Below are 56,917 nucleotides of genomic sequence, written 5' to 3'. Positions count from 1 at the left end.
GCCAACATCGAACGGCCGAAGGTCATCTACAACGCGGCCACGGGCAAGTTCGTGATGTGGGTGCACAAGGAGAACGGCTCCGACTACAGCGAGGCCCGCGCCGCCGTGGCCGTGTCGGACACCGTGGACGGCGACTACACCTGGGTGGGCAGCTTCCGTCCGCTCGGCCAGCACATGTCCCGTGACATCACGGCCTTCGTCGACACCGACGGAACCGGCTACATGGTCTCCGCCGCCCGCGACAACTACGACCTGCACATCTACCGGCTCACCGCCGACTACACCGGCATCGCGAGCCTGGTCGCCAACCCCTGGCCGGGCGGCCACCGCGAGGCCCCGGCGCTGTTCAAGCGCAACGGCGTGTACTTCATGCTCACCTCGGGCGCCACCGGCTGGAACCCCAACCAGCAGCAGTACGCCACGGCCACCAGCCTCGCGGGCCCCTGGTCGGCGATGCGGAACGTCGGCGACGCGACGGCCTTCGGCTCGCAGACCGCGTACGTGCTGCCGGTGCAGGGCTCCTCGGGCACCTCGTACCTGTACCTGGGCGACCGCTGGGGCAACTCCTTCGGCGGCACCGTCAACGACTCCCGCTACGTGTGGCTGCCGCTGACCTTCCCGAGCTCCACCTCGCTGTCGATGTCCTGGTCCCCTGAGGTCACCGTCGACACCACCGCCGGAACCGTCACCGGCACCAGCGCCACGTACCACACCCTGATCGCCCGGCACAGCGGCCGGTGCGCGGACGTCACCAGCCAGTCGCAGTGGCCCGGCGCCCAGCTCAAGCAGTACGACTGCAACGGCGGCGGCAACCAGAAGTACTGGTTCAAGTCGACCAGCAGCGGTTACTACCAGCTGATGACGCGGCACAGCTCGCTGTGCGTCCAGGAGAACGCGAGCACGGTCACCCAGGAGAACTGCAGCGCCTCCGCGACCGCTCAGCAGTGGTCGCTGACCACCACCGGCTCGTACGTGACCGTCAGGTCCCGGGCGACCGGCAAGTGCCTGGACGTGAACGGCGCGTCCACCGCCAACGCCGCCGCGATCATCACCTGGACCTGCACCGGAGGCACCAACCAGCAGTGGACACGGGGGACGTGACGAGCCGTATCCCCCAGTGGGGGGCTAGAAAGCGCTTGCCAAGAGCGGTACGGTCCAGCGCCAGGCCTTGTCGTCCTGTGGAGGAGCCGACGCATGAGACGTTTCAAGCTCGCCGTCCTGGCGGCGCTGACGCTGAGCACCGGCCTGGTGACCGTACCGGCGCAGGCGCACGGCGGTCAGCATCCCCTCGGTATCGAGAACTGCTCCGCCACCGCCTGCCACTTCGACGTGCCGCCGGGCACGTACGACGTGAAGGTCCTCCTCGGCGGCGAGGCCGCGTCCCGCACGAGCATCGCCGGCGAGACCCGCCGGGCGCTGCTCGGCGAGACGGCCGTACCGGCCGGCCGGCGCCTCGCCCGCAGCTTCACCGTGCAGGTCCGCACCCCCGAGGGCGAGCCCACCGGCCCCGACGGCACCCCCGGCCTCGACCTGACCCTCGGCGGTCCGGCCCCGGCCCTGGCCGGCATCGAGGTCACTCCGGCGCGGCACGCCCGGCACATCTTCCTGGTCGGCGACTCCACCGTCTGCGACCAGCCCGGCGACCCGTACGCCGGCTGGGGTCAGCAACTGCCGCGGTACCTCCGCAAGGGCCTGTCCGTCGCCAACTACGCCGACTCCGGCGAGAGTACGGTCACCTATCTCGGGAACCCGCAGCTGTGGGCCACCGTGCGGCCCCTGATCCACCGGGGGGACCTGGTGCTGATCCAGCTCGCCCACAACGACAAGACCACCGACGAGGCGACCTACCGGGCCAACCTCGAGGCCCTGGTGGCGGGCGTCCGCGAACAGGGCGGGCGACCCGTCCTGGTGACGCCGATCGTGCGGCGCTGGTTCAGCGCCGACGGCACCCTGAACAACAACACAGCGCTGCTCGTCAACGGCCTCGGCGTCGACCACCCCGCCGTCATCCGCTCCGTCGCCGCCGCCGAGGACGTCCCGTTGATCGACCTCACCGCGAGGACCAAGGCGCTGGTGGAGTCCCTCGGCGTCGAGGGCTCCAAGGCGCTGTACCTCACCGACGAGAAGCGGGACAACACGCACACCTCCGTGCACGGGGCCACCGTGTACGCGGGCCTGGTCCGCGACGAACTCGTCGCCCAGCACCTGGTGCCGCAGGGCCGGGTGCGGGTGGGATGAACCCCTGGGGCGTCCCGACCGGAACCGGGGCGCCCCAGGTCCGCACCCGGAGAAAGAGAAACGATGCAGCTGCCACCCGACGACCGCACCCTCAGCCCCCGCACCGGCTACACCCGCGCCCACTGGGAGGCCGCCGCCGACGCCCTGCTCGCGGCCGTCGAGCCGTACGCGACGCCGGACCGGGCGCTGTACCACCTGCCCGGGAACCGCACGAGCTGGTCCGGCCGCCTCTCCGACGGCCTGGAGGGCTACGCCCGCACCCTGCTGCTGGCGGCCTTCCGCCGCGACGAGAAGGCGTTGGAGCGTTATGCGGACGGCCTCGCGGCCGGGGTGTGCGGCGTCTGGCCCCGTATCGAGGACCGCGGCCAGGCCCTGGTGGAGGCGGCGTCGATCGCCCTCGCGCTGCGCCTGACCCGCGACCTGCTGTGGGACCGCCTCGACGACGGCGTACGGCAGCGCGCGGCGGCCTGGCTCGGCGACGCGCTCACCGCCGAACCCTGGCCGTGCAACTGGGAGTTGTTCCCGGTCATGGTCGGCGGTTTCCTCGCCGGGACCGGTTACCGGGCGGACGCCTCCCGCGCGGCGGTCGAGCGCGGGCTGGACCGCATCGAGCAGTGGTACGTCGGCGACGGCTGGTACACCGACGGCGACGGCCGGAAGTTCGACTACTACAACGGCTGGGCGATGCACCTGTACCCGGTGCTGCACGCGTGGCTGGAGCGGGACGAGCGGCTGCTCGACCGCTACGGAGGCCGCCTGGCCCGGCATCTGGCCGACTACGCCCGCCTGTTCGGCGGCGACGGCGCCCCGCTGCACCAGGGCCGGTCCCTGACGTACCGCTTCGCCACCACCGCCCCCCTGTGGCTCGGTGCGCTGACCGGTCACACGCCCCTCGCCCCCGGCGAGACCCGCCGTCTGGCCTCCGGGGCGCTGAAGTACTTCCTGGACCGGGGCGCGGTCGACGCGCACGGCCTGCTGACCCTCGGCTGGCACGGCCCCGACGAGACGGTGCTCCAGGGCTACTCGGGCCCCGCCTCCCCGTACTGGGCGAGCAAGGGCTTCCTCGGCCTGCTCCTGCCGCCCGGCCACGAGGTGTGGACGGCGGCGGAGGAGCCGGGCCCTGCGGAACGCTCCGACGCCGTCACCCCCTTGCCCGCCCCCAACTGGCTGCTGCAGTCCACCTGTTCGGACGGCCTGGTCCGCCTCCACAACCACGGCAGCGAGGACGTCCGCTACGACCCGTACTACACGCGCCTGGCCTACTCGACCGTGACCCGCCCGGCGGCGTCGTACGACAACAGCGTGCTCGTCGACGGCGACGCCGGCCGTACGGACATCACCCCGCTCGGCGCCGGGGAGGGCTGGGCGGCCTCCCGGCACACCGTCCGGGACGGGGTCACCGTCACCAGCGTGGTCCTGGCGCGCGGCGCCACGGAGGTGCGCGCGCACCTGGTGACCGGAGCGCCACCGGGCACGCCGGTGCGGGTGACCGGGTGGGCGGCCGCGGACGGCGTACGGGCCGAACTGCTCCCGGCCGTCGGCCTCGACGAGAGCCTGGCGGGTGCCACCTCCGAGGGGGCGACCCTGTTCGCCGCCCTGGCCCGGCTCACCGCGGAGCCCGACCCGGTCCCGCTGACCACGACGGTACGGGTGCGGGCCACCGGGCCGGGGGAGCTGGAGATCTCCTGGCCGCAGGGACCGAGCACGCTGGTGCGGCTGCGGGACGCGGACGTGGAGGTGCGCGGCCTTCCGTGACCGCGCCCGGGACACTTCGGCCGGCACCGAACGAAGTGGCCCCTACCGTCTGCGGTATGACCGCCTTCGCAGATCTGCACCGACCGGGGCAGCCCCTGCTGCTGCCCAACGCCTGGGACCACGCCTCCGCGCTGGCCCTCGCCGCTCAGGGGTTTCCGGCGGTGGGCACCACGAGCCTGGGCGTCGCGGCGGCGCTCGGGCTGCCGGACGGCGCGGCGGCGACCCGTGAGGAGACCCTGCGGCTCGCCCTCGCCCTGGGTCCGGAGCCGTTCTGGCTGTCCGTCGACGCGGAGAGCGGCTTCAGCGACGACCCGGACGAGGTGGCGCGGTACGCGCACGAGCTGTACGCCGTCGGTGCGGTCGGCATCAACCTGGAGGACGGGCTCGGCCCCGCCGCCCGGCACGCCGCGAAGATCACCGCGGTGAAGGCGGCGGCCCCCGGCCTGTTCGTCAACGCCCGCACCGACACCCACTGGCTCGGCGACGGGGACCTCTCCGAGACCCTGAGCCGCCTCGAGACCTACCAGCGGGCGGGCGCCGACGGAGTGTTCGTGCCGGGGCTCACCGACCCCGACGGCATCGCCGCCCTGGCCGGCGCCCTCGACGTCCCCCTCAACGTCCTGTACACGCCCACCGGCCCGGCGCTCCCGCAGCTCGCCGATCTCGGTGTGGCCCGGGTCAGCCTCGGCTCGCTGCTGTACCGGCGGGCGCTGGGCGCGGCCCTGGAGGCGGTGGCCGACATCCGGGCGGGCCGGCCACCGCGCGGGACGACACCGTCGTACGACGAGGTGCGGGCGCTGAGCCGCGGCTAGGCGACGCCTCAGGCCACCGGCGCCATGTCCTCCTGCGTGGCGCGGGCCCTCAGCGGCGTCGGTGCCGTGGCGGTGAGCACCTCGTGGTACACCGCCTCGTACCCGGCCGCCATCGTGTCCGGCTGGAAGTGCTCGATGACGTGGTTGCGGCAGTCCCGCGAGTCGAGCCTGCCCACCGCCTCGACGGCGTCGGGGAGTTCGGCGACGTCGTCGCGGACCAGGCCGGTGACGCCGTCGACGACGACCTCCGGAACGGAGCCGCGGCGCAGGGTGACGACCGGGGTGCCGCACACCATCGCCTCGATCATCACCATGCCGAACGGCTCCTCCCACTGCAGCGGGAACAGCAGGCAGCGGGCCCGGGCCAGCAGCTGCTTCTTGCGCTCGCCGGTCACCTCGCCGAGCCACTCCACGCCCGGGCCGAGCCGCGGCTTGATCTCGGCCTCGAAGTAGGCGTGCTCGGCGGGCTCGCTGCACTTGGCGGCCAGCTTGATCTCCCGCCCGGCGGCGCGGGCCGCGTCGATGGCCAGGTGCATGCCCTTGTCGGGGGTGCAGCGGCCCAGGAAGAAGACCCAGTCCTCCTTGTCGCGGCGGTACGGGAAGTCGCCCGCGCGCAGCGCGTTGTGGACCGTGCCCGCCCAGTTGAGGTCAGGCGCCTGGGAGCGCTGCGAGCGCGAGATCGCCACCAGGTGCACGCTGTCGCCCAACTGCCGGTAGTAGTCGCCCGGTTCGCCGTCCAGCGGACCGTGCGTGGTGACCACGGTGGGCGTGGTGCGGCCGCGGGCGAGCAGGGGACCGGCGAGCGTGTGGTCGTGGATCACGTCGACGTCCAGGTCCTCAAGGATGCGGGCGGTGGCCGCGGTGTGCCACACCTCGGGCAGCGGCTCGCCCAGCCGCTTGCCCTGCGGCACGTCGTAGGTGCGCAGCATGCGGCGGGCGCGGGTGCCGTTGCGTCCCGCGGCGATCAGGGTCACGTCGTGGCCGCGCTCCACCAGCGCGTCGGTGAGGTCGGCGCACATCGCCTCGATCCCGCCGTAGCCGCGCGGCGGAAGCTCGAACCACGGCGGCGCGACCATGGCGATACGAAGCGGCAGGTTGCTCACGACGTGCAACTCCTTTCCTGTCGCGCCCGGCTGCCTCCGCGCACGGCAGGGCGGCACCGCACCCGGGCGTGCTCTGCCGTGCCGTGCCCGGAAGCAGGGGCGAGGGATGGGGTGGGCCGGCCACGGGCAGCGTCGGCCGCGGCGCGGTGACATACCGTCACAGGACGGGGGCGTCAGGGAGACGCGGGCGTCTCGGAGACGGGGTGTCAGGGAGGCGGAAAGTCAGGGAGACGGGCGTCAGGAGACGCGGGAGTCAGGGAGACGGCGGGAAGGAAGCCGTGCAGGCGCAGGGCTCCTGCGTGACCTCCATGCCCGTCGGCAGCCCGGTGACCTGGACGTCCCCGTCCTCGGTCACCGTCACGCCCACCCGGGCCGCGCCCACCGGCACATCGGTCAGGCGCAGCGGCCCGAAGCGGGCGGGCAGGGCGGGGGCGAGCCGGATCCGTCCGTGCGGGACGCACACCTCGGCGCCCAGCAGCACCCGCAGCAGGTACAGGGGCGTCGCGGAGGCCCAGGCCTGCGGGGAGCAGGCCGCCGGGTACGGCACCGGCTGGGCGTACTCGGCTCGGTCGAAGCCGCACAGCAGCTCCGGCAGCCGCCCGCCGAACGCCGTCGCGGCGTCCAGCACGGCCTCGGCGACGCGGCGGGCGTGGCCGGTGAAGCCGTAGCGCATCAGGCCCGCGGCGACGATGCCGCTGTCGTGCGGCCACACCGAGCCGTTGTGGTAGCTCATCGGGTTGTACGCGGCCATGGTCGTGGCCAGTGTGCGCACGCCCCAGCCGCTGAACATCTCGGGGGAGAGCAGGAGTTCGGCGACTGTCTCGGCCCTGTCCGTGTCGATGATGCCGGTCCACAGGCAGTGGCCCAGGTTGGAGGCGAGCGAGTCGACCGGGTTCTTCTCGCCGTCCAGCGCCTCGGCGTACCAGCCGCGCCCGGGCAGCCAGAAACGTTCGTTGAAGCGCCGCTTGAGCTGCCGGGCCCGCTCCTGCCAGCGGGCGGCGCCCTCCGTGTCGCCGGTGTGCTCGGCGAGCAGCGCCCGCGCCCGGTAGGCGGCGTACACGTATCCCTGCACCTCGGCGAGCGCGATGGGCGGCTCGGCGATCCTGCCGTCGGCGCCGTTGACGCCGTCCCAGGAGTCCTTCCAGCCCTGGTTGGCCAGGCCCCGGTCGGTGGAGCGCTGGTACTCCACGAACCCGTCGCCGTCCCGGTCGCCGTACTTCTCCACCCACTCCAGCGCCCGGTCGGCGTGCGGCAGCAACTCCCGTACGGCGTCCGGGTCGACGCCCCAGCGGCACAGCTCGCCGAGCAGCATCACGAACAGCGGGGTGGCGTCGACGGTGCCGTAGTAAACGGTTCCGCCGAGGGCGAGGGACGCCTCGACGCCGAAGCGCAGCTCGTGCGGGATCTTGCCGGGCTCCTCCTCCGTCACCGGGTCCGTCCTGGTGCCCTGGTGCCGGGCGAGGGTCTGGGCGGTGCCTAGGGCGAGGCCCGGGTCGAGAGGCAGCGCCATCAGGGCGGTGAGGATCGAGTCGCGCCCGAACAGCGCCATGAACCAGGGCGCGCCGGCCGCGACCACGGGCGTGTCCGGCCGTACGGGGTCGAAGATGCGCAGCGCGCCCAGGTCCTGGCAGCTGCGGCGCAGGGTGAGGGCCAGCGACTCGTCGCCGACCGTGACGCGCGGCCCGGACGCGCGCCACTCGGTGGTCCGCACCGACGGCCCGGCCTGCTCCACGGGCCGCTCCAGCGGGAACGACGTCGGGGTCTCCACGCCGTCCTTCACCGGGGTGACCAGCACGGACGCCCGCCAGGTGCCGCGCGGCGGCACGACGGCCCGGAAGGTGAGCTGGCCGGGGGAGCAGATGGCGTCCTCGGCGACGATGCGCACGCCCCGGCTCTCGCCGCGCCACTGGCGGCTCAGGGCCAGCACCCCGTCGCCGTAGTCGACGCCGTACTGGCCGCGCGGCCTGACCCGGCCCTCCTTGACCTCGAACAGGTCCGCGAAGTCGGCCTCGACGCGCAGGGTGAGGACGCAGGCGGCGGCCTCGTTGCCGAGGTTGCGCAGCACCAGGTCCTCGCGCATGCCCGCGCCGACGAACCGGTGCCGCTCGACCAGCACGGTGGCCTCGCTCTGCCCGGGGCGCGGCCGGGCCCGGCCGAGGAACAGGGCCCGGTACGGCTCCTGCGCGATGACGGAGAGCGGGTCCACCTCCTCGTCGTCCAGGCGCAGTTGCCATACGGACAGGATCCGGGTGTCGCGGTGGAAGAGCCCTTGGGGAGTGCCGGGTGCGAGGTCACCGCCCCGCTCGGACAGGCAGAACGACGATCCTTCGATCAACGTCACCGAGTCGCCGCCGCCCTGCGTCGCCTCCCCGGCGAACGTCCAGCCGCCCATCGATCACCTTCCCCGTCACGAAGCCCAGGACCACAAGACCACGAAACACGGGCACGGCATCCACGGCATCACGGAGCACGCACGTGAGCACGAAACCCGTGAGAAGACGGTCGATCGGACATGATTTATACGACGGAGCTCAACTTTCCTGCAAGTGAGGGCATGGGCTGCCGCCGTCGGCGGCGGCCGAGCCGGACAGCGCGGCAGCGACCCGCTCCGCGAACTGCTCAGGATGCTCCAGGGGTCCGAGGTGCCCGCCCGGGAACTCGGCGAACGCGCCGCCCGTGCGCTCGGCGAGGAACGCGGCCGTGCGGTGGAGGAGATGGCCGCGCGAGGCGGCACCGGCGGCCAGGGTGAGGCGTGCGGAGGCGGCGCGCAGGGCGTCCAGGTCCGGCGCGTACGCGGTGAAGGGGCGCACGACACGGGCGCGGAAGACCTCCATGGGGGTCGTCAACTGCTCGCCCCCGGGCGGCGGATCACCCACCTCGCGCAGCAGGGAGGCACGGTGCCCGGCCCCGTCCGGCAGCAGGCGCACCACCGGCGGCTCGTGCGCCACCACGTGCCGCAGCCGCCGCGGATGCCGGGCGAGCAGGTCGAGCGCCGCGATGCCGCCGGAACTCATCCCGAGCACGGCCGCCGTGCCGCCTTCCGGCAGGACCGCCTCCAGCAGCCGATGGGCGCCCTCGCTCCAGTCCTCCACGCGCTGGTCGGGCACCGGCTGCCCGAGCCGGCCGTGGGCGAGGCCGACGGGGTCGAACGTGACGACGGTGAACCGGCTGGAGAGGACATGCGTCATGCGGTCCAGGCCCATGGGGTGCCCGGCGCCGCCGGGGAGCACCAGGAGCACGGGCCCCGTGCCGCACACGTCGTGGTGGAGGTCAGTCACCGGTGTTCGTCTCCTCGGGGTCACGGCCCTCACGCGGCCAGTTCTCCAGGGCCACGTGCAGCGCGTCGATCGCCCGGTCCCAGGACGCCTCGACGTCCCGGTCCGCGCCGAAGGCGCCCGCGGCCTCCAGGGCGCAGTAGCCGTGGAAGGTGCTGCGCAGCAGGCGGACGGCGTCGGTGAGGTCGGGCTCCTCCAGGCCGTAGGCGCGCAGCATGCCGTAGGTGATCTCGGCGGTGCGGCGCAGGGCCGGGGAGCCGGCGAGCAGGGCCTGGTCGATGCGGATCTGGGTCGCCGCGTAACGGCCCGGCCGGGTGAGCGCGAACTGACGGTAGGCGCCGGCGAAGGCGGCCAGCGCGTCCTTCCCGGCCCGTCCGGCGACCGCCGCCGCGATCCGGTCGATCAGCTCGCCGCCCGCGAAGAGGGCCAGGCGGGTGCGCAGGTCCTGCAGGTTCCTGACGTGCGCGTACAGGCTCGCGTCCCGCACGCCGAAGTGGCGGGCCAGCGCGGAGAGGGTGACGTTCTCGAAGCCGACCTCGTCGGCGAGGTCCGCGGCGGCCGCGACGAGCCGCTCGGCGGTGAGCCCGGCACGGGGCATACGGGACCTCCGGTTACCTAGGGTTCCTAGGCAAAAACCTAGCAGAACAAGGTTCCGTTAGGGTGCCACCCGTGAGGGTGGGCGACGAAGAGACCCGGCTGGTGATCCTGCGCGGCAACAGCGCCTCGGGGAAGTCATCGGTCGCGGCCGGGTTGCGCGACCGGTTCGGGCGCGGCCTGGCGCTGGTCGGCCAGGACAACCTGCGCCGCGTCGTGCTGCGCGAGCGCGACCGGCCCGGCGCGGCGAACATCGGCCTGATCGACACCGTCGCCCGCTACGCCCTGGACGCCGGCTACCACGTCGTCGTCGAGGGCATCCTGTACGCCGACCACTACGGCGACATGCTGGCCCGGCTGCGCGCAGACCACCGGGGGCACAGCCACGGCTACTACCTGGACGTGCCGTTCGAGGAGACCCTCGCCCGGCACGCCACCAAGCCGCAGGCCACCGAGTTCGGCGCGGGCGAACTGCGCGCCTGGTACCGGCCGCTGGACCTGCTGCCCGGCGGCGCCGAGACTGTGATCGGCGCGGACAGCGCCCTCACCGAGACGGTGGACCGCATCCTGCGCGAAACCGGCCTCGACACGCTTGCGGCCCGGGACTGACCGGCGCCGCGCCGGGCGGCAGCCCGCTCACCGGGGTCACACCGCGGCCGTCACCCGTTCACCCCGGTGTAGTGCCCCAGACTCCACCGCCACAGCCCCCGCGCCCCCAGGTACGCCAGCAGCCCGAGCAGCGGGGAGGCCGCCGCCAGCCAGTACGGCACCATCGTGTCGTGCCCGTGGCCGGTGAGGACCGCCGCCGGGAAGTAGGCCACGAAGGCGAGCGGCAGACCGTACGTCAGGAAGCCGCCGACCGCCCTGGGGAGCACGTTCAGCGGGTAGCTGCCGAAGGTGCCGAGGAGTTCCTCCAGCCAGCGGCCCCAGTAGTCGGCGGCGGGGAAGCGCAGGGCCGCGCAGGCCACCGCCGTGAACAGGGCCGCCTCCAGCAGCATGCCGCCGAGCACGGCCGCGACCAGGTAGGTGATCCGGCCCGCCGTCCAGTCCAGGTCGCTGCGCGAGAGCGCGCCCACCATCAGGCCCGCCGCCACCGTCAGGTCACCGATGGCGTTGGTCGGGAAGTACGCCAGCTGGATCTGGCGGTGGACCGGCATCGGGCGCAGCAGGTAGATGTCGATCCTGCCCTCCTGGATCTGCCGGCCCGCGAAGTGCATCCGGCCCAGGAACAGCACGAACAGGCCGTGCGCCAGCATCCGGGTCGCCGGGATCAGCAGCACCTCCGAGCTGTCCCACCCGCCCATGCCGGTGAACCGGGACAACAGCACCGTCGCGAACACGATCACCGACACCTGCCAGACCGCGCCGATCGCGATCATCATCAGGAACTCGGAGCGGTACTCCAGCTGCGCGCGGAAGTTGAGCGCGGTGATGCGCCACGTGATACGCAGAGCCTTCAGTGACATCTCAGCCTCCCTGCGCGATCACACGTTGCGCGGCCCGCCGCCACACCCACCGGGTGAACAGCGCCAGCACCACGACCCACGCGGCCTGTGTCCCGAGCTGGAACGCCGCGTCCGACAAGGGGATCCGGCCCACGTACAGCGACAGCGGCACGCTCAGCGTCGCCTGGAACGGCAGGAACGCGCTGAGCGTCACGAACCAGTCGGGGAAGAACCACAGCGGCGCGTACACACCGGCCAGCAGGTTCTGCGCGAAGACGAGGATCAGCATCGCCGCGTTGTTGCGCAGCGTGAAGAAACACAGCTGGTCGATGACCAGCATGATGTAGTACAGCACCCACTGGCCGAGCAGCATGCTCAAGCCGAACACCCCTGCCACGGCCGCCGACTCCGGCGGCGACACCAGGCCCGCCGCGAGGCAGACCGCGTAGCCGGCCAGCGCCCACGCCAGCCCGTACAGCCGCTCGCCCAGGGCGCGCAGGGCGTAGTAGCGCTGCGGCGACAGCGGGCGCAGGTACCAGTAGATGATCGTGCCGAAGTGCATGTGCTGGATGACACTGTCCCGGCCCGAGAACTGGTCCAGTTCCCTGAGCCGGGAGGCGAGCACGGCCAGCACGGCGTACGTCACCGCCTGCTCGCGGTCCAGCCCGGCCGTGGTGCCGGACTGCGCGTACAGTCCGCGCCACAGCGACCACACCAGCACCACCTGCACGGCCAGCCGGAGCAGCACGGCCGTCATCCGGGGCGGGGTCAGCAGCTCGCCGAGCGGGGTGACGCGGGCGGTGCGCCAGGCGTACAGGGCCGCCATCGTCAGCCCCCTTCCGTCCCGGGACCGACCTGCGCGTACGCGGCCCGCATCACGTCCTCCAGGTCCGCCTCGTCCAGGGCGATGTCGGTCACCTCGAACCGTTCGACGACCGCCTTGAGCGCCTGGTGGACCGTGGGCGCGGTGGGCCCGTCGGGGCCGAACACGACCTGCGCGCCGGTGTGCCGCAGCAGCGTGGTGCCGGGCGGCGGGACGACCTCGGCGTGCGGGTCGGCGAGGGTGGCCCGTACCTGCCAGGTCGAGCCGAACGTACGGCGGATCTCGTCAAGGGTGCCGTCGAGCATGAGCCGCCCGTGGTTGATCAGCACGACCCGCTCGGCGAGCCGTTCCACCTCGGTCATGTCGTGCGTGGTCAGCAGCACCGTCCGGCCGCGCTGTTCCACCTGGTACCGCAGGAACTCCCGCACCTGCTCCTTGACCACCACGTCCATGCCGATGGTCGGCTCGTCGAGGAACACCACCGGCGGGTCGTGCAGCAGGGCGGCGGCCAGGTCGCTGCGCACCCGCTGGCCGAGGGAGAGGTGGCGGACCCGGGTGTCCCAGAAGGAGGACAGGTCGAGCAGCTCGTCGAACTCCTTCAGACGGGCGGCGTGTTCGGCCCTGGGCACCTCGTAGATGTCGCGCAGGATCGTGAACGACTCGCGCACCGGCAGGTCCCACCACAGCTGGGTGCGCTGCCCGAACACGGCCCCGATGGTGCGGGCGTTGCGCTCCCGCTCCCGATACGGCACCACACCCGCGACCCGGGCCTCGCCGGAGGTGGGGGTGAGGATGCCGGTGAGCATCTTGATGGTGGTGGACTTGCCGGCGCCGTTCGGGCCGAGCAGGGCGAGCAGTTCGCCGGGCGCGACGTCGAAGCTGATGCCGGTGACCGCGTGCTTGGCCACCTTCTGAGGGTTGACCAGGGACCGTACGGCGCCCAGGAAGCCGGGGCGGCGGACCGTGGAGTGGAAGGTGCGGGACAGATCCCGGACCTCGATGCTGCCATCCAAGGACATCGACTCCTTCGCGCGTGACACAAGACGCGGCCGGTCGGCGTGAGTGCCGACCGGCCGCTGGCGACCTCCCGACCCTTTCGGAAAGTCGATCAATCGGTCAATCGATTAACGGATTCTTCACCCGGTGGGTGAGAACACGAACGAGAACTCCACGGGCTGTGCCCGCAGGAAGTACCGCGGCAGCGGACCGGGTCCGCAGGACTGCGACCCGATGCCGTGCTGCCCGTGGTCGAGGTTGACCCACACCGTGTCCCCGGGCACCAGGTCGGTGCGGTGCCGGGCCGCGTCGAGCTGCTCGGTCGTCCAGCGCCGGGCGGTGAACCAGAACTCCGGGTCGCCCTCGATGCGCAGCCCGCCGAGCTCCACCCAGCGCACATCGGCGCGGGCACCGTTCTCCTGCGGGCGGACGTACGGCGTCTGCAGCTCGTCCACGGTCGACTGCCAGCGGCCGACCACCGACGCCGTCCCGGTGTCCGGGTAGGCCTCGCCGGGGCCGCCGCCGTACCACCGCACCGCGTCGGCGGCCGGCAGCCCGAAACGGACCCCGAGGCGCGGCAGCGGCACCGTCCAGTCGCCCTCGGGCGTCACGGACACGGTCAGCTTCAGCCGGTCGCCGTCCGAGGTCCAGCGGTACACCGTGGCCAGGCCCACCTCCCGGGCGGCCGGCGCCACCCGGGTGCGGACCGTCAGCGCGTCGCCGTCCACCTCGATGGAACCGAGCCGGTGCCGCATGCGGTGCAGGCCCAGCGTGCGCCACAGCATCCCGTACCGGGTGTCCGTCTGCCACTCCGCGCCGTCGTCGTTGTCGGTGGTCGCCCGCCACACGTCCAGGCGCAATCCGCTCACCTCGACACCGCCGATACGCGTCAGCGCCCCGGTACGGGCGTCGAACACGGCCGGGCCGAGCGTGATCCGCCCGTCCGCCGAGGCGGTGGGAGCGGCACTGGCGAAGACGGCGGGCACCGGCCGCGCGGCCACGGTGACCTGCCCCCACGCCACCACGTGCCCCCGGGGCGCCCACGCGGTGTCCTCGGCCAGCCGTGCCGTCACGGTCCACAGCGCCTCGCCGCCCGGCCCGTTCGCGGGCGGCTCGGGCAGCTTCACCTCGGCCGACTCGCCGGGCGCGAGCGCCGGCACCGGCAGGGAACCGGCTTCGACGGTCTCACCGTCGACCTGGTAGGCCCAGTCGAAGACCAGCGCCGACAGGTCGGCGAAGTCCTGCTTGTTGGTGATCCGCACGGTGCCGCCGCGGGGGTCGCCCTCGATGCGGACCGGCTCGATGACCTTCTTGTACTCGACCAGCCCCGGCGAGGGCTGCCGGTCGGGGAAGACCAGCCCGTCGCAGACGAAGTTGCCGTCGTGCAGCTCCTCGCCGAAGTCGCCGCCGTAGGCGTAGCCGAGCTCGGGGTGCTGGATGCCGTGGTCGATCCACTCCCAGACGAAGCCGCCCTGGAGCCGCTCGTACTTCTCGAACAGCTCCTGGTAGTCGGCCAGCCCGCCGGGGCCGTTGCCCATGGCGTGCGCGTACTCGCACTGGATGAAGGGCAGTTCGCGGCGCTTGGCGGTGCCGCCGTCGAGCTTCCGGCCGATCCTGTCGACCTCGTCGTGGAAGGCGTACATCCGCGAGTACACGTCGGTGTCGCGGCAGTTCCAGTCGCCCTCGTAGTGCACCAGCCGCTCGGGGTCCCGGGCGTGGATCCACTCGGCCATCGCGGTCAGGCCGCGGCCGGTGCCGCACTCGTTGCCCAGCGACCAGAGCACGACCGACGGGTGGTTCTTGTCGCGCTCGACCATCCGGGCGGCGCGGTCCAGCAGGGCCGGGGTCCAGCGGTCGTCGTCGACGGGGTTGTCGCGCCAGTCCTGCTCCACGAAGCCGTGGGTCTCCAGGTCGCACTCGTCGATGACCCACAGCCCGTACTCGTCGCACAGGTCGAGGAAGGCCGGGTGCGGCGGGTAGTGCGAGGTGCGCACGGCGTTGATGTTGTGCCGCTTCATCAGCAGCACGTCCTCGCGCATGGTCTCCACGTCCAGCGCGCGGCCCTTGACCGGGTGCCACTCGTGCCGGTTGACGCCCTTGAACAGGACCGGCTTGCCGTTGACCTTGATCAGGCCGTCCTCCAGGACGACCGTACGGAAACCGATGCGCAGCGGCACCCGCTCGCCCTCGGTGGCGAGGACACCGTCGTACAGCCGGGGCGTCTCCGCCGTCCACGGCTGGACGGGCACCGTCACCGGCTCGCCGGTGGCGACATCGATGTCCAGTTCGGGGACGGTCACCCGGCCGTCGACGTCGGAGTCGACGCGCAGGGTGCCCTCCCCGGTGGTGTGGTCGTAGGAGGCGTGCACGAAGAAGTCGAGCACACTGCCCGGCGGGCGGTGCAGCAGCGTCACGTCCCGGAAGATGCCCGGCAGCCACCACTGGTCCTGGTCCTCCAGGTACGACCCGGCCGACCACTGGTGCACCCGGACGGCCAGGACGTTGCCCCGCGGCTTCAGCAGGTGCCCGACCGCGAACTCGTGCGGCAGGCGCGAGCCCTTGAACTCGCCGATGTCGGTGCCGTTCAGCCAGACGCGGGCGCAGGACTCGACCCCGTCGAAGCGCAGCACCGCGCCCCCGTCGGAGGGCCAGTCCTCAGGCAGGTCGAAGACGCGCAGGTGGTCACCGGTCGGGTTCTCCGTCGGCACGTGCGGCGGGTCCACCGGGAAGGGGTACAGGTGGTTGGTGTAGATCGGCGAGCCGAAGGCCCCGTCGCCCTGGAGGACCCAGTGGCCCGGGACCGTGACCTCCCCCCAGTGGCCGACGTCGAAGCCGGGCTCGGCGAACGCGTCGTCCTCGGCGTCGGCGGTCGCCGACACCCGCAGGCGCCAGCGGCCGTTCAGCGACAGGGACCTGGCGTCTGAGGACGCGTACCAGGCGCGGGGCGGCAGGGCCCCGCTGCCCGGCGAGACGTCCTCGACGTAGCCGGTGTCCGTGGTCGTGCGGAAAGACATCTGTCTCCTAGCTCAGCCCTTGATGCCGGTCTGCGCGATCCCCTGCACCAGCCAGCGCTGGAGGAAGAGGAACACGAACAGCAGGGGCAGGATGGAAATGGCCGTGGCCATGAAGATCAGGTGGTAGTTGACGGTCTGGTTCGTCATGTACGACGACAGCGCCACCTGGACCGTCCAGGCGCTGGGGTCCTGGCCGATGACCAGCGGCCACAGGAAGGAGTTCCAGCCGTTGATGAAGGTGATGGTCGCCATCGCCGCGAAGAAGTTCAGCGAGTTCGGTACGACGACACGCCAGTACGCGCCCCAGTAGCCGAGCCCGTCCACGCGCGCCGCCTCCTCCAGCTCCTTGGGGAACCCGAGGAAGTACTGCCGGAACAGGAAGCAGGTGAAACCACTGAACAGGCCCGGGATGATCAGACCCCGGTAGCTGTCCACCCAGCCGAGCGACGACACGAGCACGAAGCTCGGCACGAAGGTCACGGCGGTGGGGACCATCAGGGTCGCCAGGACCGCGTAGAACACCTTGTTGGCGTGCTTGTACGGGATGCGCGCCAGGCCGTAGCCGGCCATCGAGCAGATCAGCAGGATGCCCAGGGTGTGCAGAACGGCGACGACCACCGAGTTCCACAGGGACCGGGCGAAGTCGACGGTGACGTCGTCGAACGGCTCGGTGATGTTGCCCCACTGGATGGTGGTGGGGAACCACTTCCACTCCTCGCCCGTGATCTCCGGGTCCGTCATCAGCGCGTTGCGGACGATCAGATAGAAGGGGATCAGGAAGAGGAGCGCGGCCACGCCGGTGGCGATGTACAGGCCGGTGTTGCCGAGGACGCTGCCGCCGCGCCGGGTCTTGACCGGCTCGGTGACCTTGTTCAGGTCGGGTGCCGTGGTGGTCACTTGGACTCCTCACCCCTTCCGAAGCCCATGATCTTGCCCTGGAGCAGGGTGACGACGCAGATGAGCAGGGTCAGGACGACCGCGCCGGCGCTGCCCACGCCGTAGTTCTGGTTCTCGCCGAGGGCCATCTTGTACAGCTCCACCAGCGGCGGCTGACCCCAGGTGGCCTTGGAGAGCAGGTTGAAGAACTCGTCGAAGGCCTGGTAGGCGGCGATCAGCAGGAGCAGGATCACCGCGGTCGAGGTCGCCCGCAGCTGGGGCAGCGTGATGTGCCGGAAGGTCTGCCAGCCCGGCTTGGCGCCGTCCAGGGCGGCCGCCTCGTACAGCTCCTGCGGGATGTTCTGGAGCGCCGCGAGGAACAGGATCATGTAGAAGCCCGACTGGAGCCACAGGCGGACGGTCACGATGACCAGCCAGTACCAGGGCGGGTCGGGGCTCGCCAGCCAGGCGATGTTGTCGATGCCGAACCAGCCCAGGACGGTGTTGGCCAGACCGAAGCGGACGCCATTGAAGATCGACATCTTCCAGATCAACGCGGCGGCGACGTAGCTGACCGCGGTCGGCAGGAAGAACACCGACCGGAAGAACGCCCGCATGAACCGCAGCCGGTTCACCAGCAGCGCCAGACCCAGTGACATGGCCCAGGTGGCGGGCACGATGAACGCGGCGAACACGGTGAAGGTGACGAGGGAGTGGAGGAAGTCCTCGTCCGTCAGGATCGTCCTGTAGTTCTCCAAACCGACGAACTGGCTCGGTGTGACGGTGAAACGCGCCTCGAAGAAGCTGAGCCAGATGCTCCAGCCGATCGGCACGAAGACGAAGATCACCAGGCCGATCAGGAACGGACCGGTGAACAGCCAGAAGTTGAAGGTGCTGCTCGCCCTCAGGCCCCGCCGCGGCCGGTCCTTGGAGACCTTGGCCGGGGCGGGACTCTCGGCGACCCCGGGTGTGGTGGTGGTCGACATGTCGGGAATCCGTCCGGTGGTCTATCCGAAGAGCTTCTTGAGCTCGGCGTCGACCTTCTTCTCAGCCGCGTCGAGCTGTGCCTTCGGGTCGCCGTTCTTGCGGACGGCGTTCGCCATCACGTCGTCCCACGCGGCGATCATGGCCTGGGTCCAGCCGATGTTGTCGAAGTGGCCGAACTCGTTGAACAGCTTGACGCCCTCGGCCGGAAGACCCGACTTCAGCTTGGTGGCGGACTGGGCGAGCGAGGTCCGCGGCGGGATGTGGAAGCCGTAGGAGGTGGCGAAGTCCTCCTGGTACTCCTTCTGGTCGATCCACAGCCACTTGACGTATTCCTTGGCCGCCTCGACGTTCTTGCCCTTGGCGTTGACGAACATCGACCAGCCGCCGTTGTACACCGACGGCTTGCCCGCCGAACCGACCTTGGGGAAGGGGAAGATGCCGATGTCGTCGCCGAGCGCCTTCTGCATGGCCGGCATGGCCCACATGCCGCACCACTGGATCGCCGTCAGGCCCTGGGTGAACGCCGACGGGTCCCACCAGTCGGCCGGGGCGCCGAGCAGCAGGTTGCCGCTGGTGAACAGGGAACGCAGCTGCTTGAGGCCCTCGGCGACGGCGTCGGTGTTGAAGGCGGGCTTGTTGTCCTCGGTGAGGGTGTCGGCACCGGCCGACCAGACCAGGGGGCGCTCGAGCGGGGTGAGGTCGTTGCCGAGGAAGGCGCCCTTGACCTTGCTGGTGGTGAGCTTGTCGGCGACTTCGAGCAGCTCCTCCAGCGTGGTCGGGACCTCGACCTTCGCCTTCTCGAACATCGAGGGCCGGTAGAAGAAGAACTGCGGGTCGTCGATCATCCGGACGCCGTATATCTTGCCGTCGACCGTGTGCGACTTGATGTCGGCCTGGTTGAAGTCGTCCTTGACCGGCTCGATGATGTCGGTCAGGTCCGCCACCTGACCACTCTTGACGAGCTGGATCTGCGGGTGGAACTCGAAGACGTCCGGTGCGTTGTCGGTGAGCAGCGCCGCGAAGAGCTTCTGCTCGAAGTTGTTGCCGGTGATCCACTGCGTGGTGACGTTGGCTTCCTTGTAGGCCTTCGCGTAGCGCTTGACGGCCTGCTCGACGCCGGCCTCGCCGTACGCGTGGAAGTACTGCGTCAGGGTCTTGCCCGAACCGGAGCCGCCGCCGCGGCCGTTGTTGCTGCCGCACGCGGTCAGCGCGCCGGCCGCGGCCAGGCCCATCGCGGCCCGCAGTACGTTGCGGCGGTCCCAGTTGGTGTTGCTCAGTGCCGACATGCTGACGTCCTTGTCTCGAGTACGGCTGCGGCTCAGCGGCTCGATGGCCGGGCGGCTCGCGCCAGGTGGCTCAAAGAGGCTTGCGGAGCGGGACGTTAACCTTCGGCTAAGGCTTCGGCAAGGGGTTGAACGAAGTCTGCACGAAGCGTTGTCTCCGGTTCGGGGTTTCGAACGCGGGGCCGGTGCAGGGGAGTTGAGGGCCGCCGGGTCAGGGGCCGGCGGCCCTCGGTCACGGGGGAGGGGCGGGCGTCAGGGGGACGGGGCGGTGCGGCTCCTGGCGAGGGTGCGCTTGGGGCTTCGCTGCCCGACCGTCTGCAGGGCCCCTTCCAGCGCGAACGTCGCCGCGCCCAGGCACACGGGGTCCGTGGGGATGGGGGAGAGGACGATCTCGGTGGCCGCCAGCGGCCGTCTGAGCGCGTGCCGGGCGACGGCCTCGCGGACCTCGGTCAGCAGCGGCTCGCCGAGCGTGGCCGCGACCCAGCTGCTGAGCACGACCACCTCGGGGTTGAACAGGTTGACCAGGTCCGCGATGCCGGCGCCGAGATAGCGGGCGGTGTCCCGGACCACCTTGAGCGCGTCCGGGTCCCGCGCGGCGACCCCGCGGGCCAGCGCGTCGATGGTGGCCGTCTGGTCCTCGGGGTGCAGCAGCGGACTGCGCGGATTCAGCTCGCGCAGATGGAGCATGATCCCGGGCGCCCCCACGTACGTCTCCACGCAGCCGTGGTTGCCGCAGTGGCACAGCCGGCCGTCCAGGACGAGCGTGGTGTGGCCCCACTCGCCGGCGCTGTTGGACACCCCCCGGTGCAGCCCGCCGCCCAGCACCAGTCCGGCGCCGACCCCGGTCCCGAGGTTGACCACGACCGCGTCCCCGCGTCCGCGTGCCGCCCCGAACCACAGCTCGGCCACCGCGCAGGCCCGCAGCGGGTTGTCCAGGTACAGGGGGTAGGCGATGTGGTCGGAGAGCAGGTCGAGCAGCGGTACGTCGTGCCAGTCCCAGTTGGGCGCGTACTCCGAGATGCCCGTGTCGCGGTCCACCTGGCCCGGCACGCTCACGCCGACGCCGAGCACCCGGGCGCCCTCGACCCCGGCCTGCGCCACCACCGACCCGACGGCGGTGGCGACATGGCCGACCACCTGCTCGGGCCGGCTCTCCCCGGGCCGCATGTCCTCGTCGGCCCGCGCCAGCACGTTCAGCGCCAGGTCGAACAGCTCGACCCGTACGTAGGTCTCCGCGAGGTCGACGCCGATCAACGCGCCCCCCGACGCGTTGACGGCCACGAGTCCCCGAGGGCGGCCGCCCGCCGAGTCCTCGAACCCGACCTCCGTGATCATCCGCAGGTCGAGCAGCTCGCCCACCAGAGTGGCGACCGTGGCCAGACTCAGGCCGGTGGCGGCGGCCAGCTCCTGCCGGGACGTGGGTGACGCGGCGATGATCTGGCGCAGCACCTCGTAGCGGTTCGCGGTACGGATGTCACGTGATGTGCGCTTCACCGGATGCACCCCATCATCCCTTCCAGCCGGGCCGGGCCGGGTCGACGTCAGCACCGGCGCGGCGCCAGGCTATGGGCTGCCGGGGACTTTCGACAAGGGGTTAGTAAAGGGAGTTTATGAAGTCGCCCGAGAGCCGGTGGAACCCATTCCGGATCGCACCGGGCCGACAGGGCGGCGGGGGTGCATCACCAGTCGGCGGCCGTCGTGCAGGCCGGGTGCGTGTCACCCGCCCAGGACGTCGCGGACGAAGGCGTTGGTGAACTTCCCCGTCGGGTCCAGCTCCCGTGCCAGGGCCCGGAAGTCGCCGAGCCGGGGACAGCGGGCGCGCAGGGCCGGTGCCGGGACCGTGAACACCTTGCCCCAGTGCGGCCGGGCGTCGAAGGGATCCAGGGCCTCCTCCACGCGCCGCACCACGGGCAGCACCGCGTCCGTGTCCGCCACCCACGTGAAGTGCAGCGCCACGCTGTCGCGGCCGTACGCCGGGCTCAGCCACTGCTCGTCGGCGGCGACGGTCCGTACCTCGCAGATCTGCAGGACAGGAGCCACCGCCCGCCGGACCGCGTCGAGCGCGCGCAGTGCCTCGACGGCGTGCCGGCGCGGCAGCAGGTACTCCGACTGCAGCTCCGCGCCGCTGCTCGGCGTGAACTCCGCCCGGAAGTGCGGCAGCCGCTCGTGCCACGGCCCCGGCACACCGAACTGCTCGGTGCAGTTGACCGCGGGCATGCCCGGCACGGGGTGCATCTTCTCGGTGGCGGGGGAGGCCCACGGGAGGCCGGCGAACGGCTGGTCGGCGCGCCGCTTCACCCACACCTGACGGAAGCCGGGCGCCTCCCAGTCGGTGAACAGGCTGACGCTGTACGCGGCCGACATCACGGCGTCGAACGCGGCCGCATCCAGCCCCTCCAGCGGCAGCTCCGTGAACACGTACTGCTCGACCTCGAAGGCCGGCTCCAGGTCCAGGGTCAGCGCCGTGACCACACCCAGCGCGCCCAGCGAGGTCACCGCACCGCCGAAGCGGGCCTCGCCCCGGCCTATGGTCACCGTGGAGCCGTCCGCCGTGACCAGCTCCACTTCCCGTACGGCCGAGGCGAGCGGCCCGTTGCCGACGCCCGAGCCGTGGGTGCCGGTCGCCACCGACCCGGCCACCGAGATGTGCGGCAGCGACGCCATGTTGGGCAGCGCGAGACCGTGCGCGTGCACCGTGCGGGCGAGCTCGGCGTAACGGACACCGCCGCCGACCCGCACCGTACGGGCCGCCGTGTCGACCTCGACCTCGGCCGGCAGGGCGTCGAGGGAGAGCAGGACACCGCCGTCGCCCGGCTCGGCGATCTCGTTGAAGGAGTGCCCGCTGCCCAGCACCCGCACCCGGGCGGCATCCGCCAGCAGGGTCCGCAACGCGTCGAGCGAGTGCGGGCGGTGCAGCTCCTTGGCGGTGTACGTGATGTTGCCCGCCCAGTTGGTCACGGTCTCGGTCATCCGTCGTCCTTCCGAGGAAATGTCGGACCGGGAGGTCCCCGGCGGAATGTATCCCGGCCCGCCGGTCATTGATCCGGCGGCCCCGCGCGCCCTACCGTGGAAGCGTTTTCTACCCGTGACCCGTGACCCGTGACCCGTCACCGCACCGGAAGGCCACGTCCTTGACCCAGCGCCCGCAGGCACTGTTCGCCATGACCGCCGAGAACGTGCCGCAGGTCTTCCCGCCCGAGGTCATGGCGCGGCTGCGCGCGGCCGTGGACATCGACCCCGCCCTGGTCGCCGAGGACTTCACCGGTCCGCGCGTGCGCGAGGCGCTGGCCCGCGCCGAGATCCTGATCACCGGCTGGGGCTGCCCCCGCCTGGACACGGCCGTGCTCGACGCGGCCCCCCGGCTGCGCGCCGTGCTGCACGCGGCCGGCTCGGTCAAGGGCTTCGCCACGCCCGAGGTGTGGCGGCGCGGCATCACCGTCTCCACGGCGGCGGCCGCCAACGCGCTGCCGGTCGCCGAGTACACCCTCGCCATGATCCTGCTGGCCGGGAAGGACGTCCTCGGCGCCCGGGAACGACTGCGCACCACCCGCGTCTCGCCCGGCTGGGGCGTCGTCCCCGGCATCGGCAACCACGGCCGCCGCGTCGGGGTCATCGGCGCGTCCCGTATCGGCCGCCGCGTCCTGGACCTGCTGCGCCCCTTCGACCTGCGCCCCGCCCTCACCGACCCCTACGTCGACGAGGCCACGGCGGCCGCCCTGGGCGTTCCCCTGCTGCCGCTCGACGACCTGCTGCGCACCTCGGACATCGTCACCGTGCACGCCCCCGAGACCCCCGAGACGCACCATCTGATCGGCCGCCGTGAGCTGGCCCTGATGCCCGACGGCGCGGTCCTGATCAACACCGCGCGCGGCGCCCTCGTCGACCACGACGCCCTCGCCGGGGAACTGCGCACCGGCCGCCTGACCGCGATCCTCGACGTCACCGACCCGGAACCGCTGCCCGCCGACTCCCCCCTGTACGACCTGCCGAACGCGTTCATCACCCCGCACCTGGCGGGCTCCCAGGGCAACGAGCTGGCACGTCTGGGCAGCACGGTGGCGCAGGAGGCGGAACGGCTGCGCGCCGGGCGGGAGCCGGCCCACGCCGTGAGCCTCGCGGAGCTGGAGCGGGTGGCCTGAGGCGGTGGCTCAGCCGCCGCCTCCACCGTCACCGGCCAGGGCGGTGTACCGGCGGTGCGTCTCCCGGCTGTCGGCGACGAACGGCCACCGGGACAGCGCCCCGCGCAGCTCGTCCTCGCTCAGCCAGCCGTACCAGGCGACCTCCACCGGGTCCGGCGGCACCGCCCCGGAGACGACGGCCTCATGGGTGCTGGTGCGTTGCGTCCTGAAGTTCCTCTGCGACAGCGCGACCAGCCCGTACTGGCTCGCGGTGCCGGTCGAGCAGCCAGTCGTACCGGCCGGGGGCCAGACGCCCCTACCCGGGACCCGGTACCGCCCTCTCCCGGGCGGGGGCATACCGTGAGGAGTCGTACGTCCGAACCGGGAGGAGATGCGTCGATGGGCAGCCGTACCGCGCTGGTCGAGGATCTGATGGAGCGCTTCCCGCACGTGCCGCGGGAGGCCGTCTTCAAGGAGGACCTGCTCCGCGGCGGTGTCGCCTTCGACCCGTCGGCGCTGTCCGACAACGAGGACGGCGAGGTCAAGCCGAAGTCGTACTTCATCTTCTCCTTCGACCACGGCACCCTGCCCGAGCTCGGCGAGGCCGCCCTCAGGCGCCCGCCCGAGGAGATCATCCTCACCGGCGGCCCGTACGACCTGCGCCGCACGGTCGTCTCCGTGCGCGTGAACCCCTCCTCGCCGTACCGCGTCGCCGCGAACGAGGACGGCATGCTCGGCCTCTACCTCGACGGCAGGCGGATCGCCGACGTCGGTGTGCCGCCGATGCCGGAGTACTACCGGCACACCCTCAGCAACGGCAAGTCGGTCATGGAGGTGGCCCCCACCATCCAGTGGGGCTACCTGATCTACCTGACGGTCTTCCGGGTCTGCCAGTACTTCGGCGCCAAGGAGGAGTGCCAGTACTGCGACATCAACCACAACTGGCGCCAGCACAAGGCGGCCGGTCGGCCCTACACCGGCGTCAAGGACGTCGAGGAGGTCCTCGAGGCGCTGGAGATCATCGACCGGTACGACACCCAGAAGGCGTCCACCGCGTACACGCTGACCGGCGGAGCCATCACCTCGAAGGTCGCCGGGCGCGACGAGGCCGACTTCTACGGCCACTACGCCAAGGCCATCGAGGAGCGCTTCCCGGGCCGCTGGATCGGCAAGGTCGTCGCCCAGGCGCTGCCCAAGGCGGACGTGCAGCGCTTCAAGGACTACGGCGTGCAGATCTACCACCCCAACTACGAGGTGTGGGACCGCCGCCTGTTCGAGCTGTACTGCCCCGGCAAGGAGCGCTACGTCGGCCGCGACGAGTGGCACCGGCGGATCCTGGACTCCGCCGAGGTGTTCGGCGCGCGCAACGTCATCCCCAACTTCGTCGCGGGCGTGGAGATGGCCGAGCCGTTCGGGTTCACCACCGTCGACGAGGCCATCGCCTCCACCACCGAGGGCCTGCGTTTCTTCATGTCGCACGGCATCACGCCCCGCTTCACCACCTGGTGCCCGGAGCCCACCACCCCGCTCGGCAAGGCCAACCCGCAGGGCGCGCCGCTGGAGTACCACATCCGCCTGCTGGAGGCCTACCGCGCCACCATGGACGACTTCGGCCTGTCCTCGCCGCCCGGCTACGGCCCGCCCGGCCCGGGCCGCGCGGTGTTCTCCGTCAGCTCCTTCATGGACAGCCTCCCGGCCCAGGAGCCCGTCGAGGTCTGAGCCGCGCACGCGCCGGGGGCGCACCGGGCGGATGTCACCCCGCCCGGTGCGCCCCCGGCCCGTTCCCCCGCCGGGCGCTTCAGCAGCCCGTGGTCCAGGTGTGGGAGTCGCCCCGGTCGTTGGCGCCCGCGTTGTAGCCGACCTCCTGACCCGGGGCCAGGCAGATCGTGACGCCGCCGCCCTGCCAGGCGCTGGCGTACACCTTGACGTGGTCCTTGATGCCGGGGCCGGAGATGCCGTGGTTGGCCCACGAGCTGTCCTCGTCCGCGATGTTGCTCTCCCACCAGCCGTCGTCGCCGCTCCAGCTGACGCCGAGGCCGCCGAAGTTGGCGTCGGTGAAGGCGCAGAAGTTCCCCCGGGCGCAGGGGGCGGCGGCCTGGGCCGTACCGGGGACGGCGGCCAGGGCGGCGCCGGCGGCGAGGAGCAGGCCGGCGGCGGTGGCGATGGTCTTGCGCATGATGGCGGTTCCCTTCGGATGCAGTGCGGTGATGGGTGTGGTCGGGTGGCCCCGCGTCGGGGCGCACTCGGCCGGCCCGGTGGCCCGCCGGCCGTTCGGCCGGTCCGGCTCCGGGAGATCGTGGGGGTGCGTCAGAGGCCGTGCCGCACGGCGTAGCGCAGGCCGCGCTCGCGCAGCCGCCGGTGCTCGGCGATCAGCCCGGCGTACCCGGCGCGCACCTCGGCCGCGTGGTGCCTCTCCAGCCGGGCGCCGGTGGCCGCCAGGCCCGTGCCGCGTACGCAGCGCGCCTCGGCGACGGCGTACCGCCGTTGCAGCTCGAAGGCCTCGCGCGGTGCGAGGTCACGGGCCCGGCGCTGCCAGGCGGCGCGCAGCTCGCCCGGGTCCTTGACCGGGTGTACCGGGGCGACGCACCGCGCCCAGCGCCGCAGCGCGGCCCGGTACTCCGGGTCCCGGGTGACCCGCTGGTGCGCGGCGGCCTCGAGGTTGTTGACGGCGACCTCGGTACGGAACCAGCGGCCCTGGTCGCCGTACAGGACGCGCTGGGCCCGGGCCAGGCAGCCGTCGCTGTGGGCCCGCACGACGTGTCCGGTCTCCGTCCGGGTGGACAGCTCCGGGCGCCCGGTGCCGAACAGCGCGTCGGCCAGCCGCTGTTCCCGCCGCGCCGCCGTGCTGCCGGGCCGCGGTGCCCGGCGCGCCGCGGGGGCGTCGGTGCCCGTCCCCGCCGTGCCGCCGAAGCCGTGCGCGGCGGCCCACGCCGGATCGTCGATCCCGTAGGGGAAGGACCGCTGTCCCCCCGGGTCCGCTTCCCGGGCAGCCCGGCCCGCGTCCACCGGCCGGCGCGGCGCCGCAGGCGGCGGGATGTGCCGCTCCGTCAGGCACCGCCCCACCAGGGCGGATTCGGCGCGCTTGAGCAGATCGTCCTGGGCCCGGGCGGACCCCGGCACGGGCCGCGGAACTCCAGAGCCGTCCGGGCCGCCCTGCGCGCAGCCGCCCAGCAGGGCCGCCACGCCCATCGACAGCGCCACCGTGGACACGAACCTCCCAGCCCGCACCGTGGTCACCCCCTGTCCTCTTCCGGTCGTACGGGTGAGCCGCACGGACGGGAGGTCGGATGTCCTGCGACCTGCCCGCCGGCTCGACTCCCATTACAGGGGGAGCGGGGGTGGCTGTGACCCTCGGACGTCATAGGGCGGGCCGCGTGACCGGGCGGCGCGGGGGCACCCGCAGCCCTAGGTCAGGATTTGAATACGGCGCTTGTCAGTTGTGCGGATGACGTGAAAGGCTCTTGTACCGCCGCGAGGTTTCCCCCAACTCCAACGCCAGTAAGGTGAGTTGACCTCGCTCGTGATGCAGGAGACCCATGCCCGACCTGCCGACCCCTCAGGACGCCGCCGAGGCCGCACTGTTCTCCGAGTGCTGGGACGCGGTCCTCTCCTACGCCGACCTGTGCACGGCCGGTTCGTCCGCCGCCGCACAGCTGGCCCGGGAGGCGTTCGCACACGGCATACGCGAGGCCCGCCAGGCCGACACGGCCCGAGGCGCCGGCCGCCGCTCCGCCCGGCTGCCCCGGATCCCGCAGCTGCTGACCGCCGTACGCACCACGGCGGCTGCCTGGGAGGACGAGGGGCAGGGCCACAAGCTCGACCCCGACCTGCGGCTGTGGCTCCACTCGGACGCGGCCGCCCGGTACTGCGGGCCGCCCCTGCAGCGCCCCCTCGCCCTGCGCGGCCTGCGCGACCTGCAGCAGCCGGACGCCGAACTGCTGTGGCTGGCCGAGGTGGAGGCGCTGCCGCTGTCCGTGGTGGCCCGCCGGCTCGGCCTCGACCCGGCCACGGCGGGCGAGGAACTGGAGCAGGTGCGCGGCCTGTTCCGGGACCGCTGCCGCCGCAACCACCTCGACTCCCCGATGGACGCCCGGTGCCGCAGCTACGCCCGGCTGATGGACGCCGTCACCCGCTCGCCCGCCGCCGACGCCCCCGGCGACCTGTCCCGGCACCTCGCCACCTGCGTCCAGTGCGCCGAGGCCGCGGCCTGTCTGCGGCTGCACGCAGGCGGCCTGCCCGGCGCGCTGGCCGGCGGGGTGATCGGCTGGGGCGGCCTCGCCTACCTGGAGCGCCGCCGCCGGGCCGCCGAGGTGCGCCTGGCCGGCGGGCGCCCCGACGCGGACGTCCCCGACCCCGCGGACGCCACGCACCGCACCCGCGTCGCCCGCAACGGCCTGCTCGTCGCCGCCGTGCTGGTGTCCCTGCTGGCGCTCGCCGTGTCGATGATGCCGTTCGGCGGCACCACCGACGAGGCGGGCTCACCCGGCGACGACCGGCAGCCGGTCGCCGACCCGGGCGTGTCCCTGCCCTCGATCGACGTCCCGTCCGCCTCGGCGTCCCCCTCCGGCTCCCCCGCCACCACGCCGAAGCCGTCCGGCCCCGCCGCCGGGAACACGCCGAAGAGCAAGAACCCCGGCCCTGAGCCCCAGGGCACCTCCTCCGCCCCGGCCGGGCAGCAGGACGGCGAGCACGACGAGCCCGAGGAACCGGTCTGCCGGGTCGCCTACGACCTCGTCAACCAGTGGCCCGACGGGTTCCAGGCCACGGTCACCGTCACCACGGCCGAGCCCCTCGACTCCTGGCGGGTCGCCTGGTCCTTCAAGGACGATCAGCAGGTCAGCCAGATGTGGGACGCCACCGTCGCCCAGAAGGGCTCCCGCGTCACCGCCACCGCCGCCGACTACAACCGCGAGGTCGCCGCGGACGGGAAACTCACCTTCGGCTTCCTCGCGTCCTGGCACGGCACGAACTCCGCCCCGTACGGCTTCACTCTGAACGGCAAGCCCTGCGCGAAGAGCTGAGGCTGAGAGCGACGGCACGAGGCGGAAGGCTCGGTACGGCGGTCCGGAAAAACCCGTTGACGGGCCGGCGGGGGAGCCGACTACTGTGACGGCACACCACGCGGTGGCTTCCCGGCTGCCGCGTCCGCACACGAGGGAATCGAGGAGGTGTCGACCGATGGCTGTCCCTGCGATGAGCGCTGCCCGCAGTAAGGAATCCATTCCGTCCACCTCCGTGGCCACCGGCTGACACCCTTTCCGTTTTCCCGCCGCACGTCCTTCGGCGTGCCGGCGACGGCCGGGGCCACCCTCGTGAAGGGTCACCCCTTGAGTTCCACCCCGCATTCCCGCACCGCTTCCTCCGCTTCCTCCGGACTGGCTCCCTACGGCTGGGACGAGGCCTGGGCCGACGCGTTCGCCCCGTACGCCGCCGAGGGCCTGCTGCCCGGGCGTGTCGTGCGGGTCGACCGCGGCCAGTGCGACGTCGTCACCGCCGGCGGCACCGTGCGGGCCGACACCGCGTTCGTCACCCCGCACGACCCCCTGCGGGTCGTGTGCACCGGTGACTGGGTCGCCGTCGACCCCGGCGGGAACCCGCGCTACGTACGGACGTACCTGCCGCGCCGTACCGCCTTCGTGCGCTCCACCTCCTCCAAGCGGTCCGAGGGGCAGATCCTCGCCGCCAACGTCGACCACGCCGTCGTCGCCGTGTCGCTCGCCGCCGAACTCGAACTCAACCGCGTCGAACGCTTCCTCGCGCTCGCCTGGGAGTCCGGGGCACAGCCCGTGATCGTCCTGACCAAGGCCGACCTCGTGCCCGACGCGGTGACCCGGTCGCACCTCGTCCACGACGTGGAGACCAGCGCGCCGGCCGTGCCGGTGCTCACCGTCAGCGCCCTGGACGGGGACGGACTGGACGTGCTCGCCGCGCTCGTCTCCGACGGCACCGCCGTGCTGCTCGGACAGTCCGGCGCGGGCAAGTCCACCCTCGCCAACGCGCTGCTCGGCGAGGACGTCATGGACGTCCAGGCCATCCGCGACGTCGACGGCAAGGGCCGCCACACCACGACCACCCGCAACCTCCTCGCCCTGCCGGGCGGCGGTGTGCTCATCGACACCCCCGGCCTGCGGGGCGTCGGACTGTGGGACGCCGGCAGCGGCGTCGGGCAGGTGTTCGCCGAGATCGAGGAACTGGCCCGGCGGTGCCGCTTCCACGACTGCGCGCACGACGCCGAGCCGGGCTGCGCCGTGCAGGCGGCCATCGACGCCGGGGACCTGCCGCACCGGCGGCTGGAGAGCTACCGCAAGCTGCTGCGCGAGAACCAGCACATCAAGGCCAAGACCGACGCGCGGCTGCGGGCCGAGATCCGCAAGGACTGGAAACGGAAGGGGGCGATGGGCCGCGCCGCTATGCAGGCCAAGCGCGGCCAGTGGCGCGCGTAGCCTCCGGGTGACCGGGGCAGGGTCAGCGTCATGTCCGATGTCCGCCAGCGGCGGGCGCGCCGCCGGCGGAGACTGGACCGTGTGAGCGACGAGGACCCCACGCAGGACGCCCGGTACGAGGCCGTGCGCAGCCGGGACGCCCGTTTCGACGGCGTGTTCTTCTTCGCCGTCGAAACGACCGGCATCTACTGCCGCCCCAGCTGCCCGGCCCTCACCCCGAACCGCCGCAACGTGCGGTTCTTCACCACGGCCGCCGCCGCGCAGGCCCACGGCTTCCGGGCCTGCCGGCGGTGCCGCCCGGACGCGGTCCCCGGGTCCGCCGAGTGGAACGCCCGCGCGGACGTGGTGGCCCGGGCCGTGCGGCTGATCGCCGACGGCGTCGTCGACCGGGAGGGCGTCGCGGGTCTCGCCGCCCGGCTCGGCTACAGCGCCCGGCAGGTGCAGCGCCAGCTCACCGCCGAACTGGGCGCCGGGCCCGTCGCCCTCGCCCGGGCCCAGCGGGCCCACACCGCACGTGTCCTGCTCCAGACCACCGAGCTGCCGGTCACCGAGATCGCGTTCGCGTCCGGGTTCGCCAGCGTGCGGCAGTTCAACGACACGATCCGCGCCGTCTACGCGGCGACCCCGAGCGAGCTGCGCGCCGCGGCACCCCGCACCGGCCGGGCGGCACGGCGCGCGGCGACCCCGGCCGCCGGCATCCCGCTGCGGCTCGCCCACCGCGGCCCCTACCAGGCCGGCTACGTCTTCGACCTGCTGGCGCGCGAGGCCGTGCCCGGGGTCGAGGAGATCTCCGGCCCGCCCGGCGCCCGCACCTACCGGCGCACCCTGCGCCTGCCGTACGGCACCGGCATCGCCGCCGTCCGGGAGCGGCCCGGCGCGCCGGCCACCGCCTCCGGCGCCCACCCGGGCGGCTGGCTCGACGCCCGGCTGCACCTGACCGACCCGCGTGACCTGACCACCGCCGTGCAGCGGCTGCGGCGCCTGTTCGACCTCGACGCCGACCCGTACGCCGTCGACGAGCGCCTGGCCGCCGACCCCCGGCTCGCCCCGCTGGTCGCCGCCCGGCCCGGGCTGCGCTCCCCGGGCGCCGCCGACCCGCAGGAACTGGCCGTGCGCGCCCTGGTGGGGCGGGAGCGGGCCGCGGAGCTCGTCCAGCGGTACGGCAAGGTGCTCGACGCCCCCTGCGGCACGCTCACCCACCTGTTCCCCGACCCGGCGGTGCTCGCCGAAGCCGAGCCCGGCGGCACCCTCGGCGCGCTCGCCACCGCCCTCGCCGACGGTGCCGTGCGCCTGGATGCGGGCGCCGACCGGGACGACGCCGAGGCCGCCCTGCTCGCGGTGCCCGGCCTGGACGCCCGTACGGTGGCCGCGATCCGCACCCGGGCCCTCGGCGACCCGGACGTGGCACCGCCCGGCCTGGACGTCCCCGGCACCTGGCGCCCCTGGCGCTCGTACGCCCTGCACCACCTGCGCGCGGCAGGAGACCTGGAGTGCCGATGACCATCCGCTGGACCACCGTCGCAAGCCCCGTCGGCCCGCTGCTCCTCACCGCCGCGCCCACCGGGGAGCTGACCTCGCTGTCGGTGCCCGGGCAGAAGGGCGGCCGGGTGGTGCGGGACGGCTGGCGGCACGACCCCGGCCCGTTCCGGGAGGCCGTCGCGCAGCTGACCGCCTACTTCGCCGGGGAGCTGAAGGAGTTCCACCTGCCCTGGCGCACCGAGGGCACCGCGTTCCGCGAGCGGGTCTGGGCCGCCCTGGACGCCGTGCCCTACGGCACGACCGTCACCTACGGCGAGATCGCCGCCCGCGTCGGAGCCCCGCGGGCCGCCGTGCGGGCGGTCGGCGGCGCCCTCGGCGCCAACCCGCTGCTGATCGTCCGCCCCTGCCACCGCGTGATCGGCGCGGACGGCTCCCTGACCGGGTACGCGGGCGGACTGGACCGCAAGATCCACCTGCTCCGGCACGAGGGGGTTCTGCCGCCCGAGGTCCCCGCCCCGCCTAGGACCGTCAGGCGCTTGAGCGGGTGACCAGGCGCGTGGGCAGGATCAGCGGGGTGGGGTCGTATCCGTTGATGACCGCGACGAGCATGCGTGCCATCTCCCGTCCGAGAGCCGTTATGGGCTGATGGACGGTGGTGAGGGGCGGATCGGCGACCTGGGCGACGGTCAGGTCGTCGAAGCCCACCACAGCGATGTCGGCGGGGACCGCCCGGCCGGCCGCGCGCAACGTGCGCAACGCCCCCGCTGCCATGTTGTCGTTGGCAGCGACGATTGCGTCCAGATCGGGGTGCTGGTTCAGCAGGACGGCCGTGGCGGCGGCTCCGCTGGGCTCGGTGAAGTCCCCCTCCTGCGGCGGCAACGGTTCTAGGCCGGCCCCCAACAAGGCGTCCCGGTAGCCGCGGTACCGGGCACGTCCGGCCTCGGTGTCCAGACGCCCGCAGATCGCGGCCACGCGTGTCCGGCCGCGCGCAATCAGGTACTCGGTCGCCTCGCGGGCTCCGCCGACGTTGTCGACGTCCACGTACCACCGGGGAGCTGCACCGACGGGGCGTCCTCCGAACACGACGGGCATCTCCGCCTCTTCGGCCATACCGGCCAGCGGATCCCCCTCGCGCAGGGCCATCAGCATGACACCGTCGGCACCCTTGGACCGGAGCAACTCCTCCACCCGCTTGCGACCCCGGTCGGAAGCGGCCAGGCACAGCATCAGATGCAGATCGGCGTCCTCCAGAGCGGTCGACGCTCCCACGATCACCTGAGCGAAGAACGGATCCGCGAAGATCGACGGGTCCTCCCCCGAGACGACCAGGGCGGCCGCTCCCGTCTGACGCGTGGCCAGAGCACGGGCGGTCGGATTGGGCACATAACCGAGCTGCCGGACGGCCCGTTCCACCGCCTCCCGTTTGGCAGGGCTGACATGCGGAGCGTTGTTGAGGGCACGGGAGGCCACGGAACGGGAGACCCCGGCGCGTTCGGCCACCTCCTCGAGCGTCGGCTGCCGACGCGGCGCAACTGTCATGACCACGAGCCTTTCCCTCACGACCGGACGGGAAGCGTCTCACCCCGGCCTCCGCCTCCGCCAGACCGGGACCCAGTCTGGTACCGCTTCCAGTTTCCGACCCATGAGGCTTCGTTCTCGCTCGCCATCCGAATCACCTGAGGCGCCGACCCTTGACAGCTCAACTACGGCGCAACACCATGCCCGAAGCCACCTCAACGATTGTCCCGTGCTGTGGGAGCGCTTCCAGTGGGAGCGCTCCCAAGATCAGATCGCACACAGCTCTTGCTCAGGTCGCACCCTCGGGACCAGAGGGTGCGACGCACCCCTGCCAGGAAATCGAGGTCAGAAATGCGCCGCAGACTCCGCGCCTTGGCCGCAGCGCTCTTCGCCCTGCCGCTGGCGTTCGCCGCCGCACCGTCCGCCCACGCGGCCGACCCCACCACCATGACCAGTGGGTTCTATGTGGACCCCGACTCCAGCGCGAAGAGGTGGGTCGCCGCCAATCCCCGCGACGGCCGGGCGCCCGCGATCAACTCCTTCATCGCCAACACGCCGATGGCCCGCTGGTTCGGCTCCTGGAGCGGCAACATCGGCACTGCCACGGGCGGGTACGTGGGAGCGGCGGACCAGGTCGACAAGCTGCCCCTCCTCGTCGCCTACAACATCTACAACCGCGACTACTGCGGCGGGCACTCCGCGGGCGGAGCCGCGTCGCCGTCCGCCTACCGGACCTGGATCGCCCAGTTCGCCGGTGGGATCGCCAACCGCCCGGCCGTCGTCATCCTGGAACCGGACTCCCTCGGGGACTACGGCTGCATGACCCAGGCTCAGATCGACGAACGCGAGGGGATGCTCACCGGCGCCCTCGCCGAGTTCAGCCGCCAGGCCCCCAACACCTGGGTGTATCTCGACGCCGGCAACCCGGGCTGGGCGAACGCGGCGACCATGGCCCGGCGCCTCCACGAGGCCGGCCTGCGACAGGCGCACGGCTTCTCGCTCAACGTCTCCAACTACTTCACCACCGCCGAGAACACCGCCTACGGCAACGCCGTCAACAGGGAGCTGGCCGCCCGCTACGGCTACACCAAGCCGTTCGTCGTGGACAGCAGCCGCAACGGCAACGGCTCCAACGGCCAGTGGTGCAACCCCTCCGGCCGCCGTATAGGCACCCCCACCCAGCTGGGCGGAGGCGCCGAGATGCTCTTGTGGATCAAGGTTCCGGGCGAGTCCGACGGCAACTGCGGTTTCGGAGGCGGCTCCTCGGCTGGGCAGTTCCTCCCCGAGGCCGCCTACAAGATGATCTACGGATACTGATCCCGGGCTTCCGTGGCCTGGTACGCCCTGTCCCACCCTCAGGCCACGGAACCGTCCCACACCCGGCCGGGCTCGCCGGAAAGGTCCGCCCGCCGCATGCGCGCCACCGAGGTGGATCCGGGCGGCCTTCCGGCTAGCCGTCGGCGTCCAGGCCCCAGCTGTGGATCCACCGCGGATGGATCCGGATCACCTCCTCACTGACGTACGGCCCCAGGTCGTGCGGGCCGGTGAGCAGTTCCGCCTCGCCGCGGATCTCCACACCGCGCACCTTCCACGGCCGCACGCTGGCGATGTCGTCGACGACCAGCGACAGCTTCGGGTTCTTCAGGAGATTGCGCCACTTCTTTGTGCGGCCCAGAGCGCGGCCGCCGATCAGGATCGTCCCGTCGTCCTGCGGGAAGAAACCGACCGGGTTCGCCTGCGGCTGGCCCGCCGGGTCCACCGTGGCCAGCCGCCCCAGGCGCTGCGACGCCAGGTACGCGCGTTCCGCCTCGCTCAGCTCGCGCAGTTCGCTCAGCTCGCTCATGACAGCCAGCCAAGCACGCGCCGCCGCCTCGCACATCGGCTGCCTGTCCTAGGACCGGGGGTGTAGCCCGCATCAGGCCAGGAACACCGCGCCCAGCCACGCGCCCGTGATCAGCAGACAGGCGTACAGCTCCGCCAGGACGCTGGAGCCGCCCGAGCGCATCACCGTGCGCAGGGCCGCCGCCGCGCCGTGCCGGCCCAGGCGGAGGCGTTCGGCGAGGTAGATGCCGCCCATGAAGCCGGGGATCACGCCCAGCACCGGGAGCAGGAAGAAACCGAGGAACGCGCCGAGCCCCGCCCAGCCGATCACCCGGCGGGCGGCGCCGGTCGCCCGCAGCCGCCGGGGCGGCAGGTTCCAGCGCACCACCTGGGAGACGAGCAGCACGACGGTGGCGCCCACCAGCACCCACCACGCGACCGGCTCCGGGTCCTTCAGCGCCCACCACATCACCGCGGCCCACACCAGCCACGACCCCGGCACCCCGGGCAGCAGCACCCCGCACAGGCCCAGCAGGATCACCAGGCCGACCAGCAGGAGGTCCCACGCTCCCATCTGTCCAGCGTGCCGGACGACCGGGGAACACGCAGGTCAGCGGTGGCTTCCCGCACTCGGCGCAGGTCAGCGCGGAAGGTGACGGGGAAATCGGACGGCCGTTCCTCTTGTCGCCCGACGTGCCGGTGCGGTGGGAGGGCGGCGGCCGTTTTTCCCGATGCACCGTTTTCATCCGGCCCGTGCGGTGGACAATTGGGGGCATGAGCCAGCAGGGGGGAAGGCCCACCGGTCAGGAGGACGACTGGTGGGGGCAGTTGTACGACGACTCCACCGGTGACACGGGCCCCACGCCCGCGGCCGATTCCCTGGACGACCGGTTCGCGTCGGCGTCCGGGGCGGTGAACGACCGGCCCGGCCCCGGGCCGGTCGTCCCGTCGCCGCGGACCGGGCCCGACGACACGGCGGACCTCTCGCGCCCCCCGGACCCCGCACCGCGGCGCGCCCCCTGGGAGCCGCCGGCCGCCCGGCCCGCCGGACCCGTGACGTCCCCGCCGGAAGGACGGCAGGAGATCCCTGAACCACCGCAACGCCCGCCCCTGACCCCGCCGGCCCCGCTGGCACCCCCGGCACCTCCGGCGCATGATCCGGCGCCGTCCGTGCCGCCTCCCCGCGCCTCCGCCGAGCCCCCTGCCGCGCCGGCCCCGCAGGCACCCCCCGCCCCGCCGACGGCCGGTCCGGCCGTGGAGCACCGCTCCACGACGGCCCCTGCGGCCCCGGCCGCTGCGCCCGACATCCCCCGCAGGCCCCCGGGCCCGCCCCCGGCGGTCCCGCCGCAGCCGGCGGCACCGCCCAGCCCCGAGCGCTCCCCGGACAGCCCCGGCGCGCAGACCGCCGCCGCCCCACCAGCACCCCCCGGACCGCCGCCGGCCGCACCCGCCGCTCGCCCCTACCCGCCCCCACCCCGCACCTACGTGGGGTCCCGCCCGCCCACCTACGACGCCGAACCCACCGCGCTCCCGCCCGCCGACGCCGACGGCCTCGACGACCTGGTCCCCGACACCGTCCTCGACGGCGCCCGGTACGGGAGCTGCACCCTGCGGGCCGCCTCCGTCCGCGGCGACTCGGCGCGCTACCGCGGCGAACCGCGCCGCGACGGTCTGCTCACCGCCCGGTTCGGCACGGGCGACCAGGCCCTGATCCTGGTCGTCGTGGCGACCGGAGCCCGGGCCACACCGGGCGCGCACCGCGCCGCCGCCGAGGCCTGCCACTGGATCGCCCGGGCCGTGGGCCGCAGCCATGCCCGGCTCGTCGACGACATCAGGGCCGCCCGGCGCGGTGACCTGAAGTCCGGCCTGCACCGCCTGACCGGCCGCAGCCTCGGCCGGCTCCGGGCCGGCGCCGCCGAACAGGGACTGCGCCCCGAGGAGTACGCGGCCACCCTGCGCTGCCTGCTGCTGCCGGCCGACCCCACGTGCCGGACGCGCGTCTTCTTCGGCGTCGGCGAGGGCGGGCTGTTCCGGCTGCGGGACGGGCAGTGGCAGGACATCGAACCGCAGGTCGCCCACGTCACCGGCGAACCCGTGATGGGCTTCGGCTCGCCGCCCGCCCAGACCCCGGACGGCGACCGGCTCACCATGGACCTGGGCATCCCCACCCCGCCCAGTCCGTACGAGCCCGCCCCCGAACCGCCCCCCGAGCCCTTCCGTTTCCGCGCCTCTGTGGCCCGCCCCGGCGACACGCTGCTGATGTGCAGCCCCGGCTTCGCCGAGCCGCTGCGGGGCGAGCCGGAACTCTCCGCGTACCTGACCGAACGGTGGTCCGGTTCCGAACCGCCCGGCCTGGCGGCGTTCCTCGCCGACACCCAGGTACGGGTCAAGGGATACGCGGACGACCGTACGGCCGCCGCCGTGTGGGAGGCGTGAGGCCCCGGGCGGCGGGAGAAAGGTCCGGTCGGTGCCCGGCTCCCACCGCCCCCGGGTGCCGTACGGGGAGACGAACCCGCCGGGAAGGGGACCCGCGACCGTCGGAGTTCGGCCAACTTCGCGCGCTTCCCAGCGGCCCGGAACACCCCGTCCGCCGCTGCTCCGCGTACGGCCGGATCGGCGGAGGGCGCGCGGCGCTGGGGCCGATTCCGCGCGGTCCGGATCCGGGCCTGAACCCGTAGGTCCCCAGGCGTACGGGACGCGGGCCGCCCGGCCCGGACGCATCGGCGCCGTCGGCCGGAGCGGACGTACCGCAGGCCTCCGCCGGAGCACGCCCCCCGCGCACCCGCTGTCCCGCCCGGGCCGGGAACGCCCTGTCCGTGGCCGAACACCTGGTTGTCGAGGACCTGGGATGACTGCCCGCGAGCGGGCCGGGCAAGGATCCCCGTGAACGTGTTCGAGCAGGAGGGGAACCGACATCGGCACGCGGGCGGGGGTCATGAAAAGGCAGGCACGAGGGGGCGGTCCCCTGGCGATCGGGGGCTCCTCGGCGGAGACAGTGGAGGACAGGACCGGCGGCGGCACGGAACAGGGACCGGCGCGTCAGCTCAGGCGCCGGCTCGGGAGGGCGGACCTGCGGGCGGTGCCCGAGACGCGCAGGGCGCTGCGGGAGCTGCTCCGGCACTGGGGGAGGCCCGGACGATCGGAGATCGCGGAACTGCTCACCAGCGAACTCGTCACCAACGCACTCGTCCACACCGACCGGGACGCCGTCGTGACGGCCACCGTCGGCCCGCGCGCGCTGCGGGTGGAGGTACGCGACTTCGTGGCCGGCCGGCCGAGCCCGCGCGTGGCCACCGACGACGGCACGCACGGCAGGGGCCTGGTCCTGGTGCAGTCCCTCGCGGACTCCTGGGGTGTCCAGCCGCACGGGGTGGGCAAGGCGGTGTGGTTCGAACTCGACGCCGAAGCGGCGTGAACCGCGTACACGGTGAGGGGGCGTGGCCCGCCGGACCACGCCCCCTCACCCCGCCGGTGCGTCAGCCGAACTGTTGCTCCAGGTCCTTGAGCTTGCGCTCCAGGGAGTCCAGGCGCGGCAGGGCCATCGTGTCGTCCTCCGCCGTGAGGTCGACGGTGACCGGGTCAGCTCCGCTGCGTACGGGCTGAAGAGAGGGACGCGACGGGGCGGGCGGCAACTGCTCGGGCCCCGATATGGCAGGCTCCGCGGAGACCAGGTCGGAGCCGCGCTCCACGGTCTGCACCTCGACCTGGCGCCCGCCGCGGCCGACGAACCCGCGGTGGCCACGGCTGATCGCCTTCAGCTGGGCGCGCTCCACGCGCTCCTGCTCGCGCCGCCGCCGCCGGGCCTCCTCCTTCTGGCGCTTGTCCTCGCGCACCTCCTCGACCGCCTCGTCGAGGCTGCGGACACCCTCCAGAAGCATCAGCGACCAGGCCCGGTACGTCTCGCGGGGCGCGCGCAGCCAGCGCACGATGCGGATCTGCGGCAGCGGCCTGGGCACCAGGCCCTGCTCGCGCAGCGCGGCCCGGCGGGTCTGCTTCAGCGCGCGGTCGAAGAGGACCGCCGCGGACAGGGACATGCCCGCGAAGAAGTGCGGGGCGCCGTCGTGGCCCGCACCCCTGGGGGCGTGCACCCAGTTGAACCAGGCGGCGGCGAAGGCGAAGGTCCACACCAGTATCCGGGAGCCGAGGGCGGCGTCACCGTGGCTCGCCTCGCGCACCGCCAGCACGGAGCAGAACATCGCCGCGCCGTCCAGGCCGAACGGCACCAGGTACTGCCAGCCGCCGGTCAGGCCCAGGTTCTGCTCACCGAAGCCGACCAGGCCGTGGAAGGAGAGCGCGGCGGCGACGGCCGCACAGCAGAAGAGCAGGACATAGGAGACGGTGCCGTATATGGCCTCCTTGCGCCTGCGGCGCTCCTCCGCGCGTTCCCAGGAATCGTCGGCGCTCGTGTCCTTGACCGAGGAGCGCTTGCCGCGCGCGAGCACCGCCACCGCCGCCAGCATGCCCAGGAGCAGGACGGCGCCCGGAAGCAGCCAGTTCAGCGATATGTCGGTCAGTCTCATTCGGGGTCCCTTGCATTGGGATAGGGCGTAACGCCCGCCATAGTGGCCCAATCCCACCGGCCCTCAGGGGGTTTCGGGGCAAGAGGCCGCCAAGGAAGTGCAAGGGAATGCCCAGGACGGCGTTCTGCTCGAACTGCCGCTTGAGGGGCGGGAGTTGAGTTCGAATAAGACTACCCGCACGGTTGGTGCGGCGGAAAGTTCCCCTGACCGGTGAGGGAAGTGTGAATCGCCTGCGACCGTGTGGGTGTCCCACTCTCGGATGATCTTACGACATGCTGGGCAGCGCCTTGGCCTGAGGGGCCCTCAACCGGCCGCGGCCGCGGCGACCTTGGGGGCCCGGCCCGCGGCGCACGCACGCGGGCAGGTGACGCAGATGTCCTCGGGGCGCAGGGTGTAGAACATGCAGCAGCTCACCCGGTCCCGGGTGTGCCGGGGTTCGCCGCGCGGACCGGCGAGCGGGCGGAAAGCCGCCGCGCCGGCGTACGGCCCGGTCGAGCCGGGCAGCAACAGGTCCAGCTCGCGGATCGCCCGGAGTTCCTCCTTCTCGCCCAGCAACCGGGCGACGTACCACAGGCCCTCGGTGACCTCGTCCGTCACCATGCCCCACAGGGCCCGGCCGCGGCGCCGCATGCGCGGGCCGAAGGCGGCGAGAACCGGTTCGAGGTGCTCGGCGACCGCCGCGCGGACCTCCGTGCGCAGCGCCTCGGTGTCGCGGACCACCCGGGCGCCGGGCAGCACGGCCGCCGGGTCGCCGGGCAGACAGGCGAAACCGGCCGGGCGTACGGCCATCCGGCCCAGGGCGAGACCGGGGGCCGTGCGGTCGTAGGCGACGTGCGTCACCGGGTAGCGCGGCACCCGCCGGTACAGGAACCACGGCACGGTGATCAGCAGGCAGGCGGGCCAGGCGTAGCGGTGCAGACCGAAACTGGCGACCACGTCCGGGCGGGCCCGCCGCCCGTAGTCCCGCAGAACCTGGGCGTCGTCCCAGGCGAGGAACGCCTCCAGCTCCGCCCCGCCCGCCGCGAGCCGGTCGGCGCGCACCCAGCCGCCACCGGCCGGCACCTCCTGCCCGGCCGCCGCCTCGGTGACGGCGAGCCCCGGGAGGACCTCGGTGAGACGGGTGTACGCCGCCGCGACGGCCGAGGAGGGCACGGGCATACGGACCACCGTCCACGTCTGGTCGAGCCTGGCAGGTTTCAGGTAAGCCTACCCTTACTCATGATCGTCGGGATTTGAACTGACGGCTTGTGCGCTTATGGTGCTTGACGGGCGAGTAACAACCCGCCGCAATGACCCCCAAGTACCGACACGTCCGGAGGAGGACCCGTGAGGCACAGCGGGCAGGGCTCCGCGGATTCCGCCGGGACGGGGGTCCCCGACGTCCGGGCGGCCGTGGGCCGGCGGGCGCGGGTGCCGGCCCAGCCCGGCCCGGTGGACGTCGAGAGGGGCAGTGGGACCGGCGACGGCGCCGCCCGGGGTGAGCACACGCACGGCGAGCCCGCACCGGTTCCTCCCGGCGTCCCTTCCGTTGTCCCTCCTGTCGTTCGCCCCGTGGTCCGTCCCGTCGTCCAGCGGGCGTCCGTGCGCGGGCAGATCCTCGACGCGTTGCGCGCCGCGCTGGTCAGGGGCGAGCTGCGGCCCGGCGAGGTCTACTCGGCGCCCGTCCTCGCCGAGCGGTTCGGGGTGTCCGCGACGCCCGTGCGGGAGGCCATGCAGCAGCTGGCGCTCGAGGGGGCCGTCGAGGTCGTACCCAACCGGGGCTTCCGGGTGGTCGAACGGGGCGCCCGGGAACTGGCGGAGCTCGCCGAGGTACGGGCGCTGATCGAGGTGCCGGTGATGCTGCGGCTGGCCCGTACGGTGCCCGCCGAGCGGTGGGCCGAGCTGCGGCCGCTCGCCGAGGCCACGGTCCGTGCCGCGTCCACCGGCTGCCGCTTCACGTACGCCGAGTCCGACCGGGCCTTCCACCGCGCGGTGCTGTCCCTGTCGGGCAACTCCCAGCTGGTCCAGATCGCGGACGACCTGCACCGGCGCGCCCAGTGGCCCCTGGTCGGCGCGGGGCCGGGCACGCCACGGGGACGGGCGGAGCTGCTGGCGGACGCCCACGAGCACACCGCGCTGCTGGACGCGTTGACCGCCGGGGACGTGGACGTGGTGCGGGTGCTGGTGGGGGAGCACTTCGCGGGAGCCTGAGGCCCGGACCTGGCCTACTGCGGCCGGCGACCGGCTCCGCTGGGACGTGCGGCTGCCTGGGCCGGCAAACCGGTTCTGCTGGGGCGTGCGGGTGCCTGGTCCGGCATCCGTTCCGCTGAGGCGTGCGGGCGCCTGGGCGGCACCCGGCTTCGCTGCGGCGAAGGTGCGCCTGGGTGCGCAGCGGGCGGAGGGCGTTCAGCCGCACGGTCGGCGCCGGTCCGGCGGCGGCTGTGTGGGCAGCCGCGTGCCGGTGCCGAATGCGTGGCACGTCATCGTCGTGGGCCGGCGGTGTCCGTGTTGTCGGTGTCCGGGCGGCTTGTGAGCGTGACGGGCAGGGCGGTGTGCCGCGCGGGGACGTCGGCCGGGACGCGTTCCAGGACGCCGCCCGCGAACACGTCGTACAGCGGCAGTGTCTCCAGGTGGACGTAGCCGATGTGGCAGTCGCAGACGGCGCGCGGGCACGGTCTCGCGCGCAGGGCGGCGCGGTAGGAGCCGTCGTAGAGGTTGCCCAGTTCCGCGCGGACGAAGTGGCAGCGGCGGACGGTGCCCTCGCCGTCGACCGAGATCACCGACGCGCCGGTGCGGCAGGGCAGGCCCGCGCTGGGGTGCGGGGTGCGGCTGTACGGGAAGAGCGGGTCGAGCGCGGTCCACTGCCCGGCCTCGGCGTCCGTGTAGGTGTGTCCCTCGGCCGCGTTGATCCACAGGTAGACGTGCGCGGGCAGGTCGGCGCGCAGGCGGCGGGCCGCCTCCAGGTGCGCGGGCAGGCCGACGACGCCGACGCTGAAACGGACCCCGCGGCCGGACAGGTCGTGGCACTTGGCGAGGAAGCGGTCGTAGGGCGTCTGGCCCGGGTGGTACGTGCACCACAGGGCGAGCGTGTCCAGGTCGGCCCCGTCGAGCCAGTCCGTGCGGCAGCTGAGGTTGGTCTGGATGGCGACGCGGCGGATGTGCGGCAGGTGGGACAGCTCCACCAGGGCGCGCCGGTACCAGGAGCGGACCAGGCCCTCGCCCCACGGGGTGAACAGGAGGGAGAGGCGGTCCTCGCGCTGGGCGGCGGCCCACCCGGCGAAGCGCTCCAGGGCGGCACGGTCGGCCCGCAGCTGGGCGGGGGAGTCGCGCCGCTTGGCGAAGGGACAGTAGGGACAGTCGTAGTCGCAGGAGGCCAGCGGGCCCCGGTAGAGGAGGGTCAGGTCCACGGCGGGCCGGTCACTTCCTCTCGTAGGCGGCCATGGCGGCCCGTACGGCGGGGGAGAACAGCAGCGGGCCGACGGCGTCGGAGTGGGCGAGCCCCTCCGGCGTGAGCCGCAGGCGCGTGGAATCGGCCGTGTCGAGCCAGCCGCGGTCGGTGAGGGCGTCGAGTTCGGGGCCGAAGTCGTCGGCGGGGGCACTGCCGAAGCGGGCGTGGTACTCCTGGCTCACCAGGCCCTTCGCCTGGAGGAGGGACTGCAGCAGATGGCGGCGGCGGGCCTCGCCGGCGTCCACGCGGTAGCCGACCTCGGCGTGGGCGAAGTCGGTGGCCGTGACGTAGGCGTCGATGATGCCGCGGATCTCGTGCATGCCGACCGCGTAGTCGAAGGAGTAGTGCAGGCCGGTGGTGTACGAGCGGGCCCCGCAGCCCAGGCCGATCATGCCGTCGGTCTGGCACGCGTAGTCGTCGGCGCCCTGCGGCGGGGCGTCGGCCCGGCGGAACATGCGCATGGACTGCTGCACGTAGCCGTGGGCCAGGAGGTGGTCGCGGCCCGCGCGGTACAGGCGCAGCCGCTGCGCGTCCCAGGCCGGGTCGGGACCGGCCGGTGAGCGGTGGCGGTCGAGGCCGGTGAGGGGCCGGACGTACAGCGGGTAGAGATAGAGCTCCTCGGGGCGCCAGGCCAGGGCCGCGTCCAGGGAGTGCCGCCAGGTCTGCTCGGTCTGCCCGTCGATGCCGTAGATCAGGTCGATGTTGAGGACCGGGATGCCGGCGTCCCGGATCCGGGACAGGGCCGCCTCGACGTCGGCGCGGCGCTGCGGGCGTACGGCGGCCCGGGCCTCGGAGTCGACGAAGCTCTGCACGCCCAGGCTCAGCCGGGTCGTCCCGCGCTCCGCCAGGACGGCGAGGCGGTCGGCGGTGGCGGTGGCGGGCGAAGCCTCCACAGACAGCGGGACGGTGCGCAGCTGCGCCCCCATGCGGTGCTCGGCGATGTCGCAGAGGCGGGTCAGTTCCGCCGCGGTGAGGAAGGTGGGCGTGCCGCCGCCGAAGGCCGCCGTGGCGAACCGGACGCCGTCCGACTCCCCGAGCGCCTCGCGCACGGCTGTGGCCTGCCGCTCCAGGGCGTCCAGGTAGGCGCCGGTCAGCCCGTCCGGGGCGCCGACGCGGGTGAAGAGGTTGCAGAAGCCGCAGCGGACCTCGCAGAACGGGATGTGCAGGTACAGGGAGAGGGCGCTCTTGTCCTCCGCCGCCCACAGCGCGCTGAGCGCGGGACGGTCGGGGAGCCTGCGGTAGGCGGTCTTGTGGGGATAGGCGTAGACGTAGTGCTGGTACGGCGTGGTCGGCGGGGCGGCGGTGGTCATCGGGCGGCCTCGGCGGGGTCGAGGAAGAAGTGGGCGTACGGCACGGTCCACACGCACGCGTGGCCCAGGCGGTGGCCGGTGTAGCCGTCGTCGCCGTAGGCGGTGCCGTGGTCGGAGCAGACGATCGCGAAACAGCGGCGCCGGGAGCTCACGGCGGCGAAGAGCCGGCCGATGTGCCGGTCGACGTACTCCAGCGCGGCGGCGTGCGTGGCACGGCTGTCGCCGGCCTCGCGGGTGGCGCCGGGCAGGTGGAACCAGTTCGGCTGGTGCAGCGCGGAGACGTTCACGAAGAGGAACAGCCGCTGCTCGGCGGGGAGCCGGGCGACGACCTGTTCGGCGCGGGCGACCTGGTGCTCGAAGGAGTGCGGCGAGGTGACGCCGAACTCCGGCTCCCAGTGCGACTCGTGGAACAGGCCGGGCAGCACCGAGCCGAGCGGGCCCTGCTTGTTGAAGAAGCCCACCCCTCCGATGCACACCGTGTGGTAGCCCGCCTTCGCCAGGCCGGAGACCAGGTCGGGGGTGTCGTAGACGAAGGTGCCCTCGGCGGTGGTCTCGCTGCCGGCGAAGCTCGCCGCGAACAGGCGCGGATGCGGTCCCGGTGCGGCCGGGGTCGGCAGGAAACCGGCGAAGATCGCCTGGTGGGAGGCGTAGGTGAAGCTGCCCGGCGCGTGGCGCTCCTCCCAGCGGCCGCCGGGCAGGTGACGGGCGAGGTGCGGGATGCGGCCCTCGGCCGCCAGCTCGGCGGCCACGTCGTAACGCAGCGTGTCGAGGGTGACCAGGAGGATGTCGTGGTCGCCGACGACCTCGTTCATGTCGGGCTCGGACATGGGGTGTTCCTGTTCTGTGCGGATCGGTGGTGCGCCCGGTGCGGGCCGGGCCCGGCGTGGGCGCGCAGGGCGGCCGCGACCTGTGCTCCGTAGGTGTCCAAGTCCTCGGCGCCGCTGCCCGGCAGCCCGGTGAGGCGGGGCAGCAGATCGCCGAAGGCGTTCACCTCGCCGACGAACGCCCGGCGCCAGCCGACGGCCGGCAGCAGGTCCACGCCGACGCACAGCGTGCCCGGGAAGCAGGCCGCGGCCCGCTCGCACAGCTCCAGCAGGTCCGCCCAGCGCGCGCCGGCCGCCTCCACGGCCCGCCGGGCCTCCTGAAGGTCGCCGCGGCTGCCGCCGAGGTGCAGGTTGGTCATCGGCCGGCGGCTGGTGCGCACCACCGCGTGGGTGGCCCGGCCGGCCACCACGACCACCCTCAGGTCGGCGGTGCGGCCCCGCTGGGAGGCCTTGGGCACCCAGCGTTCGAGGTGCAGCCCGTCGGGGGCGAGCGCGTCGACGATGGCGGCGAGGTCCCGTTCCCGCTCGTAGCGGCGCACCTTGAGCGAGTTGTACAGCCGCCCGTCCGGGGCGAGCTCCACGGAGGTGGTCGCCCTGATGCGGCCGGCGCCCGACTCGACGGCGAGGACCCCCGAGGCGGACGACCCGTGCGCGGGTTTCACGAACAGCCGGGGCATCCGGTGCTCCCGCATCAGCGCCCGTACGTCGTCCCAGCCGCGCACCGGCGCACCGTCCGGGCCCGACGTGGGGGAGGCCGGGACGGGGATGCCCGCCCCGTCGAGCACGGCGTGGCAGCGGCGCTTGTCGAACAGCACGGCGAGCTCGTCCGCGTCGGCCAGGTGGATCCCGCCGCGCAGCGAGCGCAGCGCGGCCGTGAAGGCGGCGTACCAGCGGGCCGAACCCTCCACCCGGGTGGGGTCCGCGACGCCCCGCAGCAGACGGTCCACCTCGGTGTTCTCGCCGGGGGAGTCGACACGGACGAGTTCCTCGGCGGCGAAGTGCGCGCCCTGGTCGCGCAGGACGTCCGTCCACGGCACAACGCGCGGGCCGGGCAGGCCGGCCGCGCGCACCGCGGCGGCGAACAGGGACACCCGCCGGTTCTCGGGGTTGCCGACCACCGCGAAACGCGGCCGGGCCGCCGGCCGGGGGCGTGCGCTCACTCGCCCACCGCGACGTAGCGCCAGACCGTGCCGTCGTCCTCGGTGTCCTCCTCCGCGTCGCCGCGGTCGAGATCCACCTCCACACCGGCGGGCTCGAGGGTCTGCCGGATCCGCTCCACGAACGGCTCGCTGAGGTAGTGGTGGTGCAGGTCGAGCTTCTTCAGATGGGTCAGGGGCTGCCCGCCGAGGAGCGCGGCGGCGCCCTCGTCGGTCAGCACACCCATGGACAGGTCCAGCACCTCGAGCCGCTCCACGACGGGGGCGGAGGCGACGGCCGCGGCCACGGCGTCCTGCATCTCGCTGTTGCGCAGCGCCAGATGACGCAGGCGCGGCAGGCGGGCCCCGGACAGCAGCGGCTCCAGATCGGCGGCCTCGCTGTCGCCGCCGTAGTCGGGGGTGCCCAGCCACAGGTCCAGGTGCTCCAGGGCGGGCAGGTCGCTCGCGCCGATGCCGCGCACCACCTCGGCGGGCAGTCCGCCGCTCTCCACGACGAGTCTGCGCAGCGCCTCGTGGCGTACGGCGGGGAACCGCAGGTCCGTGCCGCCGCGCACCCCGAACTCCTCCAGGGCGGGGAAGCCGGACAGGAGCGGGGTGACGTCGGTCTGGTGGATCCAGGAGATCTCGCACTCCTCCATCACCATGTCGCCCAGGAACAGCGCCCGCAGCGCCGGGAGACGGTCCCGGGCGCCGAGCAGGGCCTCGATCACCTCGGACGGGGGCGTCTCGTAGGCCTCCTCCCAGGCGCCCACGATCAGGGCCCGCACGCGCGTGGTGTCGACGGCGGAGCAGAAGCGCGCGAAGGCCCCGGCCCAGCTCTCGTCGCTGTCGTAGGTGTCGGAGGCGATCCGCCAGGCCACGGCGTCCGGTTCGGGCAGGTGGTCCAGGGGCGTGTCCACCTTGGGGAACGTGTGGGCGGGCAGCCGGTACAGCCCGTGGAGGTGGTCACCGATGGTCATACGGCTGCTCCCGAGGAGAAAGAGTGTGCGGCGTGTGGTGACCGCAGTTCTACCAACCGCCACTGACAGCGCCCGTGGGCGGGGCGGCACTTCGGGCCGTTGTCAGTGGCGGCCCCTACGGTCGTGGTCATGAGGCCGGCGCACGGTGCGCCCGGCGGTGAGGGGACAGCCATGTACCGGCAGGGAGACGTACTGATCGTGCCCGTGACACGGGAGGCGGTGCCGGAGCACGTGGCGCACGCGCCACGGGAGCGGCGTGACGCGCGGGGCCGGCTCGTCCTGGCGCTCGGCGAGGTCACCGGGCACGCCCACGCGGTCGTCGGGCCGGGCGAGTTGATCCGCGAGCCGGGGCCCTTCGGCCCGTTGCTGCTGCACCTGCCGCAGGGCGGCCGGGTGGTGCACGAGGAACACGCGGCGATCGCCCTGCCCGAGGGCTGGTACCGCGTGATCAGGCAGCGGGAGTACGTGCCCGGGTCCGTGCGGATCGTGGCCGACTGAGTGCGGACCGAACCGGTCCTGAGGGAGGGGCAGTTGATGATGACGGACAGCGACGCGGCGCAGCGGGAGGCCGGGGCCGCCGACGGCCTGGACCGGTGGCGGGCGTGGGCCTCGGCGACCGTGCCCGCCGACCGCGCGACCGCCGAGCGGGGCGTGCGGGCGGCCTACCGGCGGGCGGGGCTCACGGAACCGGAACAAGTGGTGTGGGCCGGATCCCCGCGCGAGGCCGTCGCGTTGCTGCGACGGCTCCCGGACCGCGGGCCCAGCGTGCGCGAGGCGGTCCGCAGCGCTCCCTGGGCGCGCGCACGACGCCGGCTGCACGCCGAGCTGGGCGCCGAGGGGTGGTCGGCGCACTGGGCGGCGACCGGGGGCCGGCTGTGGGAGACCGCCCAGGCACTCGTGAACCGGATCACAGCCGGGGTGATCGAGGACCTGGCGGGCCGGGACACGGGCAGGGAGGCCGCGGAGATCCGGCTGCTCCTGTTGGACGCCGTGCTCGGGCAGCACGACGCGCCCTGGCTGGCCGCGTTCCCCGCCGAGGACGGCCCGCTGGACGCGCTGGCCACGGTGTGCCGCAGCGCGGGCTGGTGGTGGCCCTACGCCCGTGTCGCGGTGGTGGCGGAACGGCCCGTCGAGCTGCACCGCGACGAGGCCGGGCGCCTGGACCACGGCGACGGACCCGCGCTCGCCTACCCCGACGGCTTCGCCCTGCACGCCTGGCGCGGCATGCCCGTACCGGCCGCCTTCCTCGCGGAACTGCCCAGTCTCACCCCCGAGCGGATCCGCGCGGAGGAGAACGCCGAGCTGCGGCGGGTGATGCTGGAGTACTACGGCTACGACCGCTACCTCGCGGACTCCGGCGCCCGCCCTGTCCACCGGGACGAGACGGGCACCCTGTGGCGGATCGACCTGCACGACGACGAGCCCGTGGTGATGGTGGAGGTGCTCAACTCCACACCGGAACCGGACGGCACCCGGCGCACGTACTGGCTGAGAGTGCCCCCGTCGACCCGCACCGCGAAGGCGGGGGTCGCCTGGACGTTCGGGCTGCACGCCGACGTGTACGCGCCGGTGCGGGAGACCTGAGCCGGGCGCCGGCTCGCGCCCGGCCGCGGGGTGCCGGACGACCGGGACCTGCCGGCCGGTGTATGTGCCCGGCTTCGGGATCTCCGACCGGCGGGATGAGCGCCGGCCCGCAGCTCACGCCGTCGCCGTCGGCGGGGCCAGCTGCCGGGCCAGCCAGGTCGGCACACCCCCGAGCAGCCGGAACAGCCGCCGTGCCTCCTCCCGCAGCCGGGACGCCTCCGGTTCCGTCTCCGTGTCGGCGAGGGACACCAGCGCCGGGGCCGTACCGACCAGGTAGCCCAGTTCCTCCCGGATCCGCAGCGACTCGGCGAAGCCGTGCCGGGCCTCCGCCAGCTCGCCCTCCCGCAGGGCCAGTCCGGCCAGATGCCGCCAGGTGAACGACAGCAGCAGCTGGTCGTCGTGGGCGGTGGCGCCCGCGTGGGCGCGGCGGAAGGCGGCGCGGGCCGCCTGCGGGGCCTCGGAGAGGTTCTGCGCCACCAGCCCGCGCCGGAAGTCCAGCAGGGCACGCCCCGCGGCGCCCGGGGGCAGCAGCGCCGCCGCCCGCCCGAGCGCCGCCCGGGCCTCGTCCGAGCGGTCCCGTACGCCGAGCAGCGTCGCGGCGTACGCCAAGTACCCGCGTTCACAAGCGGCCGCGCCCCGCTCGTCGTCGCTGTGCGCCAGCGCCTCGGCGGTGCGCAGCGCGTCCTCGGCCTCCTCCCAGCCCTGCTCGGTGTACAGGCAGCGTTCCACCAGCAGCGCGGCCCGCTGGAGAGCCGCCGCGGCGGTGGCCGGTACCAGCAGGGCTGCCGCGTCTGCCCAGCAGGCGCGGGAGCGCAGCCGCCACACCGCGGTCTGGAGGGGATCGTCAGCGGCGGTCGTTCCGTTACCAGACATGGCGGGATGCGCCACGTTGCCCTCCCCGAGCACGCCATCGAGCTTTGAGTGGTGGCCGCATCTCAGCACGAATCGGCGGGCCCGGCCAAGAGGGTGGGTGAAGGATTTCACAAAGTAGGGGGACTGACCGGCCTCACGTGTTTCAGCTCATCCGCAGCGCCAGGAAGAAGTCCAGCTTGTCCTCCAGGCGGGACAGGTCACGGCCCGTCAACTGCTCGATGCGGCCCACCCGGTAGCGCAGTGTGTTGACGTGCAGGTGGAGGCGGGTCGCGCAGCGGGTCCAGGAGCCGTCGCAGTCGAGGAAGGCCTCCAGGGTGGGGATGAGTTCGGCGCGGTGGCGGCGGTCGTAGTCGCGCAGCGGGTCCAGCAGACGGGCCGTGAAGGCGCGGCGGACGTCGTCGGGGACGAAGGGCAGCAGCAGGACGTGCGAGGCCAGCTCCTGGTGGCCGGCCGCGCAGACCGGGCCGGGGCGGGCGGCCGCCACGCGGCGGGCGTGCCGGGCCTCCTCCAGGGCGCCGCGCAGGCCCTCCGCCGAGTGCACGGCCGCGCTCACGCCGAGCGTGATCCGCCCCTCGTCGCCGAGGCCGGCGGTGAGCGGGGCGCGGACCGCGGCCAGCAGCGTGTCGGCGAGGACGCCGGTCTCGGAGCCGTCGTGTTCGGCGGACACGGCCGGCAGCGGCACGAGGGCGACGGCCTCGTCGCCGCTGTGGGCCACGGCGATGCGCTCGGAGGGCTCCGGCCCGCCGGACTGTCCGCCGGCCGGGGCACTCCGGGAAGGTTCGACGAGGATCTCCTCGAGCAGCGACTGCGCCGCCGGGCCGCCGTCGGCCTCACCCTCCCAGTCGACGCGGGCGACGACCACCTGCCAGTGCGGGGCGGCACCCAGGCCGGGCAGCAGGACCGGAGCGGCCACCCGCAGACGGGCGGCGATCTCGGCGGGCGCCGCACCCGTCTGCACCAGTTCCAGCACCTCCTGCGCGAGGCGGCGGCGGACGCTGCGGGCCGCGTCGCGGCGGTCCCGTTCGACCGCGATCAGCTGGGTGACGCCGTGCACCAGGTCGAGCCGCTCGTCGGGCCAGTCCCCGGCGTCCGCCTCGACGGCCAGCAGCCAGTCGGACAGCAGGGTCTCCCGCGCGTCCCGGGCCGGCTGCGGGGAGCGGCCGCCGGAGCGGATCGGGAAGAGCGAGTAGGGGGTGGTGCCCAGGATGACGCGGTGGGGGCCGCGGCGGCCGGTGCGCGCGGCCGCCAGGTGTTCGGCCGCGAGCCGGGCGCACGTGTCGGCGGGCAGGGCGGGGCCGGCCACCCGGGGGCCGGCGACGAGGCGGCCGGTGGGGGACAGCACCCAGGCGCGCAGGTCCAGGTCCGAGCCGAGCAGGTCCAGCACCACGTCCGGGCCGCCGCCCGCCGGGCCCGAGGTCATCATCCGGCGATGCCGGTCCACGACGGCCGCGAGATCCCCGGCGCGCTCTCCGGACACCTGCCGGACGACGTGCTCGGTGATGGTCGCGAAGGCCACCGACTCGTGCACGGCGAACAGCGGCAGACGGTGCCGGGCGCAGGCCACGACCAGGTCCTCGGGGATGTCGCCCAGCTCCGCCTCGCCGGCGGCCAGGGCAGCCACCTGGGCCTGCACCAGGATCCGTACGAACGGCTCGGAGTCGGCGGCGTCCCGGCGCCAGGCCAGGCCCGTCAGCACCAGCTCGCCGCCCGACAGGTAGCGGCTGGGGTCCCTGAGGTCGGTGGTCATCACACCCCGCACGGTGCGGTCCAGCTCGTCCTCACCACCGAGGAGCCTGAGGCCCAGCGCGTCGGTGTCCAGCAGTGCGCGCAGCCGCATTCTCGTCGCCGCCGTTTCTTGTCTCGAATTTTTCGCTGAATGGTGCAGGGTGGTGGGTGAGGGGCCCGTTCGGCGGGGGGTGAGCGCTGCTCGCCGTCTCCCGGGCGGTGTCCCGGCCGTGTTCCAGGTCACGCGGCTGTGTCGCGCGTTTCCCCGGGAAAACGAGGAGGTTACTGAAGGCCTCCGTTCATACGAATCTACAAGATGGGCGTGCTGGCCAGCCAACTCCTTCAGGCTTTCCGTGACTGACCCGGGCGTCGCAGGCGCTGTGTACTGGCTCTCATCCGACGTGAACAGCAGGGGAACGAGCCGGGCCCGCCGCCCACGGATTGGCTTGATCCGTACACCCCATGATGACGAAGAAGAGAGCCGGTCATGGACTTCCTTCGCCCCGCCAGCTGGGAGGAGGCGCTCGCCGCGAAGGCCGAGCACCCCACCGCTGTGCCGATTGCGGGTGGCACCGATGTGATGGTCGAGATCAACTTCGACCACCGCAGGCCCGAGTACCTCATGGACCTGAACCGCATCGGTGACCTCGACGAGTGGGAGGTCGGCGAGGACAGCGTACGGCTGGGCGCCTGTGTGCCGTACACGAAGATCATGGAGAACCTGCGCGCCGAGCTGCCGGGCCTCGCGCTGGCCTCGCACACGGTGGCCTCTCCGCAGATCCGCAACCGCGGCGGTGTCGGCGGCAACCTCGGTACCGCCTCCCCGGCCGGTGACGCCCACCCCGCCCTCCTCGCGGCGGGCGCCGAGGTGGAGGTGGAGTCGGTCCGGGGCAGGCGCATGATCCCGATCGACGACTTCTACCGGGGCGTCAAGCGCAACGCCCTCGCCCCCGACGAGCTGATCCGGGCCGTGCACGTGAAGAAGGCCGACGGACCGCAGCAGTTCTCCAAGGTCGGCACGCGCAACGCGATGGTCATCGCCGTGTGCGCCTTCGGGATCGCGCTGCACCCCGAGAGCCGGACCGTGCGGACCGGGATCGGTTCGGCCGCCCCGACACCCGTTCGGGCCAGGGCGGCGGAGGAGTTCCTGAACGCCGCGCTCGAGGAGGGCGGCTTCTGGGACAACGGAAAGATCATCACCCCGTCGGTCGCCCGGCAGTTCGCCGAGCTGTGCTCCGCAGCGTGCAACCCGATCGACGACGTCCGGGGCACCGCGAGCTACCGGCGCCACGCGGTGGGCGTCATGGCCCGCCGCACGCTGACCTGGACCTGGGAGTCGTACCGCGGCACCCGCCGCACCGCGAAGGGAGCCGCGTGATGCGCGTCAACTTCACCGTCAACGGACGGCCGCAGCAGGCCGACGACGTGTGGGAGGGCGAGTCCCTGCTGTACGTGCTGCGCGAGCGGCTCGGTCTGCCGGGGTCCAAGAACGCCTGCGAACAGGGCGAGTGCGGGTCGTGCACGGTCCGGCTGGACGGCGTGCCCGTGTGCGCCTGCCTGGTCGCGGCCGGTCAGGTGGAGGGCCGGGAGGTCGTCACGGTCGAGGGCCTGGCCGACTACGCCCGGCAGCGTTCCCGCGGTGCGCCGCGGGTCCAGGGCACCGACTCGCAGACCGGCGAGGGCGCCGAGCTGTCCCCGGTCCAGCAGGCGTTCATCGACGCCGGCGCCGTCCAGTGCGGCTTTTGCACACCCGGCCTGCTGGTCGCCGCCGACGAGATGCTGGAGCGCAACCCGACCCCGACCGACGCGGACATCCGCGAGGCGCTGTCGGGCAACCTGTGCCGCTGCACCGGCTACGAGAAGATCATGGACGCGGTCCGGCTGGCGGCCGCCCGGCAGGGAGAGGCGGTCTGATCATGGCGTCCCCCAGCGGAATCCCGTCGAAGATCACCCAGGGCTCCCCGGCCAAGGGCGGCATCGGCGAGTCCACCCTGCGCCCGGACGGCACCCTCAAGGTCACCGGCGAGTTCGCCTACGCGTCCGACCTGTGGCACGAGGACATGCTCTGGGGCCAGATCCTGCGCTCCCCGGTCGCGCACGCCGAGATCGTGTCGATCGACACGGGCCAGGCGCTGGCCACGCCGGGCGTGTACGCCGTCCTGACCTACGACGACCTGCCCACCGACGTGAAGCACTACGGCCTCGAGATCCAGGACACCCCGGTCCTCGCGCACGGCAAGGTCCGCCACCACGGCGAGCCGGTCGCGATCGTCGCCGCCGACCACCCGGAGACGGCCCGCCGCGCCGCCGCCAAGATCCAGGTCGAGTACCGCGAGCTGCCCGTCGTCACCGACGAGGCCTCCGCCCTCGCCCCGGACGCGGTCCTGGTCCACGAGAACCGCACCGACCACCACGCCCCGCACGTCCCGCACCCGAACATCCTGCACCGCCAGCCGATCGTGCGCGGCGACGTCGCGGCCGCCCGGGAGCGCGCCGACGTCATCGTCGAGGGCGAGTACACCTTCGGCATGCAGGACCAGGCCTTCCTCGGCCCCGAGTCCGGCCTGGCCGTGCCCGAGGAGGACGGCGGCGTCCACCTCTACATCGCCACCCAGTGGCTCCACTCCGACCTGCGGCAGATCGCCCCGGTGCTCGGCCTGCCGCCGGAGAAGGTGCGCATGACGCTGGCCGGCGTGGGCGGCGCGTTCGGCGGGCGCGAGGACCTGTCGATGCAGATCCACGCCTGCCTGCTGGCACTGCGCACCGGCAAACCGGTCAAGATCGTCTACAACCGCTTCGAGTCGTTCTTCGGGCACGTCCACCGCCACCCGGCGAAGCTGTTCTACGAGCACGGCGCCACGCGGGACGGCAAGCTCACCCACGTCAGATGCCGCATCGTCCTGGACGGCGGCGCGTACGCCTCCGCCTCCCCGGCGGTCGTCGGCAACGCCTCCTCGCTCGGCGTCGGCCCGTACGTGGTCGACAACGTCGACATCGAGGCCATCGCCCTCTACACCAACAACCCGCCCTGCGGCGCCATGCGCGGCTTCGGCGCGGTCCAGGCGTGCTTCGCCTACGAGGCGCAGATGGACAAGGTGGCCAAGCGGCTCGGCATGGACCCGGTGGAGTTCCGGCAGCGCAACGCCATGTCCCAGGGCGCCCTGATGCCGACCGGCCAGGTCGTCGACTCCCCGGCCCCGGTCGCGGAACTGCTGCGCCGCGTCAAGGCGATGCCGATGCCCCCCGAGCGGCAGTGGGAGTCCAGCGAGGGCGCCGACGTACGGCAGCTGCCGGGCGGCCTGTCCAACACCACGCACGGCGAAGGCGTCGTCCGCGGGGTCGGGTACGCGGTCGGCATCAAGAACGTCGGCTTCTCCGAGGGGTTCGACGACTACTCCACCGCGAAGGTCCGCGTGGAGGTCCTCAACGGGGAACCGGTGGCCACCGTCCATACGGCGATGGCGGAGGTCGGCCAGGGCGGTGTCACCGTCCACGCGCAGATCGCCCGCACCGAGCTGGGCGTCGCCCAGGTGACGATCCACCCGGCCAACACCGAGGTGGGCAGCGCCGGTTCCACGTCGGCGTCCCGGCAGACGTACGTCACCGGCGGCGCGGTGAAGAACGCCTGCGAGCTCGTACGCGAGAAGGTCCTGCAGCTCGGGCGCCGCAGGTTCGGCTCCTTCCACCCGGCCTGGGCGACGGCCGAGCTGCTGCTGGAGGGCGGCAAGGTCGTCACCGACGCCGGCGAGGTCCTGGCCGATCTGGTGGACGTTCTCGGCGACGAGGCCGTGGAGGTCGAGGAGGAGTGGCGGCACCGGCCGACCGAGCCCTTCGACCGGCACACCGGGCAGGGCAACGGGCACGTGCAGTACTCCTTCGCCGCGCACCGGGCCGTCGTCGAGGTCGACACCGAGCTCGGCCTGGTCAAGGTCATCGAGCTGGCCTGCGCGCAGGACGTCGGCAAGGCGCTCAACCCGCTGTCGGTGCTCGGCCAGATCCAGGGCGGCACCACCCAGGGCCTGGGCGTGGCGGTGATGGAGGAGATCATCGTGGACCCGAAGACGGCGAAGGTGAAGAACCCCTCCTTCACCGACTACCTGATCCCCACCATCCTCGACACGCCGACCATCCCGGTCGACGTGCTCGAACTCGCCGACCACCACGCCCCGTACGGCCTGCGGGGCGTCGGCGAGGCCCCGACCCTGTCCTCGACGCCGGCCGTCCTCGCGGCGATCCGCGACGCGACGGGGCTGGAGCTGAACAGGACACCGGTCCGGCCGGAGCACCTCACCGGCACCGCGTGAGCGGACCCTGCGGGCGGCGCACGGGACGTCCCCCTGCGCGCCGCCCGCAGGACGCGCGAGAGCCGGCGGGGCGTGATCGCCACCCCGTCCCACACCGCTGCCGCAAGGAGACCGAGACACATGCTGGACATCGCCGAGGAACTCAGCCGGTGGGTCGAGCAGGGCCGTGACTTCGCCGTGGCCACCGTGGTGACGGTCGGCGGCAGCGCGCCCCGCGGGCCCGGCGCCGCGCTCGCGGTCGACGCCGACGGCACGGCCATCGGATCGGTCTCCGGCGGCTGCGTGGAGGGCGCGGTCTACGAGCTGTGCCGACAGGCGCTCCAGGACGGCGGCACCGTCCTGGAACGCTTCGGCTACAGCGACGACGACGCCTTCGCCGTCGGCCTGACCTGCGGCGGCGTCATCGACGTCCTCGTCACTCCGGTACGGGTGGGCGACCCCGCCCGCCCGGCCGTCGCGGCGGCGCTGGCCGCCGCCGCGCGCGGCGAGGCGATCGCGCTCGCGCGGATCGTGCGGGGCCCGGCCGGTCTGACGGGCCGGGCCCTCGCGGTCCGCCCCGACGCCTCCCGCGAGGGCGGCATCGGCGCCCGTCCCGAGCTGGACCGTACGGTCGCGGCGGAGGCGGGCGCCTTCCTGGACGCCGGCCGCACCGGCACGCTGGAGATCGGCGAGCAGGGCTCGCGCTGCGGAGCACCGCTCACGGTGCTGGTGGAGTCGTCGGTCCCGCCGCCCCGGATGATCGTCTTCGGCGCGATCGACTTCGCGTCGGCGCTGGTCCGCGTCGGCGCGTTCCTCGGCTACCACGTCACCGTGTGCGACGCCCGCCCGGTCTTCGCTACCCGGGCCCGCTTCCCGGAGGCCGACGAGATCGTCGTCGAATGGCCGCACCGATACCTCGAGCGGACCTCCGTGGACGCCCGCACGGTGCTGTGCGTCCTGACCCACGACGCCAAGTTCGACATCCCCCTGCTCCGGCTGGCCCTGCGGCTCCCGGTCGCCTACGTCGGCGCGATGGGCTCCCGCCGGACCCACCTGGACCGCGAAAGGCGCCTGCGCGAGGCCGGCGTCAGCGACCTGGAGCTGGCGCGCCTGCGTTCACCGATCGGCCTGGACCTCGGCGCCCGTACGCCGGAGGAGACGGCCCTGTCCATCGCGGCCCAGATCGTCGCCGAGCGGCGGGGTGGCAGCGGGGTGCCCCTGAGCGGGGCGGACCTCCCCATCCACCACGACCACGACCCGGCGCTCGGCACGCCGAGGGCGGTGCGCAGCGGGTCCCCGGCTGCCGGGAACCTCGCTTCGTCGAATCGGTTCGCCGGAACGTAGCAGCGAGTGCGGCGCTCAGCAATACCCCTGACACACGGTGAGTCCGCAGACCGTCCGGGGGGCAGGACGGTGGCGAGAAGTTCCGCCGCAGGCGTTGACAGCCCTCTGTGGCGTTCCTATCTTCGCTTCACCGAACCGGTTCGACGACCGGGATCGTGACGTTTCACCGCAGTCCCCATTCCACCACCCCCGCGACCGGTCGTTCCGTCTCACGGAGTGTCGAACCGGTTCGACCAATGCGAGCAAGGAGTCGCCGTGAACATCGGTGAGATCGCCCGGCGGGCCGGTGTCTCGCGCTCCACCGTCTCGTACGCGCTCAGTGGCAAGCGTC

Annotated in this window: 50 protein-coding genes (1 of these 50 cut by a window edge); 22 read left to right on the top strand and 28 right to left on the bottom strand. The window is 73.2% G+C overall.

Translation table 11 applies throughout. The annotated features are described in order from the left end of the window. From AB0K80_RS22600 to AB0K80_RS22585, 4 genes are all read left to right on the top strand, one after another. On the top strand, positions 1–1,101 hold the 3' portion of the coding sequence (locus AB0K80_RS22600; protein ID WP_365672331.1) for an RICIN domain-containing protein. The gene continues 312 nt to the left of window position 1, outside the view; the window shows 1,101 of its 1,413 coding nt (coding positions 313–1,413); its start codon lies beyond the left edge, outside the window; the stop codon is at positions 1,099–1,101. Between the two features lie 93 nt (positions 1,102–1,194). Then, entirely contained in the window at positions 1,195–2,238 is a 1,044-nt protein-coding gene (locus AB0K80_RS22595; RefSeq protein WP_365672329.1) for a rhamnogalacturonan acetylesterase, read from the top strand. A gap of 63 nt (positions 2,239–2,301) precedes the next feature. After that, entirely contained in the window at positions 2,302–3,993 is a 1,692-nt protein-coding gene (locus AB0K80_RS22590; RefSeq protein WP_365672327.1) for a DUF2264 domain-containing protein, read from the top strand. Between the two features lie 56 nt (positions 3,994–4,049). Then, entirely contained in the window at positions 4,050–4,805 is a 756-nt protein-coding gene (locus AB0K80_RS22585; protein WP_365672326.1) for an isocitrate lyase/phosphoenolpyruvate mutase family protein, read from the top strand. 8 nt (positions 4,806–4,813) lie between these two features. Here the strand turns inward: AB0K80_RS22585 and AB0K80_RS22580 are convergent, their stop codons facing one another. From AB0K80_RS22580 to AB0K80_RS22565, 4 genes are all read right to left on the bottom strand, one after another. Then, positions 4,814–5,908 (bottom strand): glycosyltransferase family 4 protein, encoded by a 1,095-nt coding sequence (locus AB0K80_RS22580; protein WP_365672324.1) that lies wholly within the window; start codon positions 5,906–5,908, stop codon positions 4,814–4,816. A gap of 253 nt (positions 5,909–6,161) precedes the next feature. Continuing rightward, positions 6,162–8,300: a glycogen debranching N-terminal domain-containing protein gene (locus tag AB0K80_RS22575; protein WP_365672323.1), complete on the bottom strand. Its 2,139-nt coding sequence runs from the start codon at positions 8,298–8,300 to the stop codon at positions 6,162–6,164. A gap of 139 nt (positions 8,301–8,439) precedes the next feature. Then, on the bottom strand, positions 8,440–9,186 hold the full coding sequence (locus tag AB0K80_RS22570; protein WP_365672322.1) for an alpha/beta hydrolase: 747 nt from the start codon (positions 9,184–9,186) through the stop codon (positions 8,440–8,442). Then, complete coding sequence (locus tag AB0K80_RS22565) at positions 9,179–9,781, bottom strand: TetR-like C-terminal domain-containing protein (protein WP_365672319.1); 603 nt, start codon at positions 9,779–9,781, stop codon at positions 9,179–9,181. The genes AB0K80_RS22570 and AB0K80_RS22565 overlap by 8 nt, the downstream gene beginning before the upstream one ends. Before the next feature lie 62 nt (positions 9,782–9,843). Between AB0K80_RS22565 and AB0K80_RS22560 the strand changes: the two genes are divergently transcribed. Next, positions 9,844–10,386 (top strand): kinase, encoded by a 543-nt coding sequence (locus AB0K80_RS22560; protein WP_365672318.1) that lies wholly within the window; start codon positions 9,844–9,846, stop codon positions 10,384–10,386. Positions 10,387–10,436: 50 nt separating this feature from the next. Here the strand turns inward: AB0K80_RS22560 and AB0K80_RS22555 are convergent, their stop codons facing one another. From AB0K80_RS22555 to AB0K80_RS22515, 9 genes are all read right to left on the bottom strand, one after another. Continuing rightward, on the bottom strand, positions 10,437–11,243 hold the full coding sequence (locus AB0K80_RS22555) for an ABC-2 family transporter protein (RefSeq protein ID WP_365672317.1): 807 nt from the start codon (positions 11,241–11,243) through the stop codon (positions 10,437–10,439). A gap of 1 nt (position 11,244) precedes the next feature. Further along, positions 11,245–12,048, bottom strand: coding sequence for an ABC-2 family transporter protein (locus tag AB0K80_RS22550; RefSeq protein ID WP_365672316.1), 804 nt, complete (start codon positions 12,046–12,048; stop codon positions 11,245–11,247). A 2-nt stretch (positions 12,049–12,050) separates the two neighbouring features. Beyond that, positions 12,051–13,058 (bottom strand): ATP-binding cassette domain-containing protein, encoded by a 1,008-nt coding sequence (locus AB0K80_RS22545; RefSeq protein ID WP_365672314.1) that lies wholly within the window; start codon positions 13,056–13,058, stop codon positions 12,051–12,053. 123 nt (positions 13,059–13,181) lie between these two features. Beyond that, positions 13,182–16,055, bottom strand: coding sequence for a glycoside hydrolase family 2 TIM barrel-domain containing protein (locus AB0K80_RS22540; protein ID WP_365672313.1), 2,874 nt, complete (start codon positions 16,053–16,055; stop codon positions 13,182–13,184). A 12-nt stretch (positions 16,056–16,067) separates the two neighbouring features. Beyond that, positions 16,068–16,952: a carbohydrate ABC transporter permease gene (locus AB0K80_RS22535; protein ID WP_365672311.1), complete on the bottom strand. Its 885-nt coding sequence runs from the start codon at positions 16,950–16,952 to the stop codon at positions 16,068–16,070. Next, on the bottom strand, positions 16,949–17,917 hold the full coding sequence (locus tag AB0K80_RS22530; protein WP_365672309.1) for a sugar ABC transporter permease: 969 nt from the start codon (positions 17,915–17,917) through the stop codon (positions 16,949–16,951). Before AB0K80_RS22530 ends, AB0K80_RS22535 begins: the two co-directional genes overlap by 4 nt. 21 nt (positions 17,918–17,938) lie before the next feature. Then, on the bottom strand, positions 17,939–19,204 hold the full coding sequence (locus AB0K80_RS22525) for a sugar ABC transporter substrate-binding protein (protein WP_365672308.1): 1,266 nt from the start codon (positions 19,202–19,204) through the stop codon (positions 17,939–17,941). Between the two features lie 249 nt (positions 19,205–19,453). Further along, a complete protein-coding gene (locus AB0K80_RS22520; protein WP_365672306.1) occupies positions 19,454–20,695 on the bottom strand; it encodes an ROK family transcriptional regulator in 1,242 nt (413 codons plus the stop codon). 222 nt (positions 20,696–20,917) lie between these two features. After that, entirely contained in the window at positions 20,918–22,171 is a 1,254-nt protein-coding gene (locus tag AB0K80_RS22515) for an FAD-binding protein (RefSeq protein ID WP_365672304.1), read from the bottom strand. A 161-nt stretch (positions 22,172–22,332) separates the two neighbouring features. Between AB0K80_RS22515 and AB0K80_RS22510 the strand changes: the two genes are divergently transcribed. Continuing rightward, complete coding sequence (locus tag AB0K80_RS22510) at positions 22,333–23,340, top strand: hydroxyacid dehydrogenase (RefSeq protein WP_365672302.1); 1,008 nt, start codon at positions 22,333–22,335, stop codon at positions 23,338–23,340. Positions 23,341–23,349: 9 nt separating this feature from the next. Here AB0K80_RS22510 and AB0K80_RS22505 read toward each other — a convergent pair whose 3' ends face one another. Next, on the bottom strand, positions 23,350–23,676 hold the full coding sequence (locus AB0K80_RS22505; RefSeq protein WP_365672300.1) for a hypothetical protein: 327 nt from the start codon (positions 23,674–23,676) through the stop codon (positions 23,350–23,352). Between the two features lie 42 nt (positions 23,677–23,718). Here AB0K80_RS22505 and AB0K80_RS22500 point away from each other — a divergent pair, with 42 nt between their 5' ends. Further along, the gene (locus AB0K80_RS22500; RefSeq protein WP_365672298.1) at positions 23,719–25,038 is read left to right on the top strand and encodes a radical SAM protein; all 1,320 of its coding nucleotides are present in this window, start codon (positions 23,719–23,721) and stop codon (positions 25,036–25,038) included. A gap of 79 nt (positions 25,039–25,117) precedes the next feature. On the opposite strand, the gene AB0K80_RS22495 is transcribed toward AB0K80_RS22500, so the two are convergent. Together AB0K80_RS22495 and AB0K80_RS22490 are read right to left on the bottom strand one after the other, a co-directional pair. Further along, complete coding sequence (locus AB0K80_RS22495) at positions 25,118–25,495, bottom strand: peptidase inhibitor family I36 protein (protein ID WP_365672296.1); 378 nt, start codon at positions 25,493–25,495, stop codon at positions 25,118–25,120. 131 nt (positions 25,496–25,626) lie between these two features. Continuing rightward, positions 25,627–26,556, bottom strand: coding sequence for a hypothetical protein (locus AB0K80_RS22490; RefSeq protein ID WP_365672293.1), 930 nt, complete (start codon positions 26,554–26,556; stop codon positions 25,627–25,629). Positions 26,557–26,855: 299 nt separating this feature from the next. Between AB0K80_RS22490 and AB0K80_RS22485 the strand changes: the two genes are divergently transcribed. The 4 genes from AB0K80_RS22485 (at position 26,856) to AB0K80_RS22470 (ending at position 31,789) form a co-directional block, all read left to right on the top strand. Then, the gene (locus AB0K80_RS22485) at positions 26,856–28,340 is read left to right on the top strand and encodes a cellulose-binding domain-containing protein (protein ID WP_365672291.1); all 1,485 of its coding nucleotides are present in this window, start codon (positions 26,856–26,858) and stop codon (positions 28,338–28,340) included. Between the two features lie 306 nt (positions 28,341–28,646). Next, on the top strand, positions 28,647–29,762 hold the full coding sequence (gene rsgA, locus AB0K80_RS22480) for a ribosome small subunit-dependent GTPase A (RefSeq protein WP_365672289.1): 1,116 nt from the start codon (positions 28,647–28,649) through the stop codon (positions 29,760–29,762). Between the two features lie 30 nt (positions 29,763–29,792). Further along, positions 29,793–31,262 carry an AlkA N-terminal domain-containing protein gene (locus tag AB0K80_RS22475; protein WP_365672288.1) on the top strand — a complete coding sequence of 490 codons (1,470 nt, stop codon included), beginning with the start codon at positions 29,793–29,795 and terminating at the stop codon, positions 31,260–31,262. Then, positions 31,259–31,789, top strand: a complete 531-nt coding sequence (locus tag AB0K80_RS22470) for a methylated-DNA--[protein]-cysteine S-methyltransferase (RefSeq protein ID WP_365672286.1) — start codon at positions 31,259–31,261, stop codon at positions 31,787–31,789. The genes AB0K80_RS22475 and AB0K80_RS22470 overlap by 4 nt, the downstream gene beginning before the upstream one ends. On the opposite strand, the gene AB0K80_RS22465 is transcribed toward AB0K80_RS22470, so the two are convergent. Next, positions 31,770–32,780 (bottom strand): LacI family DNA-binding transcriptional regulator, encoded by a 1,011-nt coding sequence (locus AB0K80_RS22465; RefSeq protein WP_365672587.1) that lies wholly within the window; start codon positions 32,778–32,780, stop codon positions 31,770–31,772. The genes AB0K80_RS22470 and AB0K80_RS22465 overlap by 20 nt on opposite strands. A 330-nt stretch (positions 32,781–33,110) precedes the next feature. On the opposite strand from AB0K80_RS22465, the gene AB0K80_RS22460 reads away from it, so the two are divergent. Further along, positions 33,111–34,076: a glycoside hydrolase family 6 protein gene (locus tag AB0K80_RS22460; RefSeq protein ID WP_365672284.1), complete on the top strand. Its 966-nt coding sequence runs from the start codon at positions 33,111–33,113 to the stop codon at positions 34,074–34,076. A 133-nt stretch (positions 34,077–34,209) separates the two neighbouring features. Here the strand turns inward: AB0K80_RS22460 and AB0K80_RS22455 are convergent, their stop codons facing one another. Together AB0K80_RS22455 and AB0K80_RS22450 are read right to left on the bottom strand one after the other, a co-directional pair. Further along, entirely contained in the window at positions 34,210–34,584 is a 375-nt protein-coding gene (locus tag AB0K80_RS22455; RefSeq protein ID WP_365672585.1) for a PPOX class F420-dependent oxidoreductase, read from the bottom strand. A 90-nt stretch (positions 34,585–34,674) separates the two neighbouring features. Then, entirely contained in the window at positions 34,675–35,154 is a 480-nt protein-coding gene (locus AB0K80_RS22450) for a DUF456 domain-containing protein (protein ID WP_365672282.1), read from the bottom strand. 200 nt (positions 35,155–35,354) lie between these two features. Here AB0K80_RS22450 and AB0K80_RS22445 point away from each other — a divergent pair, with 200 nt between their 5' ends. Beyond that, complete coding sequence (locus AB0K80_RS22445; protein ID WP_365672280.1) at positions 35,355–37,016, top strand: protein phosphatase 2C domain-containing protein; 1,662 nt, start codon at positions 35,355–35,357, stop codon at positions 37,014–37,016. A 499-nt stretch (positions 37,017–37,515) separates the two neighbouring features. After that, positions 37,516–37,995, top strand: coding sequence for an ATP-binding protein (locus AB0K80_RS22440; protein ID WP_365672278.1), 480 nt, complete (start codon positions 37,516–37,518; stop codon positions 37,993–37,995). Between the two features lie 61 nt (positions 37,996–38,056). On the opposite strand, the gene AB0K80_RS22435 is transcribed toward AB0K80_RS22440, so the two are convergent. Further along, on the bottom strand, positions 38,057–39,100 hold the full coding sequence (locus AB0K80_RS22435; RefSeq protein WP_365672276.1) for a DUF2637 domain-containing protein: 1,044 nt from the start codon (positions 39,098–39,100) through the stop codon (positions 38,057–38,059). 303 nt (positions 39,101–39,403) lie between these two features. Next, entirely contained in the window at positions 39,404–40,258 is an 855-nt protein-coding gene (locus AB0K80_RS22430; RefSeq protein WP_365672274.1) for a (2Fe-2S)-binding protein, read from the bottom strand. 234 nt (positions 40,259–40,492) lie between these two features. Here AB0K80_RS22430 and AB0K80_RS22425 point away from each other — a divergent pair, with 234 nt between their 5' ends. Then, positions 40,493–41,290, top strand: a complete 798-nt coding sequence (locus AB0K80_RS22425; RefSeq protein WP_365672582.1) for a GntR family transcriptional regulator — start codon at positions 40,493–40,495, stop codon at positions 41,288–41,290. Positions 41,291–41,559: 269 nt separating this feature from the next. Here AB0K80_RS22425 and AB0K80_RS22420 read toward each other — a convergent pair whose 3' ends face one another. From AB0K80_RS22420 to AB0K80_RS22400, 5 genes are read right to left on the bottom strand one after another with little or no spacing between them, the layout of a single operon-like run. Next, entirely contained in the window at positions 41,560–42,486 is a 927-nt protein-coding gene (locus tag AB0K80_RS22420; protein ID WP_365672271.1) for an STM4011 family radical SAM protein, read from the bottom strand. A gap of 10 nt (positions 42,487–42,496) precedes the next feature. Continuing rightward, positions 42,497–43,837 (bottom strand): STM4012 family radical SAM protein, encoded by a 1,341-nt coding sequence (locus tag AB0K80_RS22415; protein WP_365672268.1) that lies wholly within the window; start codon positions 43,835–43,837, stop codon positions 42,497–42,499. Continuing rightward, positions 43,834–44,649 (bottom strand): STM4013/SEN3800 family hydrolase, encoded by an 816-nt coding sequence (locus AB0K80_RS22410; RefSeq protein WP_365672580.1) that lies wholly within the window; start codon positions 44,647–44,649, stop codon positions 43,834–43,836. Before AB0K80_RS22410 ends, AB0K80_RS22415 begins: the two co-directional genes overlap by 4 nt. Beyond that, positions 44,646–45,821 (bottom strand): STM4014 family protein, encoded by a 1,176-nt coding sequence (locus AB0K80_RS22405; RefSeq protein WP_365672266.1) that lies wholly within the window; start codon positions 45,819–45,821, stop codon positions 44,646–44,648. Before AB0K80_RS22405 ends, AB0K80_RS22410 begins: the two co-directional genes overlap by 4 nt. Continuing rightward, the gene (locus AB0K80_RS22400) at positions 45,818–46,777 is read right to left on the bottom strand and encodes an STM4015 family protein (protein WP_365672264.1); all 960 of its coding nucleotides are present in this window, start codon (positions 46,775–46,777) and stop codon (positions 45,818–45,820) included. The genes AB0K80_RS22405 and AB0K80_RS22400 overlap by 4 nt, the downstream gene beginning before the upstream one ends. A 171-nt stretch (positions 46,778–46,948) precedes the next feature. Between AB0K80_RS22400 and AB0K80_RS22395 the strand changes: the two genes are divergently transcribed. Together AB0K80_RS22395 and AB0K80_RS22390 are read left to right on the top strand one after the other, a co-directional pair. Continuing rightward, on the top strand, positions 46,949–47,275 hold the full coding sequence (locus AB0K80_RS22395; protein ID WP_365672262.1) for a hypothetical protein: 327 nt from the start codon (positions 46,949–46,951) through the stop codon (positions 47,273–47,275). A gap of 36 nt (positions 47,276–47,311) precedes the next feature. Continuing rightward, on the top strand, positions 47,312–48,361 hold the full coding sequence (locus tag AB0K80_RS22390) for a DUF6745 domain-containing protein (RefSeq protein ID WP_365672260.1): 1,050 nt from the start codon (positions 47,312–47,314) through the stop codon (positions 48,359–48,361). A 114-nt stretch (positions 48,362–48,475) separates the two neighbouring features. Here AB0K80_RS22390 and AB0K80_RS22385 read toward each other — a convergent pair whose 3' ends face one another. Together AB0K80_RS22385 and AB0K80_RS22380 are read right to left on the bottom strand one after the other, a co-directional pair. Beyond that, complete coding sequence (locus AB0K80_RS22385; protein ID WP_365672258.1) at positions 48,476–49,234, bottom strand: hypothetical protein; 759 nt, start codon at positions 49,232–49,234, stop codon at positions 48,476–48,478. A 142-nt stretch (positions 49,235–49,376) separates the two neighbouring features. After that, positions 49,377–51,071, bottom strand: coding sequence for a PucR family transcriptional regulator ligand-binding domain-containing protein (locus tag AB0K80_RS22380; RefSeq protein WP_365672256.1), 1,695 nt, complete (start codon positions 51,069–51,071; stop codon positions 49,377–49,379). Between the two features lie 375 nt (positions 51,072–51,446). On the opposite strand from AB0K80_RS22380, the gene AB0K80_RS22375 reads away from it, so the two are divergent. The 5 genes from AB0K80_RS22375 to AB0K80_RS22355 all read left to right on the top strand — a co-directional run. Beyond that, on the top strand, positions 51,447–52,337 hold the full coding sequence (locus tag AB0K80_RS22375; RefSeq protein WP_365672254.1) for a xanthine dehydrogenase family protein subunit M: 891 nt from the start codon (positions 51,447–51,449) through the stop codon (positions 52,335–52,337). Continuing rightward, positions 52,337–52,873: a (2Fe-2S)-binding protein gene (locus tag AB0K80_RS22370; protein ID WP_365672252.1), complete on the top strand. Its 537-nt coding sequence runs from the start codon at positions 52,337–52,339 to the stop codon at positions 52,871–52,873. The genes AB0K80_RS22375 and AB0K80_RS22370 overlap by 1 nt, the downstream gene beginning before the upstream one ends. A gap of 2 nt (positions 52,874–52,875) precedes the next feature. Then, entirely contained in the window at positions 52,876–55,263 is a 2,388-nt protein-coding gene (gene pucD, locus AB0K80_RS22365) for a xanthine dehydrogenase subunit D (RefSeq protein WP_365672250.1), read from the top strand. A gap of 120 nt (positions 55,264–55,383) precedes the next feature. Next, positions 55,384–56,586, top strand: coding sequence for an XdhC/CoxI family protein (locus AB0K80_RS22360; protein WP_365672248.1), 1,203 nt, complete (start codon positions 55,384–55,386; stop codon positions 56,584–56,586). 216 nt (positions 56,587–56,802) lie between these two features. Beyond that, the coding region (locus AB0K80_RS22355; RefSeq protein ID WP_365672578.1) for a LacI family DNA-binding transcriptional regulator at positions 56,803–56,917 on the top strand (115 nt) is incomplete at its 3' end.

The organism is Streptomyces sp. NPDC052682 (assembly GCF_040678435.1).
In the GTDB taxonomy this organism is placed as follows: Bacteria; Actinomycetota; Actinomycetes; order Streptomycetales; family Streptomycetaceae; genus Streptomyces.
The sequence above is the reverse complement of the archived record's forward strand: the minus strand, read 5'-3'. Positions and strand labels throughout refer to the sequence as shown.

Bases quoted from the DNA above. Each gene is read 5' to 3' on its own strand.
- AB0K80_RS22435 (WP_365672276.1), bottom strand. From the start codon at position 39,100: ATGAGACTGACCGACATATCGCTGAACTGGCTGCTTCCGGGCGCCGTC.
- AB0K80_RS22385 (WP_365672258.1), bottom strand. From the start codon at position 49,234: ATGTCTGGTAACGGAACGACCGCCGCTGACGATCCCCTCCAGACCGCG.
- AB0K80_RS22565 (WP_365672319.1), bottom strand. From the start codon at position 9,781: ATGCCCCGTGCCGGGCTCACCGCCGAGCGGCTCGTCGCGGCCGCCGCG.
- AB0K80_RS22540 (WP_365672313.1), bottom strand. From the start codon at position 16,055: ATGTCTTTCCGCACGACCACGGACACCGGCTACGTCGAGGACGTCTCG.
- AB0K80_RS22575 (WP_365672323.1), bottom strand. From the start codon at position 8,300: ATGGGCGGCTGGACGTTCGCCGGGGAGGCGACGCAGGGCGGCGGCGAC.
- AB0K80_RS22390 (WP_365672260.1), top strand. From the start codon at position 47,312: ATGATGACGGACAGCGACGCGGCGCAGCGGGAGGCCGGGGCCGCCGAC.
- AB0K80_RS22370 (WP_365672252.1), top strand. From the start codon at position 52,337: ATGCGCGTCAACTTCACCGTCAACGGACGGCCGCAGCAGGCCGACGAC.
- AB0K80_RS22465 (WP_365672587.1), bottom strand. From the start codon at position 32,780: ATGACAGTTGCGCCGCGTCGGCAGCCGACGCTCGAGGAGGTGGCCGAA.
- AB0K80_RS22500 (WP_365672298.1), top strand. From the start codon at position 23,719: ATGGGCAGCCGTACCGCGCTGGTCGAGGATCTGATGGAGCGCTTCCCG.
- AB0K80_RS22395 (WP_365672262.1), top strand. From the start codon at position 46,949: ATGTACCGGCAGGGAGACGTACTGATCGTGCCCGTGACACGGGAGGCG.
- AB0K80_RS22445 (WP_365672280.1), top strand. From the start codon at position 35,355: ATGAGCCAGCAGGGGGGAAGGCCCACCGGTCAGGAGGACGACTGGTGG.
- AB0K80_RS22450 (WP_365672282.1), bottom strand. From the start codon at position 35,154: ATGGGAGCGTGGGACCTCCTGCTGGTCGGCCTGGTGATCCTGCTGGGC.
- AB0K80_RS22505 (WP_365672300.1), bottom strand. From the start codon at position 23,676: ATGCCCCCGCCCGGGAGAGGGCGGTACCGGGTCCCGGGTAGGGGCGTC.
- AB0K80_RS22410 (WP_365672580.1), bottom strand. From the start codon at position 44,649: ATGAACGAGGTCGTCGGCGACCACGACATCCTCCTGGTCACCCTCGAC.
- AB0K80_RS22590 (WP_365672327.1), top strand. From the start codon at position 2,302: ATGCAGCTGCCACCCGACGACCGCACCCTCAGCCCCCGCACCGGCTAC.
- AB0K80_RS22555 (WP_365672317.1), bottom strand. From the start codon at position 11,243: ATGTCACTGAAGGCTCTGCGTATCACGTGGCGCATCACCGCGCTCAAC.
- AB0K80_RS22525 (WP_365672308.1), bottom strand. From the start codon at position 19,204: ATGTCGGCACTGAGCAACACCAACTGGGACCGCCGCAACGTACTGCGG.
- AB0K80_RS22550 (WP_365672316.1), bottom strand. From the start codon at position 12,048: ATGGCGGCCCTGTACGCCTGGCGCACCGCCCGCGTCACCCCGCTCGGC.
- AB0K80_RS22495 (WP_365672296.1), bottom strand. From the start codon at position 25,495: ATGCGCAAGACCATCGCCACCGCCGCCGGCCTGCTCCTCGCCGCCGGC.
- AB0K80_RS22400 (WP_365672264.1), bottom strand. From the start codon at position 46,777: ATGACCATCGGTGACCACCTCCACGGGCTGTACCGGCTGCCCGCCCAC.
- AB0K80_RS22530 (WP_365672309.1), bottom strand. From the start codon at position 17,917: ATGTCGACCACCACCACACCCGGGGTCGCCGAGAGTCCCGCCCCGGCC.
- AB0K80_RS22585 (WP_365672326.1), top strand. From the start codon at position 4,050: ATGACCGCCTTCGCAGATCTGCACCGACCGGGGCAGCCCCTGCTGCTG.
- AB0K80_RS22475 (WP_365672288.1), top strand. From the start codon at position 29,793: ATGTCCGATGTCCGCCAGCGGCGGGCGCGCCGCCGGCGGAGACTGGAC.
- AB0K80_RS22440 (WP_365672278.1), top strand. From the start codon at position 37,516: ATGAAAAGGCAGGCACGAGGGGGCGGTCCCCTGGCGATCGGGGGCTCC.
- AB0K80_RS22375 (WP_365672254.1), top strand. From the start codon at position 51,447: ATGGACTTCCTTCGCCCCGCCAGCTGGGAGGAGGCGCTCGCCGCGAAG.
- AB0K80_RS22595 (WP_365672329.1), top strand. From the start codon at position 1,195: ATGAGACGTTTCAAGCTCGCCGTCCTGGCGGCGCTGACGCTGAGCACC.
- AB0K80_RS22515 (WP_365672304.1), bottom strand. From the start codon at position 22,171: ATGACCGAGACCGTGACCAACTGGGCGGGCAACATCACGTACACCGCC.
- AB0K80_RS22470 (WP_365672286.1), top strand. From the start codon at position 31,259: ATGACCATCCGCTGGACCACCGTCGCAAGCCCCGTCGGCCCGCTGCTC.
- AB0K80_RS22430 (WP_365672274.1), bottom strand. From the start codon at position 40,258: ATGCCCGTGCCCTCCTCGGCCGTCGCGGCGGCGTACACCCGTCTCACC.
- AB0K80_RS22415 (WP_365672268.1), bottom strand. From the start codon at position 43,837: ATGACCACCGCCGCCCCGCCGACCACGCCGTACCAGCACTACGTCTAC.
- AB0K80_RS22380 (WP_365672256.1), bottom strand. From the start codon at position 51,071: ATGCGGCTGCGCGCACTGCTGGACACCGACGCGCTGGGCCTCAGGCTC.
- pucD (WP_365672250.1), top strand. From the start codon at position 52,876: ATGGCGTCCCCCAGCGGAATCCCGTCGAAGATCACCCAGGGCTCCCCG.
- AB0K80_RS22360 (WP_365672248.1), top strand. From the start codon at position 55,384: ATGCTGGACATCGCCGAGGAACTCAGCCGGTGGGTCGAGCAGGGCCGT.
- AB0K80_RS22485 (WP_365672291.1), top strand. From the start codon at position 26,856: ATGCCCGACCTGCCGACCCCTCAGGACGCCGCCGAGGCCGCACTGTTC.
- AB0K80_RS22460 (WP_365672284.1), top strand. From the start codon at position 33,111: ATGCGCCGCAGACTCCGCGCCTTGGCCGCAGCGCTCTTCGCCCTGCCG.